A 57,671-nucleotide genomic window follows, 5' to 3' on the forward strand; every position below is an offset into this window, starting at 1 on the left:
CGAGGAGGGCGGGGCCGACATCGTCATCGGCACGCAACTGGTGGCCAAGGGGCACAATTTCCCGAAGATGAAGCTGGTCGGCGTGGTCGATGCGGATCTCGGTCTTGCCCATGGCGATCCGCGCGCGGCGGAAAAGACCTTCCAGCTGCTGGCCCAGGTGACCGGCCGCGCCGGCCGCGTCACCGGCGGCGGCAGGGGCATCCTGCAGAGCTACAATCCGGAGCACCCGGTGATCCGGGCGCTGCTCGCCAGCGACAAGACCGCGTTTTACCAAGCCGAGATCGACGCCCGCCGGGCCGCCGGCCTGCCGCCCTTCGGCCGGCTCGCCGCCGTGATCGTATCCGGCCCCGACCGGGCCTTTGCGGAAGGTTATGCCCGCGCGCTCGCGCGCGCGGCGCCGGAAGACACCGCCGTCACGCTGCTGGGGCCCGCGGAGGCGGCACTCGCCATGGTGCGCGGCCGCTACCGCTTCCGCCTGCTCGCCATGGCCCCGCGCCAGTATGACCTGCAGTCTTACCTGCGCAACTGGCTCAATACCGGCCCGAAACCCACCAAGGGCCTCCGCCTTCAGGTCGACATCGACCCGCAGCATTTCCTGTGAGGCGCGGGGCTGGTTCCCTGAGCTCCATACCCAAATCCTTCGTCATTGCAGGGCTCGACCCTGCAATCCATGCCGTTGCGAATCCGCCAATCTGGGATCGGAAACGGCATGGATCCCATAGTCAAGCCATGGGATGACGAATGAAAGAATGCGCGAACGTCCTGCCGCCTCAAGGCAGCCTGTCGTTGCCCACGATCGGATGCTGTTGATTGCAGTCCCGCGTTGCTCTCAACCCTGCCCTGTGGCACCCTCGCGGGGCCGCGACCTTTGAGGGGAAGCCAATGACATATATTCAGGGATTTCTGGCGCCGGTGAAAACGGCGAAGAAGGCGGACTACAAGGAGATAGCCGAAAGGTCCTGGGCGCTCTTCAAGGAGTACGGTGCGCTCAGCTGCAGCGAAGGCTGGGGCATTGATGTTCCCGATGGCGAAGTGACGTCCTTTCCGATGGCCGTGAAAAAGGAACCGGACGAGACTGTTGTGTTCTCCTGGATCATCTGGCCGGACAAGGCCACGGCCGATGCCTGCATGGCGACCATGGAGAGCGATCCGCGCTGGGAAGAGACCATGCCCAATGCCGGTGAGGTCTTCAGTCTGAAGCGCATGGTCTTCGGTGGTTTCGAGCCTCTTATTCAATATTGAGGGCTGCCGGCGGGTCCAAATCGGTGATTCCGGCCCGTTCCGGCCGCGCCGCACAAAACCGTCTAAAGGTTTAGAGAGGCTCTGAATCGTTGATTGAAAACGCTTTTTGCGGGCGCCCCGCAAAAAACACCAAGGAATCCGCACGAACAGTCTTTAGGTGAAGTTGCACACTGGGAAACCCTGTGCTAATTGAGGCGCGGCTTTGGGGGCAGCGGTTTAACCGTCATACCTTCTGACCTTGAAATCATTCATTTTTTCAATGTCTTGCGGATGCTAGCCGTCTTGCGGACATGAAAAAAGTCAGAGAGCACGGACCTGGTGACTGACAACGTATCTCTCGTATCCGGCGTGGCACAGCGTTATGCGGCCGCCCTTCTCGACCTCGCAGAGGGCGAAGGAGCAACGGCTGACGTGGAACGGGATCTGACCACTTTCGAAGGCATGCTTGCCGAAAGTGAAGATCTCGTCCGCCTGGTGAAAAGCCCGGTATTCAGTGTGGAGGAGCAGCTTGCAGCGCTTACCGCACTTCTCGACAAGGCTGGCATCAAAGGCCTTGCCGCAAATTTCGTGAAGCTGGCCGCCCGCAATCGGCGCCTCTTCGTCCTTCCCGGCATGATCAAGGCGTTCCGGGCCCTGCTGGCTGAACAGCGGGGCGAGGAAACGGCTGAGGTAACCTCCGCAGCCGCCCTGTCCGACGAACATGTCGCTGCCCTGAAAGAGGCGCTTGCCGCTTCCACGGGCAAATCTGTAAACATCGTAGCGAATGTCGATCCTGCCCTGATCGGTGGCCTCGTGGTCAAGGTCGGGTCCCGCATGATCGACACGTCTCTGCGTACCAAGCTCAATTCACTCAAGTTCGCGATGAAAGAGGTCGGCTGATGGATATTCGGGCCGCGGAAATCTCCGCAATCCTCAAGGACCAGATCAAGAGCTTTGGCCAGGAAGCCGAAGTTTCTGAAGTCGGTCAGGTGCTCTCCGTCGGTGACGGTATCGCCCGTGTGTATGGTCTGGACAAGGTCCAGGCTGGTGAAATGGTCGAATTCCCGGGTGGTATCAAGGGCATGGCCCTGAACCTGGAATCCGACAACGTCGGTGTCGTTATCTTCGGCTCCGACCGTGACATTAAAGAAGGCGACACCGTCAAGCGGACCGGCGCCATCGTGGAAGTCCCGGTTGGCAAAGGTCTTCTGGGCCGCGTCGTTGATCCGCTCGGCAACCCGCTGGACGGCAAGGGCCCGATCGAGGCCACCGAAAAGCGCCGCGTCGACGTCAAGGCACCGGGCATCCTGCCGCGCAAGTCGGTGCATGAGCCGATGTCCACCGGCCTGAAAGCAATCGATGCCCTGATCCCGGTTGGCCGCGGCCAGCGCGAGCTCGTCATCGGCGACCGCCAGACCGGCAAGACCGCAATCATTCTGGACACCTTCCTGAACCAGAAGCCGCTGCATTCCGGTGACGACGAAGACGCCAAGCTGTACTGCATCTATGTTGCAATTGGTCAGAAGCGCTCCACGGTTGCCCAGTTCGTGAAGACCCTGGAAGACGCCGGTGCGATGGAATACTCCATCGTCGTCGCCGCAACGGCTTCCGACGCCGCGCCGCTGCAGTTCCTGGCACCGTTTGCCGGCTGCGCCATGGGCGAGTTCTTCCGCGACAACTCCATGCACGCCGTGATCGGCTATGACGATCTGACCAAGCAGGCCGTGGCCTACCGTCAGATGTCCCTGCTGCTCCGCCGTCCGCCGGGACGTGAAGCTTTCCCGGGCGACGTCTTCTACCTGCACTCCCGTCTGCTGGAACGCGCGGCGAAGCTCAACGAAGACAACGGCCGTGGTTCTCTGACGGCTCTGCCGGTCATCGAAACCCAGGGCAACGACGTGTCCGCGTTTATTCCGACCAACGTGATCTCGATCACCGACGGTCAGATCTTCCTGGAAACGGACCTGTTCTACCAGGGTATCCGCCCGGCCGTGAACGTCGGTCTGTCGGTGTCCCGCGTGGGCTCTTCCGCCCAGATCAAGGCGATGAAGCAGGTTGCCGGCCCGATTAAGGGAGAACTGGCTCAGTACCGCGAAATGGCGGCCTTTGCCCAGTTCGGCTCCGACCTCGACGCCACCACCCAGCGTCTTCTGAACCGCGGTGCGCGCCTGACCGAGCTGCTCAAGCAGCCGCAGTTCTCGCCGCTGAAGACCGAAGAACAGGTTGCGGTCATCTATGCCGGCGTGAACGGCTATCTGGATGCGCATCCGGTCAACCGGGTGAAGGATTTCGAAGAAGGTCTGCTTCTGTTCCTGCGTGGTGAGCACCAGGATCTGCTGAATGCGATCTGGGAGAAGAAGGCTCTCGACGACGAGCTCACCGGCAAGCTGAAGGCTGCCGTGGACGCGTTCGCCAAGAACTTCGCTTAAGATCACACGCTGGGATAAGGAGCAGGGGCGGCCATGCCGAGCCTGAAGGACTTACGAAACCGCATCGCTTCCGTGAAGGCGACGCAGAAAATCACCAAGGCCATGCAGATGGTGGCCGCGGCGAAACTGCGTCGTGCTCAGGAAGCCGCGGAAGCCGCACGTCCCTATGCGGAACGCATGGGCGCGGTGCTGGCCAATCTCGCGGTGGCCTTCGAAGGGCGCGACGACGCGCCGAAGCTCATGTCCGGTACGGGCAACGATCAGGTTCATCTCCTGCTCGTTGCCACTGCCGAACGCGGGCTGTGCGGGGGCTTCAACACCAACATTGCCAAACTGGCGCGTGAAAAGGCTCGCAGCCTGATCAAGCAGGGCAAGACGGTCAAGATCATCTGTGTCGGCAAGAAGGGCTATGACGCCCTGAAGCGCGAGCTCGGCCAGCAGATCATCGAGACGGTTGACCTGCGCAGCGTCAAGAATGTCGGTTTCAACAATGCGGATGAAATCGGACGCAAAGTCATTTCCATGTTTGAAAATGGCGAGTTCGATGTCTGCACGCTGTATTACTCGACCTTCAAGTCGGTGATCGCACAGGAACCGACTGAGTTGCAGCTGATCCCGGCCCAGTTCGAGACCACGGAAGCGGATGCCGGTGCAGGCGCCAATTCGGTCTACGAATACGAGCCGGAAGAAACCGAGATCCTTGCGGATCTGCTGCCACGTAACATCTCCGTTCAGGTTTTCCGGGCGCTTCTGGAAAATGCTGCATCTGAGCAGGGCGCGCGCATGTCCGCCATGGACAACGCGACCCGCAACGCCGGCGAAATGATCGACAAGCTGACGATCAACTACAACCGCCAGCGCCAGGCTCAGATTACGACGGAACTGATTGAAATTATCTCGGGCGCTGAAGCGCTCTAACGGGATCAAGACGAGGATTAGGGATATGGCTGACAAGAAAGTCGGACGGGTCACCCAGGTCATCGGCGCCGTTGTCGACGTCAAGTTCGATGACCACCTGCCGTTGATCCTGAACGCACTTGAAGTGGACAACCAGGGTACGCGACTGGTTCTCGAGGTTGCTCAGCACCTCGGCGAAAACACCGTGCGCACCATCGCGATGGACTCCACCGAGGGTCTGGTTCGCGGTCAGGAAGTCGTCGACACCGACGCTCCGATCGTCGTGCCGGTTGGCGACGGCACTCTGGGCCGCATCATGAACGTGATTGGCGAACCGGTTGACGAAGCCGGCGACATTCCGCACGAAAGCAAGCGCGCAATTCACCAGGAAGCTCCGGCGTTCATCGAACAGTCCACCGAAGCTGAAATCCTGGTGACGGGCATCAAGGTCGTCGACCTGCTGGCACCTTACGCCAAGGGCGGCAAGATCGGCCTCTTCGGCGGCGCCGGCGTTGGCAAGACCGTTCTGATCATGGAACTGATCAACAACGTCGCCAAGGCGCACGGCGGTTACTCTGTGTTCGCCGGTGTTGGCGAGCGGACCCGTGAAGGCAATGACCTTTACTGGGAAATGATCGAATCCGGCGTGAACAAGGAAGGCGGCGGCGAAGGCTCCAAAGCGGCCCTCGTTTACGGCCAGATGAACGAGCCTCCCGGAGCCCGCGCACGTGTTGCTCTGACCGGCCTGACCGTTGCGGAACACTTCCGTGACCAGGGTCAGGACGTTCTGTTCTTCGTGGACAACATCTTCCGCTTCACGCAGGCCGGTTCGGAAGTGTCCGCACTTCTCGGCCGTATCCCGTCCGCGGTGGGTTACCAGCCGACGCTTGCCACCGACATGGGCGGCATGCAGGAGCGCATCACCACCACGAACAAGGGCTCGATCACGTCCGTGCAGGCCGTGTACGTTCCTGCCGATGACTTGACCGACCCGGCACCGGCTTCGACCTTCGCCCACCTGGACGCGACCACCGTTCTGAACCGAGCGATCGCCGAAAAAGGCATCTATCCGGCCGTGGATCCGCTGGACTCCACGTCGCGCATGCTGGATGCCCGTATCATCGGTGAAGAGCACTACGAAACGGCCCGTGCCGTTCAGGTGACTTTGCAGCGCTACAAGGCCCTGCAGGACATCATCGCCATCCTGGGCATGGACGAACTGTCCGAAGAAGACAAGCTGACCGTGGCACGTGCCCGTAAGATCGAGCGCTTCCTGTCTCAGCCGTTCTTCGTGGCCGAGGTCTTCACCGGTTCCCCGGGCAAGCTGGTCGCTCTCGAAGACACCATCAAGGGCTTCAAGGGCCTGGTGGACGGCGAGTACGATCACCTGCCGGAAGCCGCTTTCTACATGGTCGGCTCCATTGACGAAGCCGTCGAGAAAGCTCAGAAGCTGGCAGCTGAAGCCGCTTAATCTGACGGAATTGTCCGGGCGCCCGATAAAGGCGCCCGGTATCCCGTGTGTTTGATGGCCAAGCCATCAGAGTTAGACTGACAAGGAAGACGCCAAATGGCTGAACTTTTCCAGTTTGAGTTGGTCTCGCCGGAGCGCCAGCTGCTCTCCGATCAGGTGACCGAGGTCGTCGTGCCCGGTGCCGAAGGCGAGTTTGGCGTTCTGAAAGATCATGCCCCGTTCATCTCCACGATCCTTCCGGGGATCCTGAAGGTGCGCCGGGATGCCAACAGCTGGGACGAATATTTCGTCCGCGGCGGTTTTGCGGATGTTGCAGGCGGTGGCCTCACCGTTCTGGCAGAGCAGGCCGTGCCGGTTGGCGAAATCAGCCGCGAGCAGCTGGATCAGGCGATCCAGGACGCGGAAGAGGACGTGGCCGACGCCAAGGACGACGAAACCAAGCAGAAGGCGGAAATGACCCTGGCTCAGCTGAAGGACGTTGTCGAGGCGCTGAAGAAGGTCTGATCCGCTTCAGACAAGCTGACAGGAATTGCAACGCGGTCCGGCAACGGGCCGCGTTTTTTGCTTAGGCGCGCTTGGCGGCCGGCGTGTTCTCTTGTTCGAAGAATCTATAGGCGTTGCGGCCGCTGTGTTTGACAGCATAAAGCGCGAGATCGGCGCGTTTTATGATTGTGCTAGGATCCCGGATGTCGCCGGTAATGGGTGAAATGCCGACACTGACGCCGATGGAAATCAAGTGATCGAAAACCGGGAACGGTGCCTGGAGCTTGCGTACGATGCGCTCCGCGATCTCCGCAGTTCGTTCGTTGGACGGACCTGTTCCGCCAAGAATGATACCGAATTCATCGCCGCCAAGCCGGGCAATCAGGTCGGAAGAACGCACGCAATCGCGCAGCCTGTCGGCAACTATTTTCAGAAGCTCGTCGCCGACATCATGGCCATAGGTGTCATTGACCGGTTTGAACTTGTCCAAGTCTAACAGCAAAAGGTCCGCGCAAGTGCCGGTGGCCTCGGACTTGTCTAACGTTTCTTCCAGTTTGGCATTGAAGAGGGTCCGGTTGCCCAGTCCCGTCAACGTGTCGTGATGGGCGGCATACTCAATTTTCTCGGCCGCCAATTCCCGTTGAGTGACGTCTTCGTGTGTCCCAATCCAACCACCGTCTGGCATAGGCGCGTGTACCGCGCTAATAATCTTGCCATTGGGATGCCGAAATTTGGACCGGACGACTTCGCCGGAGGACAGGCGGATCATCAGGTCCATGACATGTTGCTGAACGTCGCCGTCGAATTCACCCCTGGCCTTCTCCGCTTCGATCAGCTCAATAAGCGTAACGCCTTCACGGACATCGCCATCCGGTTTGCCAAAGATCTCGATATATTGCTTGTTCCAGAGGGTCAGCCGGCCGCGCTTGTCAAAGACGCTGACGCCCTGGCGCATATTCGCCAGAATCGTTTCAAGTTCTGCTGTGCGATACCGGGCCTGACGCTCGTTTTCGGCAAGCTGTTCTTCCATCTGCCTTCGTTGGGTGACATCGAAGAAATTGTAGATAAACCCGCCCCCAGGCAGAGGTGTGCTTCTAAAATCAAGATGACGCCCGTCCGCCGTGGATCGTTCAAAGGCATGCGGTTGATCCGGCGGAAACTGTTTCATTCGCTCTAGTGCGAGCTGCTCAGGATCGCCAGGGCCATAGTCGCCGCGTTCCGCGTTGAACTTTAGATAATCGAGCAGGTGGAGTTTCTGATCCAGAACGTCTCTTGGCACCTGAATTATGTCGATTGTTTCTTCGTTGTAGAACGACAACTGAAGGGCGGAGTCGAAATAGACGAAGCCGCCAGGCACGTTCTCAAAAATGACGCGCATACGATCCGACTGGTTTTTGGCTTCGGTGATATCGACCAGTGACAATACGACCGTATCAAGTTGGCGATCACCGCCTTGGTCAACCAGCCGAGCATTGAAGCGCAGCCAGCGGTCTTCCGATTGTCCGTATGGCTTCAGCTTGGCGACCAGATCCAAAACCTGCTCCGGGGCCTCGACCGTCAACGCAAATGGATTGATTTGTTGTCCGTCGACTGCATGGTTGATACCAACTTCCAGTTCGGTCACGCGGACACCGGTCAGCGATTCAGCCGGATAGCCAAGCATGTCGGCAGCAGCCGGGTTGCTGGACAGGATCGCACCATTGCGGTCCAGCAGCAGAACACCTTCGTTCAGGGCTTCCAGGGTGGTTCTTTGAACCAACTCGGCAACTTGAACCGCCTGTTCAGCCAGCTTTCTCTCGGTGATATCATAGAAATTGTGAATCAGGCCGCCATCCGGAAGGGGCGTACTGCGTGTCTCTATAAATTTGCCGTTCGCAGTCTGGCGCTCGAAGACCTGGGGTTTCTTCAGGTCGTATTTCCGGTAACGCTGCAAAGCGAGTTCCTTCGGGTCGCCCGGACCGTAGTCACCGCGTTCGGCATTGTAGCAAAAGAAATCGAAAAGATAGGGCTTGCCGTTGATCAGGTCTTCCGGATAGTTGAGCAGCTTACAGAATTCTGCGTTGCTTGAGGCGAGGCGCAGGGTCTCGTCGTAGTGGACGATGCCGCCGGGGAAGTTGTCGAAGATGCTTTGCAGGGTGTCGGCCTGCTGTTTGGTTTCGGTTATGTCGGCAAGAGACACGACCACGCCGTCGAGATCGAATTCCTGGTTTTCGTCGATGGCGCGCGCGCTCAAACGCAGCCAGCGTGCGGGGCGCCCGTCCGTCGGCGCCATCCTGGCAACGACATTTTGTAAAGAAGCCGGGTCGTTGGCGGCGCGCACCAAGGGAACGTTGCAAGCCCCGATACCTTCGATTTCGCAAGAGATACCGAAATCGATATCGCCAACATTTCTGCCGATCAGTTGCTTGCTTTCAAACCCGAGCAGGCTGATGGCGGCAGGGTTGGCCGACTGGATCTCGCCCGCATGGCTCAGCAGCAGGATGCCTTCGCTGAGCGCCTTCAGCGTCGTGCGTTGAACCGCTTCGGAATGACGCAACAGATGTTCGGAGCGCTTTCGCTCGGTAATGTCGAAGAAGTTGGCGATCAGGCCGCCATTGGGCAAGGGGATGCCCCTGACCTCCAGAAAACGGCCATCCGCGCTGGTGCGTTCATACATATGTGGCTTTGGATTGTCGAACAACTTGAAGCGTTCTGCCAGTAGTTCTTCCGGATCGCCGGGACCATAGTCACCGCGCTTCGCCAGGTAGGTGGCGACCTCACGCAAGGGGGCCTGGCGGTCGATGAATTCCTGAGGGAGCTGCAGCAGCTCCTGGAACTTTTTGTTGCAGACCGTCAGGCGGCGTTCGTCGTTGTAGTAGACAAGCCCACCGGGCAGATTGTCGAACACGATCTGCATCGTTTCGGCTTGCCGTTTGGTCTCCGAAATGTCCGCCAGGGAAACAATGGAGGCGTCCAGGCCGATTTCATTTGCGCTGTCGGTGGCGTTGGCATCGACGCGCAGCCAGAGAAACTGTTTTTGTCCCGGCAGCCGCACTTTGGCGATGTGCTGGTTGACCGTATCGGGGGCTCTTGCGGCTCTTTGCAAGAGGTCCACGTCTTTTCTGCCGTGTTCGGCAAAGCACTCGATGTCCAGGTCCTGAACCTTCCGGTTCGCAAGATCATCACCGGTATGTCCGAGCAAGGAGGCCGCGGCGGAATTGAAGGACTGGATCCGGCCAGCCCGGTTCAAAACCAGAACGCCTTCACGCAGGGTTTCCAGCGTGGTGCGTTGCACAGCTTCCGCCATACGGACTCGCTGTTCGGAGTGCTTCCGCTCGGTGATGTCCTGGAAGGCGCCGATCAGACGTGCCACCCGGCCGTTTTTGCTTACCGCCCGTCCAACCGTGCGCACCCAAATGTCACGCCCTTTGGCCGTGATGAAAGGAAGTTCTAAATCCCAGGAGTTTCCATTCTTGATGGCAGTTGTCACGGCGTCCGAGATCTGGCGCCGGCAATCTGGTGCATAGAAGGACAGGGCCATGTCGACTGTGGGCTGAAAGTCAGGATCAACCTCGTGAATCTCGCGGGTCTTGTCGGTCCAGGTGACGACATCCGTATCGATGTCGTACTCCCAGCCACCAACGCCGGAAGCCTGTGTTACTTCCTCAAGCAGATAGCTTTTACGGTCTGCCAACAGGTGTTGAGCCTCGGCATCCCTTCGCAAATCCTCCGCTTGTCTCTGCGCATGGTTGGATTTGATCAATCCTTCAACAACCCTGCCAAGGTTACGAAGTTGTTGAAGTTGTGACTCGGTTGGCGTTCTTGGTTTGCGGTCGATCACGCACAAAGTGCCAAGTGTGTTTTGGCCGTCAACGGAGAGCGGGCATCCGGCGTAAAAGCGGATAAATGGTTCATTTGTGACGAGTGGATTTGCCTTGAAGCGTTCGTCGGCAGCAGCATCTTCGACAATGAAAAGGGTGTCTGATGTCAATGCATATTGACAGAAAGAGACTTCACGCGGTGTGCCATCAACATCGATCCCGCACTTTGCCTTGAACCATTGTTCATCGGCTCCAACAAGCGAGACAAGTGCGATAGGGCAATCAAAAATGGCAGCGAGTGTCTCGACGACGGCGTCAAATTCAGGCAGGCGGTCAGTGTGCATTATCTGAAGCGCATTCAGCGCCTCAAGTCGCTCCTTCTCCCTTTGTGTCGATGCCTTATTCATGCCGTAGCGTTTTCCTCCAAGGGAACCTGTGCCTGATTCAGACAGACCTTGTCAGTTACGTTACTTTGTGTTTGGCAACAAAGGATTAATCACAGAGGCATTGAAGTGGTGATGTAGAACAGGAAGAGGTGCAGTAGTTCCGCAAGTATGAGTGGAAAAGCTGTTTGGTGCCCAAGGAGCACGTGATTGCGTGGCCTGTTTCTGATCCAGCGTCAACTCACCGCCATTAGAGCCTGTCGCGTTCATTTGATGGCTCGAAACGGTTCACGATGCGGTGTTTCGGGCAAGCAGCGCAACGCTAACGTTGGGCCGTTTCGGGCCAGCCGCAAAAGCGTGGAATGTCTGGCGTTGGCTTCACTTATGGCCGGACAATTTTGACCACTTATGTTGTTTGGCTTGCGCTTATGGTGGGTGACACCACCGCATGCTAACCGTCTCGCCTTGCCCAAAATTGTCTCGGCCAAATCACCCCGGAAGAACGCGAAAGCCTCCAAGAGGATACAACGCCACGGAAAGTAGAAAACAAAAAACCCGGTCCAGGGACCGGGTTCGAAGGTACGCGGGATATCCCGCGAATAACTGCTCTTGTTCTAAGCAGCTTGGTATCTTTAAGCCGCGCGGCGGAAGGACAGGCTCATGCCGCCACCGGACCGGTTGCGACGGCGCTCTTCCGGCGGAATGTAAACAATGGCGCTGTGTTCGGTGCAGTAGGACACACCGGCTTCGACGCGGGTGTTGCACGGGAAGATGTAGTTGCCGGAATCGCCTTCTGCCCATTTGCAGCAGCCCGGACGCGGAAGAGACAAATCAGCCATGTTCATTTCCTTTATTCTTCTAACCAAGCGGCAAAAGCGCTCGAGCATCCTCGGGAGGAGAGGATCCGAACAGCTTTTGTCAGGAATCGGATGTAAGCGGCGCCCGGGACGTCATCCGTTGTCCACCCCGAAGGGTGCTCTGCAGCAAGCGCAGGCATTACATAAGCGGCATGTCACAAAAATGCAATAGAATAGCTGGCATTTCCGGCCTGCACTGAATGCATACCGAGTTAATGTAAAGTTATCGGGCGGTGTCGTTCCAAGACTTACCTTTGAGACTCAATTGGTTACGCAGGCTTGCCGGGCAATAACCCACCCGCGGACAGGAGTGCTTCCGGCGTGTCGAGATCGAGCCGTGCGGCGGACCCGATTTCTACCTCGGTCACAAAGTCGGGATTTTCGGCAATGATGTGACGGGCACCGACGTCGCCGCTTAAGGCTTTCAGGGCATCGAAAAAACGCTTGTCCCAGAGAACGGGATTGCCGCGTTTGCCGTTTGCTGTGGCGGTGACGATCAGGCTGGCCGGGTTCCTGCGATAGGCGGCAATGAGTTTACCGAGCACTTCGGCATCGATCCGCGGCATGTCGCCCAAGAGAATGAGCACGGCGTCGATCTCGGCAGGCATGCCATTCATGCCGGCTCGGATCGACCCGGCCATGCCGTCGGCATAATCGGGATTGTGAACCAGGGTCAGATCCAGATCGGAGACTTCGGCCGCAATCTCCTCCGCCAGATGCCCAGTGACCAGGACGGTTTCGGCGACATCAGCGGCGCAGGCCGCCTCGGCGGCATGCCGGATCAGCGACTTGCCGTCGAGCGTTGCCAGAAGCTTGTTGGGTCCGCCCATGCGCGAGGACTTGCCCGCGCCCAGAATGAGCGCGGCAATTCTGGGTTCACTCTTGCGCTGCAGGGTTTCCCGCGGCTGGGGTCGCGTTCCGATTTCCATCAGCAAGCCTCCGACGCCCATGGCGGTGATGTCCGCCGGCTCAACGGCGAGGCCCGCAAGCAGGCGGTCGAGCACCCAGTCGAACCCGTTCTCCTTGGGGCTGCGCGCGCAGCCCGGTGCGCCGAGCGCGGGAACGCCGTGAAGGTCGCCGAGCATCAACAGGTTCCCCGGATCGACCGGCATGCCGAGATGGCGCACGGTGCCTCCCGCCAGGTCGAGCGCTGCCGGCAGCACGTCCCGCCGGTCGACCACGGCGGAGGCACCAAAAAGGATCAGGAAATCGGCTCCTTCCCTCACGAGGTCTTGCATGGCGGCAGCCACGTCTTCGGCCCTGTGCGGCACGCGCCGTTCGGCCAGGACCGCGCTGCCCGACGGCCGCAGCCGGTCCTGGAGAACCCGGCGGGTCTTGTCCATCGTCGCCGGTTTCAGATGCGGCAGCTCGGTGGCAACCAGACCGATCTTGTGGGGGCTGAAGGGAGCGATCCGGATGGCCTGGCGGAGCGCGCGCTCGGCGGCTTCGACAAGGTCACCCGGCAGCGCGAAGGCAATGATCTTTGCGGTTGCCACCATGCGGCCGGCGGTGACCTTGCTGAAATTGGGCAGCGTGGCGAAGGTGATCGCCGGATCGATGCGGTTTGCGGCGGTCACCGCGTCCGCGTCGACCACCAGGACACCGTCCCGATCGGCAAAGAGGTTCATGCGCCCGGTAAAGGCGGCATCGTGCGCAAGACCCGTTCCCATCGAAGACAGAGCCAGACGTGCGGCTGCGTCGTCCTCGCCGATATCGCCCGGATCAAGCCTGGCAACCACCACGGTATCGATGCCGTGGGCCAGGAGGCCGGCGCAGTCCTCGCCGGTGAGGACATGACCTTTTTTCAGCACTCGGCCGGCAAGCGCGGACTTATGCGCCAGGATGCAGCCCGCCGCCTGGTCCGTCGGGCAGGGACCGAATTTCACGAGCCTGCTCCCGGTGCCTTGCGCAGGGCAGCGATGGTCGATCCCAGGACCGCGACAGCGATTTCCTCCGGAGAGGACGCGCCGATGTCGAGACCGATGGGGGCATCGATGCGCTTGAACAGGGCCGGGTCAAGTCCGGCTTCCGTGAACCGTTCAAGCCGCTTGCCATGTGTCTTGCGGCTGCCAAGCGCGCCGACATAGAAACAGCCGGTCCTGAGCGCCTGCATGAGCGGATAATCGTCGATCTTCGGATCGTGCGTCACCGCCGCGACCGCCGTGAACGGATCGAGCGGCGCTTCCTTGAGGACGTCTTCCGGCCATTCTGCCTTCAAGGCGCCGCCCGGAAACCGGTCCTCTGTCGCAAAGGCCGTGCGCGGGTCAATCACGGTGACATCAAGCCCCGCGATTTCTGCCATCGGCACAAGAGCCTGGCTGATATGGACCGCACCGATGATGACCAGGCGCGGTGCCGGCAGGGAGACATTGAGAAACGCTTCACCGGTTTCATGGCTCACGAGCCCGGATTTTCCGGAGCGGAAACGTTTTTCAAGGTCTTCCGCCAGCGGGTCAGCGGAAAAGTCTTCTGACTTGCGGATCAGGCGCTGGGAGCCGTCCGCCATGTCTGTCACCAGAATGGCGGCCCGGCGGCCGGCGCGGTCGGCATTCAGGGCCTTGAGAAGGTCGAGTTCCATGGCGTCAGGCGCGGTCCGTTGCCAGCTTGAGGCCGAGACCGACCAGCAACGAGCCGCCCAGCCAGCGGGTCAGGTCCTGGAAGCGGCTTGCCTTGGTCAGCCGTTTCTTCACCTCCGTTGCAAACAGCACGGTGACGAGGTCGGCGGAAGTGAAGGCGCAATTGACGATGGTGCCGAGGATCAGGAACTGCGCCCAGATCGGCAGGCCGGCGTCCGGGCTGACGAATTGCGGCAGGAAGGCGATGAAGAAGATGGCGACCTTCGGGTTGAGGATCTCAACAAGGATGCTGTCCATGAACGCCCGGCGCGTGGATTTCCGAGGCAGGTCCGGCATCGGACCGGAAACAATGCGCGTGCGGATCATCTGCACGCCCAGAAAGATCAGGTAGGCGCCGCCGATCAGCTTGAGCGCAAAATAGAGCGTCGGCACCACCGTGAACAGGGCGGACAGGCCGAAGGCGGCCGCCAGCACGTGGACATAACAGCCGAGATGAATGCCGGCCGCAGCCATGAACCCGGCGCGTTTTCCGCGGGCGATGGTCTGCGCCGCCGTGTAAAGCAACGCGGGCCCCGGCATATAGGCAAAGAGGGCCGTTGCGGCGAGGAAGGCGAGAAAGGTCTCTGTGGTCATCTCGATTCAGTCCGGATCAGGTAACGGGTTCGACATAGACACGGATCCGGCCGCCACAGGACAGGCCGACCCGCCAGGCGGTTTCGTCGGCGACCCCGAATTCCAATGTGGTGGCTTTTCCAGTCTCGATAACGTCGACGGCTTCGGCAACGACGGCACCCTCGACACAGCCACCGGAGACGGAGCCTTCGAAGTTGCCCTCTGAATCGATCACCAGATGCGAGCCGGTCGGCCGGGGCGCGGAGCCCCAGGTCTCGATGACGGTCGCAAGCGCAACAGATCGGCCGGAATTGCGCCAATCCTCGGCGGTCTTCAGAACGTCTGCGATGGAGGAGCTGTCGGTGGCAGGCATGAATGCATCCCCTCAGGTAAGACGGGTAATATAAGTCATTCTGCCGAGGATGAAAGAGAGCCGAAACAGAAACGGCACCAGCTTTCGCCAGTGCCGTTTCAAGGCCTGCGGGGAATTTGGATTCGGCCTTATTCCGCGGCAATCCGGCAGGACGGCGCGGCGCTCCTGACGGCACCGTCGACATGGTCCTCGAAGGTCGCGAAGTTGCTGACGAACATGTCGACCAGCTTGGCGGCCTGAACGTCATAGGCATCCTTGTCGGACCAGGTCTCGCGCGGGGTCAGGATGGTGTCGTCGACACCTTCGACGGAGACAGGGACCTCGAAGCCGAAATTGGCGTCGGTGCGGAACTCGGCATCCTTCAGGCTGCCGTTCAGCGCCGCGGTCAGGAGCGTGCGGGTCGCCTTGATCGGCATGCGGTTGCCGGTGCCATAGGCGCCGCCGGTCCAGCCGGTATTGACCAGCCAGCAATCGACATCGTGCTTGGCGATCAGGTCCTTCAGCAGGTTGCCGTATTCGGATGGATGCCGCGGCAGGAACGGTGCGCCGAAGCAGGTCGAGAAGGTTGCCTGCGGCTCGGTGACGCCCTTCTCGGTGCCGGCCACCTTCGCGGTATAGCCGGACAGGAAGTGGTACATGGCCTGGGCTGGGGTCAGGCGGGCGATCGGCGGCATCACGCCGAAGGCGTCGGCGGTCAGCATGATGATCGTTTTCGGCATCGGCGCGCAGCCGGTGGCGCTGGCGTTGGAGATGAAGTGGATCGGATAGGCGGCGCGGGTGTTTTCGGTCTTCGAGCCGTCGTCAAAATCCGGCACGCGCCGCTCGTCCAGAACGACATTTTCCAGAACGGTGCCGAAGCGCTGGGTCGTGGAGAAGATTTCCGGTTCGGCTTCGGCGGAAAGCTTGATGGTCTTGGCGTAACAGCCGCCTTCAAAATTGAAAACGCCGCTTTCGCTCCAGCCGTGCTCGTCGTCTCCGATCAGCGTGCGTGCCGGATCCGCGGAGAGGGTGGTCTTGCCGGTGCCGGAGAGGCCGAAGAACACGGCCGTGTCGCCGTCATCGCCGACATTGGCCGAGCAGTGCATCGACATGACACCCTTTGCCGGCAGCAGGTGGTTGAGCATCGTGAAGACGGATTTCTTCATTTCGCCCGCATAGGACGTGCCGCCGATCAGGACGATCTTGCGGGTCAGGTCGACCGCGATCACGGTCTCGGTCCGGCAGCCGTGCCGGTCCGGATCGGCCTTGAAGCTCGGCAGGTCGATGATGGTCATGTCCGGCGCGAAGCTTTCAAGCTCGCTGACGTCGGGCCGCAGCAACAGGTTGCGGATGAACAGCGAGTGCCAGGCATACTCGGTATAGACGCGCACCGGCAGGCGGTGGGTGGTGTCGGCGCCGCCATAGAGATCCTGGGCGAACAGCTCCAGGCCCTCGGCATGCGCGAGGAAGTCGGCGAGCAGCAGGTCGAACTTGTCTTTCGGCATCTGCGCGTTGTTGTCCCACCAGACGCTGTCGCGGGTCTCGTCGTCGAGAACCACGAACTTGTCCTTTGGAGAGCGGCCGGTGTGCACACCGGTCTCCGCGACCAGGGCGCCGCCGGCGGCCAACCGCGTTTCGCCCCTGGACAGGGAATATTCGTAAAGCGCAGGCTCGTTCTGGTTCCAGTAGAGCGCCTTCAGGCCGTTGAAGCCGAAAGTCTCGCAACCAATGGAGGGATTCCTGACACCTACTTCTTGCATCTTCCCGCAGTCCTCATGATGGGCTTGTCTGTTGCCGCCGGAATTAAGTTAAGAAAGGTTAAACCCGGCGATAAGGGCTGCGAACGTAGTGGAATGACCATGCGGCAGCAAGACTGCCAAAGGGCTATGTCTTTGTTTAATCGATTAAAAGTCTTCATTAAATTCTGGATGATTAATTTGGGAGGCAAACTAAAAATCGAAACCTTCGAATTGTTCGTTATGTTGAGTGAAGTGAAAGAAAGCGCATAAATTTCGCGCTTATATGTGGGGCTGAGTGGGACTCAGTGCGCCTTTTTCTTTTGTGGCCAAGAAAAGTCGTCGCAAGATGTTCTCTTGAAATTGACCGTGATCGTCCCCATCAATGCTGCCGGTTGGGAAGGTCTTCATGGCCTGCAAGCGCGGGAAGGGCCTGATTGCCTTAATTTATGCGCATTTAGCAGGCCAAAGGCTGTGTGTTACATTGATGCTGATAAACCGAAGCGCGCGCACGCCGTGCCGACGGAAATGGAAAACAAAGCATGCCGACAATTGCCCTGGTCGACGACGACCGCAATATTCTGACGTCTGTCTCGATCGCCCTGGAGGCGGAAGGCTATCGCGTTCAGACCTATACGGACGGCACCTCCGCTCTGGACGGTCTGCAGAGCGACCCTCCGGAACTTGCGATCTTCGACATCAAGATGCCGCGCATGGATGGCATGGAGCTTCTGCGCCGGCTGCGCCAGGGCTCCGATCTGCCGGTGATTTTCCTGACCTCGAAGGATGACGAGATCGACGAATTGTTTGGCCTGAAGATGGGCGCAGACGATTTCATCCGCAAACCCTTCTCCCAGCGTCTTCTGGTCGAGCGTGTCCGCGCCGTTCTGCGCCGGGCGCAGCCCAAGGACGCTTCCGCGCCGCGCGACGATGCCGACAAGCTGCTTGAACGCGGCCAGTTGGTGATGGACCAGGAGCGGCACACCTGCACCTGGAACAACAAGCCGGTTACGCTGACGGTGACCGAATTCCTGATCCTCTCGGCCCTGGCGCAGCGCCCCGGCGTTGTCAAAAGCCGGAACGCCTTGATGGATGCGGCCTATGACGACCAGGTCTATGTTGATGACCGCACCATCGACAGCCACATCAAGCGCCTGCGCAAGAAGTTCAAGGTGGTTGACGACGACTTCGACATGATCGAAACCCTTTATGGGGTCGGCTACCGGTTCCGAGAAGCCTGATCGGGACACGCGTCCTGATCGCATGATCAAAACGGATCGGAAAACGCGCTAGATGGCGGTTGACAGCGAGCACGCAGACGAAGCTGCCGCCTCCGAAGCCCAGAACGGTTCGGAGCGTTCCCGGCTGCGCCGTCTCGGCAACAAGCGCATCCGCCGCCGCTTGCTCAGCCAGTTCGGGCGGATCTTCGGCACTTATGTGCTGTCGTCCCTGACCCGCCGGATTATTGCCATCAACCTGGTGGGCCTGCTGGCCCTCGTGATCGGCATTTTGTATCTCAACCAGTTTCGCGCCGGCCTGATCGACGCACGGGTGCAGAGCCTGTCCACCCAGGGCGAAATCATTGCAGGGGCCATCGCCGCGTCCGCGACCGTCGATACGGGCACGATCACCGTGGATCCGGAGCGCCTGCTTGAGTTGCAGGCGGGCGAAAGCATCACTCCGACCCAGGAAGACCTGGAAAGCCTGGACTTTCCGATCAACCCGGAACGGGTCGGCCCAGTGCTGCGCCGGCTGATTTCTCCGACCAAGACACGGGCCAGGATCTATGATCCGGAAGGCATCCTGATCCTGGACAGCCGTCATCTTTATACCAGTGCACAGATCCTGCGTTTCGACCTGCCGCCGCCCAATGTGGAAGAGGAAGGCTTCTGGGATGGTCTGTGGCAATGGACCAAGCGCTGGCTGCGCCAGGGCGACCTGCCCATTTACCAGGAAGTCGGCGGCGGCGACGGCCGGACCTACCCGGAAGTGGAGGCCGCGCTTGCCGGGTCGCCGGCAACCGTCACCCGGATTTCGCAACATGGCGAGCTGATTGTTTCCGTCGCCGTGCCGATCCAGCGCTTCCGCGCCGTGCTTGGCGCCTTGCTCCTGTCCACCCAGGGCGGCGATATCGACGCCATCGTGCGCGCCGAGCGGATCGCGATCATCCGCGTCTTCCTGTTCGCAGCCACAGTCACCATCCTGCTGTCGATCCTGCTGGCGGGCACCATTGCCGGACCGGTCCGGCGCCTGGCGGCCGCCGCCGACCGGGTGCGCCGCGGTTCGACATCGCGCGAGGAAATTCCGGATTTCTCCGACCGCCAGGACGAGATCGGCCATCTTGCCCGGTCCTTCCGTGAAATGACCCATGCGCTCTACAACAAGATCGACGCGATCGAACAATTTGCCGCCGATGTGGCGCATGAGCTGAAAAACCCGCTGACCTCGCTGCGCAGCGCGGTCGAAACGCTGCCGCTTGCCAAGTCGGAGAACTCCAAGGACCGGTTGATGGAGGTGATCCAGCATGACGTCCGGCGGCTGGACCGACTGATCAGCGATATTTCCGATGCCTCGCGTCTCGACGCGGAACTGGCGCGCATTCAGTCCGAATCCATCGATCTGGCCGAGTTTTTGCGCAACATGGCCGATGCCGCCAACCAGCGCACCACCGGGGTCGAGGAAGCCAGCGTCAAGCTGACGGTCGCGGACGCGCCCGGCATCAAGCCCTATCTGATGCAGGGCCATGACATCCGGCTCGGCCAGGTGATCAGCAACCTGCTCGACAATGCCCGCTCGTTCTCGCCCGCGGACGGGACAGTGCGGGTCGACCTCAGCCGGGACGGGCGGATGATCAAGATCACTGTCGACGACGACGGTCCGGGCATTCGCGCCGAAAACACCGAGCGCATCTTCGAGCGCTTTTACACCGACCGTCCGGATGGCGAAGGCTTCGGCAACAATTCCGGTCTCGGCCTGTCGATCTCCCGCCAGATCATCGAGGCCCATGGCGGCACCATCGCGGCCACCAACCGGCTCGAGCCGAAAGCGGACGGCTCCCAGAAAACGGTCGGTGCGCGCTTCACGATTCGTCTGCCTGTCGGACCGGTCAAGTGAGAACGCCGGCCGTTCACGCCGATTGCATCCTTTTGGGGACCCGCGCCGTTCTGATCCGAGGCGATGCTGGCAGCGGCAAATCATCTCTTTCCGACACCCTGATCGAGGCCGCGCGCCTCAGAGGGCATCTCGGCCTGCTGGTCGCCGACGATTATGTCCACCTGACAAATGGTGGCGGCCGGTTGCTGGGACATGTGCCGGAGACCATCCGCGGCAAGATGGAAGTCCGCGGCGTCGGCCTCGTTGAGGCCGCTTTTACACCGGTTGCTCATATCACGCTTGTTGTCGATCTGGAGCCGCTGGACCGGCTCGACCGGCTGCCCGAGACGCCGCTGCTGCAAACCTGCCTGGAAGATGTGCAGGTCGCCAGTCTGCATTGCCCGGCAAATGACACCAGCACCTCTCTTCGGCTCATACGCTGGGGTTTGCGCCAGCTGCAGAGCGGCGGCCCGGATTATATTTAGAGCACAGAGGGTGTTTTTTGCTTGCAACTGACGAAACGGTTGAAGAGAGTGCATCAGACTGATAAACGCCCGGCTCCGTCCGGACCCCTGACAGGGTCCCGAGCCCACTGCACTCGATAATCAGGCTAAACGACGCATGATCGGACTTGTACTTGTGACCCACGGGCGCCTCGCCGAAGAATTCAAGGCGGCGCTGGAACATGTTGTCGGTCCCCAGGAGCAGGTCGAAACCATTTCCATTGGTCCGGATGACGACATGGAACAACGGCGCCAGGACATCCTGGCGGCGGTGGAAGCGGCCAATTCCGGCAAGGGCGTGGTGCTGCTCACCGACATGTTCGGTGGCACGCCGTCGAACCTGGCGATTTCCGTGATGGACAGCAAGTCGGTGGAAGTGGTTGCCGGCGTCAACCTGCCGATGCTGATCAAGCTGGCCAGCGTCCGCTCCGACCGGGACCTTGCCGATGCCGTCGACGAAGCGCGCCAGGCCGGCCAGAAATACATCTCCGTTGCCAGCCAGGTGCTCTCGGGACAGAACTAACAAGAAGAATGACTGCGCAGACCGTACTTGAAAAAGACCTGACCATCGTCAACCGCCGCGGCCTGCACGCACGCGCCTCCGCCAAGCTGGTCAAGCTGGTGGAAACCTTTGAAGCTGATGTCCAGGTGTCGAAGGACGGTCAAACCGTGGGCGGCACCTCGATCATGGGCCTGATGATGCTGGCTGCCAGTCCCGGCTGCTGCATCAAGGTCTGCATCAGCGGGACAGACGCCGACGCGGCGCTGACCGCGATTTCTGAGTTGGTCGAAAGCGGCTTCGGCGAAGAAGATTGACATGCAGGGACCTTGCAGCGATGCAATCCCCCGTCCCCTGCGACCGGCCCGCCGTTTCAAGAGGCCCGGCCAACACACTTTCATTCATGGGAACGCGAATTAATGCCGAGCCAATCCGAGGACCGAGTGCTTTCCGCTGCGCGCGCCGCACTGACCCATATTCATGAGGCGCTGGAACTCGACTTTGCGTTCGAACTCTGGGACGGGTCGCGCATTCCGGCGACCGCTCCCACCGACGGGTTGCGGCTTGCGCTGTCCGAAACGGCGCTGACCCGGTTGCTGCGCCGTCCGAAGATCAAGACGGTGATCGACCTTTATGCGGCCGGTGATCTCGATCCGCGCGGCGGCAGCATCTTCGATTTCGCGGAAAGGCGCCCGGCGATCAAGGGACGCGAGATCCGCAAGCGCCTGAACAAGGGCCTGCTGCTGAAAAGCGCCTGGCCGATCTGGTGGGGCGCCGGCAACAGGAAGACCGCTGCGGAGGCTGAAGGTCTGGACGCGGGCGAGGCCGCCGACCGCAGCTCGGGAAGCCGCAAGGACGACATCGCCTTTCACTATGATGTCTCCAACGAGTTCTACCGCCGCTTTCTCGATCCGGAGATGGTCTACACCTGCGCCTATTTCAGCGACTGGTCGAACGACCTGGCTACGGCGCAAAAGGACAAGCTGGACATGATCTGCCGCAAGCTCCGCCTCAAGCCCGGCGAGCGCATGCTCGATATCGGCTGTGGCTGGGGTGCGCTGATCTGTCATGCGGCCGAACATTACGGCGTCACCGCCGTCGGCGTGACGCTGGCCGAGGAGCAGCTCAAGCTGGCGCGGGAACGGATCGCGGCGCGCGGCCTTGAGGACAAGGTCTCCGTCGAACTGATCGACTATCGCGACATGAAGGGCAAGTTCGACAAGATCTCCTCGATCGGCATGTTCGAGGCGGTGGGTCTCGACAACTACGACAATTATTTCCAGAGCGTGCACCGGCTTTTGAAGCCCCGCGGCATCTATCTGCACCATGCTATCACACGCCGCGGCAAGAAGGACCTGAAGGCCTTCCGCCGCAAGAAGCCGGAATACCAGGCCCTGGTCCGTTACATCTTCCCGGGCGGCGAGGTCGACCATATCGGCTGGACCCTGACCAACCTGGAGGCGCACGGCTTCGAGGTGCACGATGTCGAGGCCTGGCGCGAACACTATGCCCGCACTACGCGGCTGTGGGCGGAGAACCTGATGCAGGTCAAGGACGAGGCCATCGCCGAAATCGGCGAGCACAAGTACCGCCTCTGGCTGGCCTATCTGATCGGCGTCTCGCTCGGCTTCGAGCGCGGCTCCATCGGCATCTTCCAGACCGTGGCCACGCGGCGCACCAAGGGCCCATCCGGCATGCCGCCATCGCGGGCGGATCTCTACAGCTAATGTGACGCAGGCTTGAGACTGCCGTCTGCCTTCAGCCGCGGTTCGGGTCATGAGACAAGCGAAAGGGTGGCGCCGTGCGGAGATCTTGGACAGTCTTTCTGATGCTGCTGACCTTCGGCGCGGCTACGAGCGCGGCGGTAGGCGCACGGGCCGGCGAGGCCGCTGACCTCCTGGACGGATTTGCTGCGGCGGACTGTTCGGACGAGGGGCCGGCCTGGGTATTGTACCTCGACATCGGTGGTGAAGCGGGGTCTGTTGCCTGCGGGCGTGAACGGAGGGGTGGCCTCCGTGCCAGCGCTGACAGCCGGTTCTTGATCGCCTCCGTTTCCAAGCTCTATCTCGCCGTTGCCCTCATGCAGCTGAACGAAGCGGGCCATCTCGACATCGACGATCCTGCAGCACGTTGGCTGCCTGCCGGCCTGGTGGAAAAGCTGGGTGGGTTATTGGACGGAGTTTCCATTGCAAACCTTCTGACCATGACCAGCGGTCTGCCGGATTATCTTGATGATGCCTATTCCCAATCCAGCATCGCCGATGCCAGGGCAGGCATTGCCGGCCGGGATATTCTGATCAAGGCCGTGACCGGCATCGCTGAGGAGCCGCGTCTGTTCGAACCGGGCGCGTCGTTCGATTATTCGAACACCAATTACCTGCTTGCCCAGCTGGTTCTGGAAAAGGCGGCTGGCGCTCCGATGTACGAGGTTTTCGAGGACAGGATTTTCAGGCCGGCTGGCCTGACCGGGACCCGGCTGCTGGGGTACGGTATCGGTCCCGCCGGATTCGTGCAGGGCTTCGAGGATTTCGGCAAGGGGCTGGAGCCGGTGGACGCCTATCTGACGGGCTACGGTTTCGGTGATGGCGGGCTGGTGACAACGGCTGCGGAAGTATCCGGCTTTTACAAGGCGCTCTTCGAATACGGTGTTCTCCTGAGCGACGACAGCCTCGAGCGCCTTCTCATGGATCCCTCGGGTGAAGGCTACGGCATGGGCATTGAAATCGAGTCGCTTGCGGGTGTCGGCGAAGTCCTGGGACACTCGGGTGGGGATACCGGGTTCTCCGCCGACATACGCTATGTGCCTGAGCATGGCGTCACTGTGGTCTATCTGTCCGCGCTGGCGGAGGATGATCTTTCCGTGACCTGGGAGCTTCTGGAAGAGCTTCCTTAACCCTGACAACCGACAGGCTCGATATGATATAAAGAATTCTTTATATCTTTATTGCGTCATGTGCCGCGCGGCGTTATAAACCGCCACAGGATTTCCGGGATCATGTCCGGAAATCGGCATGCGTCTGCCGGAGCGCCCCGAACGGGTGGCGCGCTGACCGGCCGGACGCTTCTCAAGATCTGGCCTTCAAAGCTGGCTCAAACAGCAGGACACTTTCATGACCGACTACATTATCAAAGACATAGGGCTCGCAGATTGGGGCCGCACCGAAATCGAGATTGCCGAACATGAAATGCCGGGTCTGATGGCCTGCCGCGAAGAATTCGGCGCTTCCAAGCCGCTCAAGGGTGCCCGTATCGCCGGTTCCCTGCACATGACCATCCAGACCGCCGTTCTGATCGAGACCCTGGTCGCGCTGGGCGCGGAAGTCCGCTGGGCGTCGTGCAACATCTATTCCACCCAGGACCAGGCCGCCGCCGCCATTGCCGCCGCCGGCATTCCGGTCTTCGCCATCAAGGGCGAGACCCTGGAAGAGTACTGGGACTATGCCGACAAGATCTTCGATTTCCCGGACGGCGCCAACATGATCCTCGACGATGGCGGCGACGCCACGCTGTACATCCTGATGGGTGCGCGCGTGGAAGCCGGCGAGACCGACATCATCGAGAACCCGACCTCCGAGGAAGAAGAGTGCCTGTTCGCGCAGATCAAGAAGCGCATGGCCGCCAACCCGGGCTGGTTCACCAAGCAGAAAGAACTGATTCAGGGCGTTTCGGAAGAAACCACCACCGGCGTTCTGCGTCTTTATGAAATGCAGAAGAAGGGCGCGCTGCCGTTCCCGGCGATCAACGTCAATGACAGCGTCACCAAGTCCAAGTTCGACAACCGCTACGGTTGCCGCGAGTCGCTCGTCGACGGCATCCGCCGCGGCACCGACGTGATGATGTCCGGCAAGGTTGCCGTCGTCTGCGGTTACGGCGATGTCGGCAAGGGCTCCGCCCAGTCGCTGGCCGGCGCCGGCGCCCGCGTGATCGTCACCGAAATCGATCCGATCTGCGCCCTGCAGGCGTCCATGGACGGTTTCGAGGTCAAGACCATGGAACAGGTCCTTCCCGAGGGCGACATCTATGTCACCGCCACTGGCAACAAGGACATCATCACCTTCGACCACATGCGCGGCATGAAGGACATGGCGATCGTCTGCAACATCGGCCACTTTGACAACGAGATCCAGGTTGCCGCTCTGAAGAACACCAAGTGCCGCCCGGTCAAGGACCAGGTCGACATGTACGAGTTCCCGGACGGCAAGCGCATGATCCTGCTCTCCCAGGGCCGTCTCGTGAACCTCGGCAACGCCACCGGTCACCCGAGCTTCGTCATGTCCGCCAGCTTCACCAACCAGGTTCTGGCGCAGATCGAGCTCTTCACCAAGGGCGACCAGTACAAGAACGAAGTCTACGTTCTTCCGAAGCACCTGGACGAGAAGGTCGCGCGCCTGCATCTCGCCAAGCTCGGCGTCACGTTAACCGAATTGACGGACAGCCAATCTCAATATCTGGGGATTAACAAGACCGGTCCGTTCAAGTCGGAACACTACAAATACTGATTTCGGAGAGGGGTGCCACTAGATATGGTGAGCGCCCCGATTCGGGTCTGTGAACAAAAAAATGCAGGACCCTTGAATTTTAAGGGTCCTGTTAACTTTTCAATAACGGACTCTTCTGCGTGATTCTCAAAAAGGTTATGGTTTAGACGAATCAAAGGCCAGGAGGCGGATGTCTTTGATTTGCTCCCAGAAACCGGGGGCTGCAGCCCGCAAGAGCCGGGCAAAGCGGCGTAAGGGGATCACAATATGCCGAAAGGCAGCAGGAACGGCGCGCGGCCACGCGCGACGTGGCGAGAATGGAGTCTGAAATCGGTCAAGCTGAGCGGAACCGCGCTTGCAGGCACAAGCCTGTTCGCTGGTCCGGCGGCGGCCGATATGCTCGCCGACACGACCGCTGCCATCTCTCCCGATAGCATGATTCTTTTTGGCGCGTTAGGCGGCATGTGCGCCTTCGCGATCACCGCCGCCATCGCGCTTGTCCGTCACCGCAAGCAGGCCGCCCAGTTGACCAGCGCGCTGGAAAAGGAAAAGGGCGACCTGAAGTTCCGTGTCGACCGCCTCGAAGCCATGCTCAACACCGATGAGCAGCGGGTGATCGTATGGACGGGCAACGGCGCCATGCCGCAGATCTGGGGTGTCTTGCCGGAAAAATCCGGTGTGCCGCGCCCGCCGGCGCAGCTGCTGGCCTTCGGCAGCTGGCTGACCGCCAAATGCGCCGGCGACCTGGAACGCCATCTGGACATGCTGTTCCGCACCGGCGAAGCCTTCACCACCACCTTGAAGACCCGCACCGGCAGCTATGTGGAAGCGCTTGGCCGCACCACCGGTGGCGCGGTTGTCCTGCGCCTGCGCGACCTGACGGGCGAACGCCAGATGCAGGCAGAGCTTGCCGCTCGCAACGCCAAGATATCCGGCGAGCTGCATATGCTGCACGCCCTGCTTGATGCCATGCCGGCACCTGCCTGGCAGCGGGACGCGGAAGGCAACCTGATCTGGGCCAACCAGGCCTATGCCGAGGCGGTCGACATGCCCGATGCCGAAACCGCGATCAGGGATGGCGCCGCCTTCCTCGATGCGGCTGCGCGCACCGCCATGGCCGTGCAGCGCACAGAGGATGGCTGTTTCAACGCCCGCATTCCGATTGTCGCCTCCGGAGAGCGCTGCGTGTTCGAGGTCACTGATGTCAATGCCAATGTCGGTGGGGCCGGCATTGCCGTGGACATCAGCGAACTGGAACAGGCCAAGAAGGAACTCGGCCGGGCCGAGGATTTCCATGGCCGCACGCTCGACCAGCTGGCCGCGGCGGTCGCCATCTACAGCGCCGACCGCAAGCTGCAATTCTACAATGCCGCCTTCCGTCAGCTCTGGGATCTCGATCCGGCCTTCCTGGAAAGCCGCCCGGAAGACAGTGCGGTGCTCGACGCTTTGCGTGCCGCGCGCAAGATTCCGGAACAGGCCGATTATCGCGGCTGGCGCAACAAGATGCTGGACAGCTATCAGTCGGTCGAGGCCAGAGAGAGCTGGTGGCACCTGCCGGACGGCCGCACGCTGCGCGTCATCGCCAATCCGCATCCGCAGGGCGGCGTCACCTATATCTACGAGAACGTCACCGAGCAGCTCGATCTGGAAAGCCGTTACAACGCGCTGACCCGGGTGCAGGGCGAAACGCTCGACAATCTGTCGGAAGCCGTCGCCGTGTTCGGCTCGGACGGCCGTCTGCGCCTGTGGAACCCGGCCTTCGGCCGCATCTGGGGGCTCGAAGAGGATCAACTCTCCGAGCTGCCACATGTCAAGGAAGTGGTCTCGGCCTGCACGCTCAGCGATCTGGAGCGGGACGCCTGGGAACAGCTCGCCGGTAACGTCACTGGCCTCGTCGACAACCGCACCCAGAAGGTCAGCCGGCTGGAACGGCACAATGGCGACGTGCTCGACTATGCCACGGTGCCGCTGCCTGACGGTGGAACGCTGGTGACCTTTGTCGACGTCACCGACAGCGTCAACGTGGAACGTGCTCTTCTGGAGAAGAACGAGGCACTGGAGCAGGCCGACCAGATCAAGAACGCCTTCATCCAGCACGTCTCCTACGAGCTGCGCTCGCCGCTGACCAACATCATCGGCTTCGCCCAGTTGCTGGCCGATCCGAAATTTGGTGAGCTTTCCGACAAGCAGAGCGAATATGCCGACTACATCCAGTCGTCCTCTTCCGCGCTTCTGGCGATCATCAACGACATTCTCGATCTGGCGACGCTCGATGCCGGCATCATGGAACTCGATCTGGGCGAAGTCGATGTCGCCGCCACGGTCGAGGCCGCTGTTGAGGGCTTGAAGGATAGGCTTGCCGAAACCCGCATCAATCTGCGCACCCATGTGCCGGACGACATCGGCATGATGATTGCCGACGAAAAGCGTCTGCGCCAGGTTTTGTTTAACCTGATTTCCAACGCCGTCCGGTATTCGGAAGCCGAAGGTGTCGTCGATGTCAGCTGCAGCCGCAAGGATGGCAGCGTGACCTTTGTCGTGAAGGATCATGGCTACGGCATCCCGGCGGAAATTCTGACCCAGGTCTTCAACCGTTTTGTCGGCCATGACACCGGCACCCGCCGCCAGGGCGCGGGCCTTGGCCTTGCCATCGTCAAGAGCTTTGTCGAGCTTCATGGCGGCACGGTCGACATCCAGTCGTCGGAAGGCACCGGCACCACCGTGACCTGCACTTTCCCGGCCCGGCCCGAGCTGGCGGACACCGCCGCGGCGGAATAGGGTGCCGGATGGCAGACCACGACCTGAGGCACTTGCCGTCATCTTTCCTGGAACTCGATCTTGCCGACGAGGCGGCGACCCGTCTCCTGGCCAACGACATTGCGATGGCACTCAGGCCCCGCGATACCGTGTGCCTGTCCGGTGACCTTGGCGCCGGAAAGTCGACCTTCACCCGGGCTCTGCTGCGGGCCTTTGCAGGCGATCCGGATCTGGAAGTGCCGAGCCCGACCTTCACCCTGGTCCAGACCTATGCCTTCGACCGGTTCGACCTGTCGCATTTCGATCTCTACCGGCTGGAAGAGCCGGAGGAGATCGAGGAGCTTGGACTGGACGATCTGCTGGAGACGGGCGCAGCGCTGATCGAATGGCCGGAAAAGGCGGAGGAGCTGCTGCCTTCCGGGGCACTCTGGATCCAGATTTCACAGCCATCGGACAACGCCGACAGGCGCCGTTTCCGGTTTTTCTCCGACGAAGCCGCCTGGCAGGACAGGATCAATCAGACGCTCGCGGCGCGCGCCTTCTTGCGCTCGGCGAACCGGGCTGCGGCGGAGCGCCAGTTTCTCGCGGGCGACGCCTCCCTGCGCGGCTTCGAGACCATCGCCGGCGGAGACGCGACGGCGGTCTTGATGCTGTGGCCCTTCCAGGGCGACAGGGTGCCGTCCGCCGTTCGCGCCTATATGCAAAGCGTGCATCTGGCCCGGGATTGCCGGGCCGTTGCCGCGATCGGATCGGAACTGCGCAGACACGGGTTCCAGGCACCGGAGATTTATGCCGCCGATCTCGAAGCAGGCTATGTGCTGTCGCAGGACCTGGGGGCCGAGACCATCGTTGCAGGCGGCAAGCCTGTGCCCGAGCGCTACCATGTCGCCGTGGACATCCTGGCCAGGATGCATGGTCAAGCCTGGCCGGACAGCGTGCCTGTTTCCGATGGCACCATTTATCAGGTCTCGCCTTATTCGCATGAGGCGCTGGTCGCCGAAGCGTCTCTCTTCACCCAGTGGCATGTGCCCCATGTTACCGGCGCTCCGCTGGACAAGGCCGCGCAGAAGACGTTTGAGACTTTGTGGCATCGCGCGCTCGAAGCGATCGCGGATGCGCAATCCGGCTGGGTGCTGCGTGACTTTCATTCGCCCAATCTGCTCTGGCAGGAAGGGGCTGCTGGTACTGACCGGATCGGCCTGATCGATTTTCAGGACACCGTGATCGGACCCGTCGCCTATGACGTTGCTTCGCTGCTACTGGACGCCCGCACGGACATCTCCGAAGCCCTGGAATCGGAGCTCTTCGATGCTTATGTCTCGGCGAGGAAAAAACAGTCTTCCAACTTCGACCAGGAGCGGTTTTCCGAGGCCTACGCGGTGATGGCGGCGCAGCGGATCACCAAGATCCTGGGGATCTTTGTCCGTCTGGCAAAGCGGGACGGTAAGCCGGCTTATTTGAGCCATCTGCCGCGCATGCTAGGCTATCTCGACCGGGTGCTTGACAGGCCTGTCCTGTCGGATTTGAAAGACTGGTACGCACGCTTTCGGCCTTGAAACCGGTATAGTCCGCCGAAGGCCACCAACTGAGAAAAACGATGACACAATCGCGGTTTCGTCCTTCCAAAGCCATGATCCTTGCCGCCGGCATCGGCAAGCGCATGCGCCCGCTGACGGCGACCACGCCGAAACCGCTGATCGAAGTCAACGGCCAGGCCCTGATCGACCATGGTATGGATCGCCTGGCCGCGGCCAAGGTGAAGGCCTGCGTCGTCAACGTCCACTATCTGGCTGACCTTGTGGAAGTGCATGTCCGGCGCCGCTCGGATATGGACATCGTGGTCTCCGACGAGCGGGACCAGCTGCTCGAAACCGGCGGCGGCATCAAGAAGGCCCTGCCTCTTTTGGGCGACGAACCGTTTTTCCAGCTGAATGCGGACACTTGCTATTGGGTGGAAGGCGTCAAGCCGAACCTGGAGCACATGATCGACGCCTGGGACGACAGCCGCATGGATGCCCTGCTGCTGATTGCCGAGACGGTCAAAGCAATCGGCTATGCCGGGCGCGGCGATTTCGACATGGCCCGCGACGGTTCGCTGACCCGGCGGCCGGAAAAGGGCGTCACGCCCTTTGCCTACGCGGGCGCCGCCATTCTCCATCCGCGTCTCTTCGAGACCGCTCCGGACGGGCCGTTCTCGATGAACACCCTGTTTGACAAGGCGATCGAGAACGGACGCCTCTTCGGTGTGCAGATGGAGGGGCTCTGGCTGCATATCGGCACGCCTGATGCCATCCGCGCCGCCGAATACGCCGTGCGTGAGAGTGCTGCCTGAGAATGGCGGACACAACACGTCTCTGGTCTGTTCCACCGTCCGTTCCGTTTCTGAAAACCCTGGTCGACACGCTGGTCGACGGCACGCTCGTGCCGGGCTTCCGTCCGCTGGACGATCCGCTGCTTCTGGCGGATGCCACGCTTTACCTGCCGACCCGCCGCGCCGCGCGCCTGCTGCCTGAGCTGTTCCAACAGCGCTTCGGCGGCCGGCCGGTCCTGCTGCCGGCGATCCGGCCGGTCGGTGACGCGGACGAGGATCTGCAAAGCCTGACGGGAAATGCGGATCTGGAACCGCTTCCCCCCGCAATGCCGCTACTTGAACGGCATCTTGCCATGACCCGGCTGGTCAAGGCCTGGAAGGGCATGCTGCGCCGTGAAGCACTCAGCCTCCGCTCCGACGAGCCGCTCGGCCTGCCGGCCTCGACGGCCGATGCCGCTTGGCTTGCCGGCGACCTGCTGACCTTGATGGACGAGGTCGAAACGGAAGAGGCCGACTGGACGGAACTCTCCGGCCTGGTGCCGGATGACTATGCCCGCTACTGGCAGATCACGCTCGACTTCCTTCAGATCGTGCGCGAGGCGTGGCCGGCGCATCTCGCCGAGCGCGGCCAGATGGACCCGAAAGCCCGCCGCTCTGCGCTGATCCGGCGTGAAGCGCAGCGACTCAGAGAAACGCCGCAGCGTGGCCCCGTGATTGTCGCCGGTGTCACTGGCTCGGTTCCGGCAACGGCGGAACTCCTGAAAGTGGTCGCCGGCCTTGATAAGAGCGCCATCGTGCTGCCCGGGCTCGACCGGTTCATGGACGAGCGGTCCTGGTCGGTGCTCGGCCAGCGCGGGATAGCGGTCCGGACGGCAGGCAAACCCAAAGAGATGACGCTGCCGTCCCACCCGCAATATTCGCTGAAGCAGCTTCTGGACCGGCTGGGCGTCAGACGGGACGACGTGCGCGCGCTCGGCGCGGCGCCGGATCCGGCTTTGCTCCTGCGCGAGGAACTGGTCTCCGAGGCGCTGCGCCCCGCCGAGACCTCCGACGGCTGGACCGGCTTTCTGGATCGACGCCCGGAAGGCGAGCGGGCCCAGGCGCTTGAGACCGTCGCCATCATGACGGCGCGCAACGAGGCTGACGAAGCGCTCAGCGTTGCCATTGCCCTGCGCGAAGCGATCGACCTGGGTGAAACTGCCGCGCTGGTCTCCGCCGACCGGATGCTGACGAGAAGGGTGGCGGCGGAACTCGCCCGCTGGTCGATCCAGGTGGATGACAGCGCAGGCCGGCCGCTCGACCAGACCGCACCCGCCATTCTCGCAATCCTGGCGGCCAAGCTGGCCTTGAACGGCTGCGAGCCGATCGATTTGCTGGCGCTTTTGAAACACCCGCTGACCCGGCTCGGCCTGCCGGTCAAGGATATTCGTTCGGCGGCGCGGGCACTGGAACGCGGTGTCATTCGCGGACCCCGCGCGCGCGCAGGAACGGCCGGCCTGAAACAGGCGGTATCCGCCAGCCGGGAAGCTGCCGAGACGGCCCATACGCCGCGCTGGAAAAAGATCCACGAGGCCGACTGGGACGTGATCGCAAACCTGGCCGACCGGCTGGCAACGGCACTGGCCCCGCTGGAAGAACTGGCTGAGGCGAATGAACCCGTGGATCTGATCGACCTGGCCCGGCGCCTCGTCGAGGTGATCGAGGCGGTCGCGGTCGACGATGCCGGGTCTGTCGCGGAGCTTTACGCGGCCGAGGCTGGCGAGGCGCTGGCGCAGTTCCTGACCGGCCTCCTTGAAGCCGGTTCCAGTGGTCTTGAGATTCCGCCGGGCGAATGGCCGTCCGTGCTGCCGGCGCTGATGGCGGGCCAGGCGGTGCGCCGCCGACTGCCGGGTGACACCAGGGTGCAGATCCTCGGACCGATGGAAGCCCGTCTGCAAAGCTTCGACTTCATGATCCTGGGCGGTCTCAACGAAGGCGTCTGGCCGCAGCGCACACGCAACGATCCCTGGCTGAACCGGCCGATGAAGCGGGACATGGGCCTGGAGCCGCCCGAGCGCCGTCTTGGCGCCGCGGCCCATGATTTTGCGCAAGGTCTTGGCGCGAAGCGGGTGCTGCTGTCACGCGCCGCCCGGTCCGATGGCGCCCCGACGGTCGCTTCCCGCTGGCTGCAGCGGCTGACGACACTGGCCGGTCCGGATCTCACAAAAGAACTGGAAAAACGTGGTGCGGTCTATTCCGCCTATGCTGCCCGTCTCGACCGTTCCGACGGACCGGTCCGGCCCGCGAGACGCCCGGATCCGAAACCGCCGCTCGCGTCCCGCCCGGCCTCCTTGTCGATCACCGAGATCGAGCGCCTGATCCGCGATCCCTACGCGATCTATGCCCGCCATGTGCTCGAGCTGCAGCCGGTCGATCCGATTGGTGGCGAACCGGGCGCCGCCGACAAGGGCAATCTCGTTCACGATGCCCTGGCGAGGTTCCTGATGACCTGGACCGGACCGTTTGACGACAGCGCGGTCGAGGCCCTGATCGGGATCGGTGAGGAACTGTTCGAACCGCTGGATGCCTTTCCTGCGATCCGGGCCCTGTGGTGGCCGCGTTTCCAGAAAATTGCCGCCGGTTTTGTAGCCTATGAGTCGAGGCGCTCGAAATCGGTGTCCGAGCGATTCCTGGAGATCGGCGGCGGCGTCGCCCTTGCCTTGCCTGGCTTCGACTTCCGTTTGCGCGGCCGCGCCGACCGGATCGATCTCCTGGAAGGCGGCGGCCTGTCGGTGATCGACTACAAGACCGGCCAGGTGCCTTCACAAAAACAGGTCGATGCCCTGCTGTCGCCGCAGCTGCCGCTGGAAGCGGCCATGATCAAGCGCTTCGGCTTCAAGAACGTGCCGGCGGACATTTCCGTCACCGAGCTGCTTTACCTGCAGCTGAAAGGGGGCACGGAGCCCGTCATCGAAGCTGTGCGCAACCCCAAGGACACGGCACTGGAAGACCTGATCGAGGATTCCTGGACCCGTCTCGAACAGTTGATCGCGCATTATGCAAAGGAAGAGACCGGCTATCTGTCGCGGGCGCGGGTCATGCGCGAACGGCAGATGGACGGCGACTATGATCATCTGGCACGGACCCAGGAATGGGCGCTCGGGTCGGAGGACAGCGCATGAGCGGCTTCCAGATCCCCCTTCTGACGCGCGAGCGCCAGGACCTCGCCTCGCGCCCTCGTGCCTCCGCCTGGGTGAGCGCCAATGCCGGTTCGGGCAAGACCTTCGTTCTGTCGCGCCGGGTCGTGCGCCTGTTGCTCGACGGCACCGATCCGTCGCGCATCCTCGCGCTCACCTTCACCAAAGCGGCGGCTGCGGAAATGGCCACCCGCGTCTTCCGCATTCTTGGCGACTGGGTGACCAAGGACGACGAAGCGCTCACGAAAGAGCTGCAGGACATCGAAGGCCGCAGGCCCGATGCCGCACGCCTCGCCATGGCCCGGCGCCTGTTCGCCCGGGCGCTGGAAACGCCGGGCGGGCTGAAGATCCAGACCATCCACGGCTTCTGCGAAGCGCTGCTGCACCAGTTCCCGCTGGAGGCCAATGTCGCCGGCCATTTCGCCGTGCTGGACGACCGGGTGGCGGCCGAGCTGATGGCTGAATCCCGCGCCACCGTACTCCATGCCGCTGAGACCGATCCGGGCAGTGCCTATGGCCATGCGCTCGCCTCGGTGATCGAGCTGATGAGCGATGGCGGCGCGCAAAAGGCGCTCGACGAGCTGATCCAGAATCGCGATGCCTTCCGCCGCTGGACCAATGATGCCGACGGGCTGGACGCCGCCCTTGGCGAACTCGCCGGCCTGCTCGACGTCGATCCGTCCGAGCGGCTGTCGGGCTTCGATCTGCGCTTCAAGGCGGAGTGTCCGCTCGATCTCAACGCCTGCCGCGCCTATGCCGAAGCCCTGAACCTTGGCGCCAAGACCGACCAGGCACGGGCGGGGGCGTTGGTCGACGCGGCTGCCTTGAGCGACCCGGCGGCCTTCCGGGAAGCCTGGCTGACAATCTTCCTGACCGCGAAGCTGGAACCGCGCAAGGCACTTGCCACAAAGAAGATCGCCGCCGATTTCCCGCAGATGGTCGAGGCCCTGGAAGCCGAACAGGCGCGCCTGCTGGACCTTCTGGATGCCCGCCGCAAGGTCGCGACCTATGAAGGTACCGCCGCGCTGCTGCGCCTCGCCGATGCGGTCATCCGCCACTATGAGCGCGCCAAGACTGCGCGCGGTTACCTTGATTTCGAGGATCTGGTGGTCAAGACCGCGACGCTGCTGCAGAAGTCCGACGCCGCGCTTTGGGTGCAATACAAGCTCGATCAGGGGCTGGACCATATTCTCGTCGACGAAGCCCAGGACACCAGCCCGCGCCAGTGGGATGTGGTGACCGCATTGGCGGCGGAATTCTTCACCGGCGAGGGCGCGCATGAGCGGGTGCGCACCCTGTTTGCGGTCGGCGACGAGAAGCAGTCGATCTATTCGTTTCAGGGTGCCGTGCCGGCCTATTTCGATGCCATGCGCAGGACCTTCGAACAAAGGGCCGGCGAAGCGGACCGGGAATTCCATTCGGTCAATCTGCAGCTCTCCTTCCGCTCCACGCCCGATGTGCTCGGTGCCGTTGACCGGGTGTTTCAGGATGCCGGCGCCCACAAGGGGCTTTCCCAGGAGGTGAAGGCGCCGGTGCATGAGGCGATCCGCCGGGACCCGGGCATCGTCGATCTGTGGCCGCTGGAAGCCGAGGCCGAGATCGAGGAGCCGGACGACTGGCGCGAACCGATCGACCATGTCGGCACGGGCAGTCCGATGCTGAAGGTGGCCAAGCGGATCGCCGCGGAAATCGCGGACTGGATGCGCGACGGCACGGCCGATCCGGGCGACGTCATGATCCTGGTGCGCAAGCGTGGTCCCTTTGTGGAAGCGCTTAACCGGGAACTGAAGGAGCTCGACATTCCGGCGGCCGGCAGCGACCGGCTGGTCCTGACCGACCATGTCGCGGTCAAGGACCTTGCCGCGCTCGGCCGGTTCCTGCTGTTGCCGGAAGACGACCTGTCGCTCGCCTGTGTGCTGAAGAGTCCGCTCTTTGGTCTCACCGATGACGATCTCTTCGACATTGCCCGCGAGACGCCGGAGAAGATTCGCCCGGGCACGCTGTGGCAGATGCTGGTCAAACGGTCCGAGGCCTCGGAGCTCTGGCGGGGCGTCCGCGCAAAGCTGGAAGACTGGCGCTCCCGCGCCGACTTCGTGCCGCCTTACGAATTCTATGCCCGGCTGCTCGGGGCCGACGGCGGCCGCCGCGCTTTCCGAGCCCGGCTCGGCGTTGAGGTCGATGACGTTCTGGACGAGTTCCTGGCGCTGACGATTGCCTATGAACAGGCGGGCACGCCGGGCCTGGAAGGTTTTCTTGCCTGGATGGCGGCGGCTCCCACCGAGATCAAGCGCGAGCTGACCAACACCAAGGGCATGGTCCGGATCATGACCGTGCACGGTTCCAAGGGGCTGGAAGCGCGCATCGTGATCCTGGTCGATCCGGGCGCGCCACCGGTCAGTGCCATCCACGATCCGGCCTTCCTGCCGCATCCGCGCCTGGACAACGATCTGCTGCCGCCGGCGCTGGTCTGGCTGCCGCCCAAGGCCGACCGCATGCCCTGGCACGACGACACGGTGTCCGAGCTGCGCGCGGCGCAGGAAGAGGAATACCGGCGGCTGCTCTATGTTGCCCTGACCCGGGCAGAGGACCGGCTGGTGGTCTGCGGCTGGGAGCCGAAACGCGGCGCGCATGAGGACTGCTGGTATTCGATGGTCTCCCGAGCCCTGAAACCGGAAGCGCGCGAGCTGACCCGCCCGGACGGCACGATTACCGCCTGGCGCTGGCAGAAGGACCCGAAAGGTGCCGGGGTCTCCGCACCCGAGGCGGCCCATGCCGCGGAAACCGTCGAAAAGGACACGGTCTCTCTGCCGGCCTGGCTGTCCGCGCCGGTAAGGCCACTCCGCAAGAAAAAGCGGCTGCAACCGTCAAAGGCTTTCGAGGCCATGGAGGAAAAGGACGGCATTGAGCCGGTGCCCGCGGTGTCGCGCCTCCAGGCGGGCCGGGACCCGGCCTCCTGGCCGCTGGAACGCGGCCGGCTGATCCACCGTCTCCTGGAACTTCTTCCCGATTTGCCGGAAGCCGAACGTATGGCCGCGGCCGACGCCTATCTGTCCCGGGCGCTGAAACCCGAATTCGCGCACTGGCAGGACCAGTTGCTGGAAGAAGTGGCGGCCATTCTGGAAGCGCCGGATTTTGCGCCGTTGTTTGCGTCAAGCGCCCGTGCCGAAGTGCCCCTGGTCGGCACGATTCGCGCCAGTGATGGCACCGAGGTGGACATTTCCGGCCAGATCGACCGCTTGCTGGTGGAGGAAAACCGGGTTGTGATTGTGGATTACAAGACCAACCTCTATCCACCGTCGTCAGAAGCGGAGGTTCCGTTGGAGTACCGCGCACAGCTTTGTGTTTACAGGGAAATGCTGAAGCAGATTTATCCGGGCAGGGAAATTTCCGCGGTGCTGCTGTGGACCGCCGCTCCCGCTCTGATGGAAATCCCGGCGGAACGGCTGGAAGAGACCTTTGCGGCATTGCGGCCTGACGGCACAGCCGCTTGACGGCGGGCCTCTTGCTTCCTACGTTCTGGCCAACCGACGCGCTTACATCGGGTAGGCGCGCTCCCTAGAACTACGAGATCTTGTTATGGCAACCACGCAAGTCACCGATTCTTCCTTTGAAACGGAAGTTCTGAAATCCGACGGCCCGGTCGTGGTCGACTTCTGGGCCGAATGGTGCGGTCCCTGTAAGATGATTGCACCGGCCCTTGAGGAAATCTCCGAGGAGATGGACGGCCAGGTGAAAATCACCAAGCTCAACATCGACGAGAACCAGGACATGGCCATGAAATACGGCGTCCGGTCGATCCCGATGCTGATCCTGTTCAAGGATGGCGAGCCGATGGCCACCCAGATCGGCGCCGCCCCGAAAGGCAAGCTGTCCGACTGGATCAAAAGCGCCCTTTGATCGCTGTCCTGCGGCCGCCCGGCTGCAGACCATATGAGCGCGTCCGGCGGGGAAGCTTCGGCTTGTCCGCCGATGCGCTTTGAAAAGGCCTGCAATTGGTATAAAGCAGCCGCAAAGAGATTGAGCCAAACGGAACATTCATGACTGACGAAAACAAAACCCCGGAAGAACAGCCGGCGGATGTGACGCCGGAAACCGAAGCCGCTCAGGGTGAGGCTGCCGAAGCTGCCGCCGATCCGGTTGAAGCCCTGCAGGCGGAAAACGCCGAGCTGAAGGATCGCGCGCTGCGTGCCATGGCGGAGATGGAAAATCTGCGCCGCCGCACCGAGAAGGAAGTCAAGGACGCCCGCCAGTATGCGGTTTCCGGCTTCGCGCGAGACATGCTGACCGTGTCCGACAATCTGCGCCGCGCGCTGGAAGCCCTTCCCGAGGACGACCGCAAGAACGCAGATGCCGGCGTTGCCTCGCTGATCGAGGGCGTCGAGATGATCGAGCGCGATCTGCTCAACCAGCTGGAAAAGAACGGCGTCAAGAAGCTCGAGCCGGAAGGTCAGAAATTCGACCCGAATTTCCACCAGGCCATGTTCGAGGTGCCGAACACCGAAGTGCCGAACAACACGGTGGTCCAGGTGATGCAGGCCGGTTACGTCATCGGCGACCGCGTGCTGCGCCCGGCCATGGTCGGTGTTTCCAAGGGCGGCCCCAAGGACGTCGCCCAGGCGGCACCGGCTGGCGAAGCCGGCCAGACGGTCGACAAGAGCGCCTGACAGCCAAGCAGAAAAGCTTCTTGGAAGGCCACGCCCGCAAACTGCGGGGGTGGCCTTTTGTATTGTACTGACCCGACAACCGTTGGACACCGATGCCATCTCGATTTGTCATCCCGGTTTGCCTCGAAGAGACAAGACCGGGCCCCAGTAACCACGGAACAGTCGCGTGTTTTCTTCCCCGATTTCACGGTGTACTGAGGCCCGGTCTTGACGCTGGCGCGACAAACCGGGATGACAATCGGTGAGGCAGTTTATTCTGGCCAAAAAGGCAGACAAGGAACGGGGGCACCATGCTGCTGCAGATGCTGGATTATCTTGGCGTGGCCGTCTTTGCCGTCACCGGCGGCATCATGGCCTCGCGCAAGCAGCTCGATTTCATCGCCTTTCTGTTTTTTGCAACCTTGACCGGCATCGGCGGCGGCACCCTGCGGGACCTTCTGCTCGGTGTGCCGGTGTTCTGGGTGGCCAACGAGGCCTATCTGCTGGTCTGCCTGGTCGTCAGCATCCTGGTCTGGTTCTTCGCCGACTGGATCGAGACCCTGAGTAAACCGCTGCGATGGGCCGATGCAGTCGGCATTGCAGCCTATTCGGTCATGGGCGCCGCCAAGGCGCTGACGGTCGGCGATACCATTCTGGTCGCGGTCCTGATGGGCGTGTCGACGGCGACCTTTGGCGGGGTCATTCGCGACACGATTGCCGGTGAACCGACCTCCATCGTCAAATCGGAAATCTATGTCAGTGCTGCCTTTGCCGGTGCGGGGAGCTATGTCCTGCTGGTGCAACTGGGATTGCCGCAGGTCCTGTGCATGGTGGCAGCCGGCCTTGTCGCGCTCGTGCTGCGCGGCGGCGCCATCCAGCGCGGCTGGACACTGCCGGGCTATCGCGGCCGTACCCGCTGATGCTGGCGGCACTCTTGTTATTTGTCACAGGTTTGTCCCGCGGGTTGCGCTAAGATAGCGCTGCTCGAAAAGATCGGGAGGAAGACGGAAATGGCCGAACACGGGATATTCTACTGGAACGAACTGATGACCCGGGACACCCAGAAGGCGCGTGACTTTTATGGCAAGACGCTCGGTTGGTCCTTTACCGAAATGCCGATGGAAGAAGGCACCTATGTGGTGGCCAATCTGGGCGACAAGCCCGTCGGCGGGTTGTTTCCGATGGCGGGGCCGCAATTCGAAGGCGTTCCGGAACACTGGATGTCCTATATCGCCGTCGACAACATCGACGAGCGCCTGGAGCTCGCCAAGGCCCATGGCGGCGAGGTGATCCGGCCGCCCTTTGACGTACCGGGCATTGGCCGGATCGCGATCCTGAAGGATGTCGGCGGCGCGGTTCAAGGCTGGATGACCCCGGCCGCGGAAGCGGGCTGAGCCGGAACGGTCGCTGCCAAGGCAAGCAAAAAGCCGGTTCGCTAGAACCGGCTTTTTCATTCGTGCATATGCCAACGCCTTTCCAAACGCTCAAAGAACGTTGATTTCGACGCTGTCGGCAAGTGTGTTGGCAATGAAGCAGTAGCGATGGGCGCGTTCCTGCATCTGTTCCAGCTTGTCGGCCTCGATGTCGAAACCGGTGTCGAAGCGCACCTTCGGATGCAGGTCGATCCGCGTCACGGACATTTGCCCCCTCGCGTTCTTGCCGAGTTGGGCGACCGCGCGGTCGTGATAGCTCGCAACGGGCCAGCCCGCCTTTGCCGACAACGCGAGAAACGTCATCATGTGGCAACTGGACAGGGCCGCCGCGAGGGCCTGTTCGGGGTTGGTGTTGCCGGGATCGCCGCCCCAATCCGGGGCGGCATCCACCTGAACCTCATGGCCGGCATTGTATTGCACCGTGTGGACATTGGAGTAGTTTCCGGCCTGTAAGGCCGTTTCGCTGCGCTGCCAGTGCAGCTCGATCGAAAGATCCGACATGTTTGCGCCCTTCCGTGTTCCGTCCGCTGATCAAGCCTCAAGCGGCTGCGAGTTTCTTTCGTGGGTCGAAGAAGGGACGCTCAGCAACGGTGGCGCCCGTTTCGCCGGAAGGCATCACGACTTCGAGCGGTGTGCCGATGTCGCCGCAGTCTACGGAAACCATCGCCAGAGCGATGTTTTTCTCCAGCCGCGGCGAATAGACCGCCGAAGTCACCTTGCCGACGCAGACCCCGTCCCGATGGATGGGCCAGAAGGCAGTGTTCGGGCCCGGCAGCGGTGCGCCGTCGATGATCAGTCCGACTTGTTTGCGGGTCACGCCGTTGTCGCGGATACGCTGCAGAGCGAACTTGCCGATGAACTCCGCGCCGGTGTCCAGATTGACCAGCCGGTCCAGTCCGAGTTCAAACGGGTTGGTGTTGATATCGGCATCGGCGTGATAGGAGAGCATGCCGCCTTCGATCCGGCGGATGGATGAGGTATGGCCCGGTTTCAGGCCGAGCGGCCCGCCGACAGCCATGATCCGCTCCCAGAGCATGTCGCCATAAGCGCTGTCCCGAAGATAGATTTCATAACCGAGTTCACTGGACCAGCCGGTGCGGGAGACAATGAGCGGAATACCGTCCAGCTCCATCTCGCGCAGCCAGTAATAGCGCAGGTCCATGATCTCCTCGCCGAACAGCGCGCACATGATCTCGCCGGATTTGGGACCCTGCAGTTGCAGCGGCGAGACATCCGGCTCGGTGATGGTGACATCGAGGCCGGAATGCACGGCGACGCCCTGTGCCCAGAGCAGGATGTCGCTGTCGGCGAGCGACAGCCAGAAGTGGTTCTCGCCAAGGCGCAGAAGGATCGGATCGTTGAGGATGCCGCCATAGGCATTGGTGATCAGGACATATTTGCACTGGCCCACCGCCATGGTCGACAGGTCGCGTGGGGTCAGCATCTGCGTGAATTTTGCAGCATCGGGGCCGGTGATCTCGACCTGGCGTTCCACGGCGACATCGCACAGGATCGCGTCATTCACCAGGTTCCAGAAGTTCTGTTCCGGATCACCGAAATCGCGCGGGATATACATGTGATTATAGACGGAAAACCCCTGGGCGCCCCAGCGAACGGTTGCATCGAAATAGGGAGACTTCCGAACTTGCGTTCCAAAACCGAATTCACGAGCTTGCATCAAATCCTCCACCCATATGTTCCAGGGCATGGCCCGCAGCGGTGTTGCTGTTGCTCTAGGAAATAAGACTTTTCGAATGAACGCGTGGCCTGAAAATCAGCATGTCGCGAGACTGCCCGGACTGTTTTGAAGGCACATCTCAGCCCAAACAGACATCGGACTATTTTTTAGGAGGTGACACCAGCTTGGCCAGGTTGGGTTGCTGGGCCTTGATCAGACGTGTGGCGAAATAGGTCATGTATTTGTTGATGCCCAGTTCCGCCGACAGGAGCTCTTCCATCAGCTCCTGGAAACTGGCGAGGCTCGGCGTGACAACGGTCATGACATAATCGGAGCCGCCGCCGGTGGCGACACAATTGATGATCGCGTCTTCGGCCCGGATGTGGTTTTCGAACCGCTCGAAGTCGGACTTGCGGTGATGCTCCAGGGAAACGGTCACGACCACCCGCGCCACATCGACCACCCGCTCAAGCGCGATGTCGGCGTGGTAGCCGCGGATGAAACCTTCCGCGCGCAAACGGGTCAGGCGCGCCCAGCACGGCGTGGCGGACAGGTTCACGATTTCAGCAAGCTTCGTCTTGCTCAGCTGGCCATGTTTCTGGACCGCGCTGAGAATGCGGATATCCGTCGGATCGAGGCCGGTTCGTAGTCTCATCGGACCCAGCGTTGCTCCCTGTCACATCGGCGCTGCCATCGTCTATTGCTAACCGCAAACATCTGATTGTCCAATATGGAACCTTGGCATGGCAGCCAAAGACGTATCTGCGACACCGGCACTCGCGTTAGCGCCAGGCAGCGCGCCTGATGCTTCTTGGCAGCAGACTTTGAGGCCGAGGTGAAACGAAAAACGCCGGCTCACAAAGCCGGCGTTTTCATTTGCCTTGCAACCGCTGTCCGGTCAGTAGACCAGCCCGGTCGTGGCCGATACGTAATACATCAACCCGATCGCGATCGCTGGAAGGCTTGCCGAATAGGCAAGTGTCGTCAACATGACGTGCTCCTTTTCAGAACGATTTTTCCGGAAGCAGACCCGTCATGTCCGGGTTGATGGCCCAACCCTGATTTGACGTGCGCGCCCCGGCGCAACCCCCTGCTGCTTCGCATATGGGACGTGCGGCGGCATGTACCAGAGGTCAGGTCCTCAAAAAAATGTGTGCGGCGAGCGCATAATCGGCGAGGCCCGTTCGGGAGCCGGGTAGAAACAGAGTGCGTTGGCCGTAATAGCGTCGGCCGGCCTTCTCGCCCTGAGTGAATTCCTTAAGGTCCGCGGCCCATTCCAGCTCGGGCCGAGGCGGTGCGACAAGGTCGGAGGTGAACAGCCGCGCTTCTTCCAGGAGTTCGGACGGCAACTGCGCCGACGGGTCGATCACATCTATGTGACATCCGGCGGGCGGGTCGAGATAGGTCAGCGCATGGTGGGTGCCGGTGCCGCTTTCCGGACCGGCGATGCAGATCATGTCGGCGCCTTCCTGGGCGGCGTAGATTTCATCGGTAACCCCGACATGAACGCCCTTGAGCTCGGGCAGACCGGCGATGCGCTTGCGGGTCTCCGGCGAGGTGCCTGCCAGAAGGATCGAGGTCAGGTTGCGGACATCGGCATAGGCGGAGACTAGACGGGGAAGACGCGGATCGTCGCCGATCACCAGAAGACGGGACGTGTCCTCACGCGACAGATAGCTGGCGGCCAGGGCATGCAGGGCCGACGTCCGCCAGACGGTCAGGCGCATGCCGTCCATCAGCGCAATCGGCTGGCCGGTGGCGCCGGAGAACAGAAGATAAAGGCTGGCCGCCTGTCCGGACTGCTCCGGCAGGTCGAGCGACAATGCGCAGCCGATATAGCCGCGGCTGACATCGCCCTGAGTGGCGAAGTCGGTCCAGGCCGGCTGCAGGGACAGGGCGCCGCTTAGCTGGTTCAGCCGGTCGATCGGCAACGGAGCGGTTTCGGGCGCGACCGTGTTGGACCGGTAAGCCCGGCGCAGGGTTTCGAGAACGGACCTGTCATCGAGACAGGCGTCGATTTCATCGCTGGAGATGATCCGCATCTGAGCCGCCGGTCAAGCGGCGGAGCGGTTGCCCGGCCCGGTCAAACCCTTGACGCCGCTTGCCGGCTGGGCGTTCGTCTGCATTTCGCGCAGCTGATCGGCTTCCTTGTGCCATTTAGCGGCTTCCCGGCGTTTCACGCGGGCTTCCTTGCGCCAGCGGCCCTGTTTGGCCCATGCACCAAGGCCGCCGACAATGATACCGACGCCAAGGCTGGCGAAAATGATCCAGAACAGCGGGATATCAGGCACGGTCAGGCGCGGATCGGCCGGATCGAACGGGTTCAGTGACAGGGAAACCGTATGCCGGTTGGCCACCGATAGGGGGATCAGGACCACCGCGATTGCAAAATAAATCACGTTCTTGATGAAACGGGTCACTGTTCTCTCCCGATTGTCGGATCAGGGTTTCATTTTAGATGCGATCAGACGGCGGGTGCAATCAGTCGTCGCCGTGATCCACACCATCGTTCAGCCGGATGCGCATTTCTTTGCCAGTCTTGAAGAAGGGCACGAATTTTTCGTCCACTTCAACCTTCTGGCCGGTGCGCGGGTTGCGGCCGATCCGGGCGGGCCGGTTCTTCACCGAAAACGCTCCGAAGCCACGCAGTTCGACACGGTCGCCGCGCATGAGAGCCTCTGTGACCTCGTCCAAGATGGCGTTGACGATGTTCTCAACGTCCCGCTGATAGAGATGCGGATTTTGTTCGGCAATATGCTGAACAAGCTCAGATTTGATCATGAAGGCCCCCTCGCTTAGCGATTATTGTCTGCCGCGTCAGAAGCCTGCCAAACGGATACGAGCCCGTCAAGCGTAAGCCCCCGTGGAATCAGCCCTTTAGCGTCATTTATCGGATCCAGAAGGGCCGATCCGATGCCTTTTCCGAATTCTCGGGAGACCCGGGAGGAAAACGGCAGCTCATCAAGGTTCTCATTGGACGACCAGGTGACGACCGGAAGATCCTTTGAAACGCCCTTCTCGTTTTCCAGCCAGGCAATGGCGGCATTCTCGCCGCCAATGGCATCGACGAGCTGTTCGGAAAGGGCTTCGTGACCGGTCAGGATGCGGCCGTCGGCAAGTGTGCGTGCTTTCGCCGGATCAAGCGAGCGGCGGTCGGCAACAAGGCCGACAAACCAGTCATAGGAATCCGTGACCAGGCCCTGAAGCATGGCCCGTGCTTCCGGGCTGGTTTGCGAATAGAAATCGGGTTCGGCCTTGAGCGGGGCGCTCTTGACCGCGTCCATCTCGACACCGACCGTCTCCAGGAGCTTCTGAATGTTGCCGAACTGGAACAACACGCCGATCGAGCCGGTGATGGAGTTGTAGCGGGCGACGATATGGTCGGCGGAAAGCGCCACCATGTAGCCGGCGGAGGTGCCGATGGTGCGGATTTCCGCGACAACCGGTTTTTTCTCGGCGAGGGCACGCAGCGCTTCGTAAAGCGCCTCACCGCCCGTCGTGCTTCCACCGGGAGAATTGATCGAAATGACGACGCCCTTGACCGCATCGGACTTGCCGACTTTCTCGATCATCTTGAGCGTCTTGCGGTCCTCGACAATGAGACCTTCAATCGGGATGCGCGCAACATGGGCTGTGCGCTTGGACAGCTCGGACGCGCCGGAGACATAGAGAATGCCGGAGACCAGCGCCACGGCGATGACGACAAAGGTCGCAATCCGCCAGAAGGTCACTTTGCGCCGGAGCCGCCGTCTATCCACCAGTGCATCGATATCTACAGCCATGAATTCCGTGTCCCCGGACAAGCGCTTTGAAAACCAATAACATACATAGGGTGACCGCCACGAGAAATGCAATCGGCTTCTCAGCTTTTCGCATCAGAATGCGGCGGTTTCAGGCTGACGCCCTGGAAATTTGCTCTTGCCGCCGTCAATCGCCCAGGGGTTGCGGTCCCGTCCGGCCGTGAAACGCGGTGAGCGACGCCCGGATGCGCCGCAGATTTTCGGCCGTCGCCGCCGAGCGTGTCTGGGCCACGGTCATGGCGATGGCATCGACAATGATCAGATGGGCATAGCGTGAGGCGGTCGGTTTGTAGATGTCCGGGTCTTCGGGCAGGTCTACCAGGATGGCGATCTTGGAAATCTGCGCCAGCCGGGAGCCCTTTGGCGCGATCGAGATGGTCGTGGCGCCGTAGCCGCCGGCGATTTCCGCGGCACTGACCAGTTCTTCCGCTTCGCCGCTCGCCGAAACGCAGAGCAGGACGTCGTCGGGCCCGAGGGTCGCGGCCCGCATCTGCAGCAGGTAACTGTCTTCCAGCGAAACGGAGGGGATGCCCAGCCGGAAAAACCGGTTGGCGGCCTCGTTGGCGACCATCGACGATCCTCCGCCGATGCCCGCGGAAACCAGTTGGCGGCATCCGGAAATCCGCGTCACTGCCTGTTCAAGCACCAGCGGATCCACCTGGCCGCGCATCACATTGGCCGTTGCATAAAGAGCGCCGAGGACCCGGTCGATTGCGGTGTCGCTGGTGGCCTGGGCGCTGGCTTCGGGCGGCGAGATATATTGCAGGCTCACCGCCAGGTTCTGGGCCAGGCGCAGCTTGAATTCCCGGAAACCGTCGCAACCGAGCGTCCGGCAGAACCGCACCACAGTGGGTGTGCTGACACCGACGGCCTTGGCCAGGTGGGCGATCGTCATGTCGGAAATGTCGGCCAGATGTGCCTGCACATAGGTCGCCACCTTCTGCTCCCGCGCAGGGAAGCGCCCGTCATGATCGCGCAGGGCCGAGATGAGGTCGATGGCGGCCTGGCCGCTGGAATTGTCGCCGGATGGGGTTCTGATTTTTGCCTGCACACGGGTCTCCCTGGTTGCGGGATTTGTAATTTGATTACAGAATTGCGTCAACGCAGGTCTGAAAATAGCTCAAACCACGGTTGAAATGTAACTAAAAAACAAAAATGGCTTGACGGGAAGCGATTTCTCCTCTGAAAATGTAATTAAGGTACATTTTGCAGGTGGGGGATACATGCGCGACTGGGCTGCCAATACCAGCATGAGGCTAAACAGGGGTGTTGAAGCCGTTGTGGCCGTGCTGATGGCTTTGCTGGTGCTCGATGTCTGGCTGGGCGTCGTTGACCGCTATTTCTTTCACTGGCAGCTGCCATGGCCGGAGATCATCGCCCGCTACCTGATGATCTGGGCGGCGATGCTGGCGGTGTCCTCCGGCATTGCCCGGCGCGACCACATCGGCCTGACCGCAGCGATCATGCGGGTGCCGCTCGGGCTCCGCAGGCCAGTCCTGGTTGCGATCGATCTCTGCATCCTGGCGCTGTTTTTCTATGTCTTCTGGTTCGGGCTGGGCTTTGCCGACAGTGGCGCCAAGCGCCAGGCGATGATCTTCGGCGTCAGCCTGCAGCCGTTCTATGCCGCGATCCCGGCGGCGGCGGCACTGGCCTGCATCCAGACAGTGCTCGCCATGATCCGCGACGCGGGCACGCATCTCGACATGCCTCCATTCGGGGAGACCTCGGCATGATCGTCGCGGCTGTTTTCATCGGCCTGGTTCTGCTGGGCATGCCCATCGGTTTCGCCATCGGCGCGGCCGGGGTGATCGGTCTGATCGACATGGGCGGCGGCCAGTTCCTCGCCATTGGACCGAGCCGGATCTTCAACGGGCTCAACATCTTCCCGTTCCTGGCGATGCCGTTCTTCATCCTGGCAGGCGAGATCATGAACCATACCGGGATCACGGACCGGCTGGTGCGTCTCGCCCAGGTGCTGGTCGGCCATTTCCGCGGCGGCCTGGCCCATACCAACATGCTGGCCTCCGTGTTCTTCGCCGGACTGACCGGTTCGGCCACCGCCGACGCCGCCGCCTTCGGGCGCACGCTGGTGCCGGCTATGGTGAAGGAGGGCTACAAGCGCGACTATGCCTGCGCGGTTACGGCCGCCGGCTCGATCATCGGCCCGACCATCCCGCCCTCCGGCCTGATGGTGGTCTATGGCTCCTTGATGGGCGTCTCGATCGGCGGGCTCTTCGCCGCCGGCATCCTGCCCGGTCTGGTGATCTGCGCCGTTTGCATGGCGGTGATCGCGCTCGGGGCGACCCGCAACAGCCTGCCAAAGGCGGAGCGCCGGGCGAATCTGAAGGAAATCCGCCAAGTCTTCGTGTCCTCGCTAACCGCGCTTTTCATGCCGGTCATCATTCTCGGCGGAATTCTCGGCGGCGTGGTGACACCGACGGAGGCCGCCTCGATCGCCGTCGCCTACGCGCTTTTCATCGGCGCCTTTGTCTACCGCACGCTGACGATGAAGGCGCTGTACAGCATGCTGGTGCGCACGGCGCGCATCACCGGCGTGATCTTCGTCATCATTGCCTTTGCTGGCATTCTCGGCTGGTGGATGAGCTTCGAGCGCATTCCCCAGATGCTGGCGGAGACCATTCTGGGCATGGCCGACAACCGCTATCTGGTGATCGCCATCATCATCGGGTTCCTGCTGATCGTCGGCATGGTCATGGACATCACCGCCATCCTGATTATCCTGGCGCCGGTCCTGGTGCCGCTCACCGCCCAGGTGGGCCTCGAGCCGATCCACGCCGGCATCATTTTCGTGCTGGCGCTGAACATTTCCCTGATGACGCCGCCCGTCGGCGCCTGCCTGTTCGTCCTTTCCTCGGTTACCGGAGAAAAACTCGAACGGATTGCCATCAAGCTCGGACCGTTCCTGGTCGCCGAGGTGGCGGTGCTGTTCGTGTTTGCCTTCTGGGAAAGCGCGGCGCTGTTCCTGCCGCGCGCCTTCGGGTTCGCCCCGTAACAAAAAACGGCAAAAAACTGCCAAAAATCCTGAAAGAGAAGTGGAGACAACTATGAAAGCAATCGCAAAAGGACTGGCCGTCGGCCTCGTCGCAACCCTTATGGCCAGCAGCGCGCTTGCCGACGGCAAGGTGCTGAAATTCGGTCACGACAACAAGACCGACCCGTTCGAAAACCCGGCGCATGCCTGTACGGCGGTCTTCTCCAGCATCGTCGCGGCCGACACCAACGGCGCCGTGGAGGTGGAAGTGTTCGGGTCCAACCAGCTCGGCTCCGCCGCCGAACATGTCCAGCATGTTCGCGATGGTGTTTTGCAGGCGACCCTGACCTCGACCGGCGCGCTGGCGAGCTACTATCCGCGCATCGACGTTCTCAACCTGCCTTTCGCCTTTGCCGACAACGCGGCGACCTATGAAGTCTTCGATGGCGATTTCGGCAAGGCGCTGGCCGCGGATATCGAAGCGACACTTGGCGATGTCGTGGTGCTCGGCTTCCCGGACACGGGCGGGTTCTTCGCGGTCACCAACTCCCAGCATCCGATTGCCTCGCTGGAGGATTTCGACGGCATCCGCATCCGCACCATGACGCTGCCCTCGCACCAGACCATCGTCCAGGCGCTCGGTGCCCAGGCCTATCCGCTCTCCTGGGGCGAGGTCTATTCCGGCCTGCAGACCGGCGTGATCGACGGCCAGATGAACCCGGTGCCGATCATTTCCTTCGCCAAGTTCTCCGAAGTGCAGAAATACCTGACGCTGACCAACCACCTGTTCTCGCCCTACACCTTCATGGTCAACCGTTCCTTCTTTGAAGGCTTGAGCGAAGACCAGCAGAAGACCCTGCGCTACGCGGCAGAGAGCTGTGTTGCCGCCAGCCGCGGCCTGTCACGCATTATCGAAGCCTCCGACCGGGGCCTTGCCGGCCTGATGGACAAGATGGAGGTGACGGCGCTCTCCGCCGACCAGCGCGCCGCGATGGCGGCCGCCACCCAGCCGGCCTTCGAGACCCATGTCGCGGAAAATCTCGATCCGAAGGCCAACGAGCTGCTGGCCACCTTCAAGACGGAAGTCGAGAAGGCCAACGGCAGCGTCTATATGGACTGACGATCGCGCCGGTAAAGGCTCTGCCCTTGAGGTCCCGGCACGAAAAAGCCCCGCAGGCGACTGCGGGGCTTTCATTTGTTTGCTAAGCCCTCTCCAAAGTCATCCCGGACGCAGCGCAGCGAAGATCCGGGATCGGGGTGCCGATGCCTTAACTTGTGATCCGGTTTGACCCTTCAAACTCTCTTGGCTCTCCGGGCCTGGTTCGCGCAGCGCTTGACCGGGAGGACGATGGAGAGAGGTCCGAAGAAGAAACGGATCAATTGACCCTTGCGGTCAGCTGATCCCGGTGAGCTGGATCTCGAAAGTCAGCGCCTTGCCGGCCAGCGGATGGTTGGCGTCCAGGACCACTTCGTCCTCCGCGATTTCGGCGACGACGACGGTCATCATCTGGCCGGTCTCTGTCTGAGCCTGCAGCTGCAGACCGACTTCAAGCGGTACATTGTCCGGAATGTTCGAGCGCGGTACCGCCTGGCGGGCCGCCGGGTTGTGGGCGCCGTAGGCTTCGTCGGATTCGATCCGCACGGTTTTTTCGTCGCCGACCTTCATGCCCGGGATGGCCTTGTCGAGGCCCGGGATGATCTGGCCGGAGCCGACGGTGAATTCCAGCGGATCCCGGCCTTCGGAACTGTCGAAGACGGAGCCATCGTCCAGGGTGCCCTTGTAATGAAGTTGAACCGTATCGCCGGCCTTGGCTTCGGTCATGGTGCCTATCGCAATTCTGTCTGGTAGGTGAGTTTTGAGGCCGCCTCAATGCGGGTGCTCGTCGTGCGACCAGCCTAATGAAGTGGCGGAAAATGTCAAAGGGCGGACGGCAGGAGCTCCGGCGGCAGATGACAAGCGTCAGGATTTTGATGGCCGTCCGCGCAGAGGCGCCCTGCTGAGATCGTTGACGGCCTCCATGGCCTTGGTGAGCAGCCGCATGAATTCAGCGGTTTCGGCATCGTCCAGGCCGCGCAACATCACGCCCTGGGCGCGTTCCACCGCGGGGGTGAGCACCTTCAGCGCTTCCTTGCCCGCCTCCGTGATATGCAGGACTTTCGCGCGCCGATCCTTGGGGCTGACGTCCCGGGTCAGAAAATTCTTTTGAACCAAGCGGTCGACCACCCCGGCAATGGTGGTGCGGTCATAGGCGATCAGTCCGGCCAGCGTCACCTGATCGATACCGGGATTCCCGGCGACACGTACAAGCGCCGCATACTGAACGGGCGTGATGTCGATACCGGCGGCCTCGACTTCCGTGTGGAACACGGCGACCGCGATCTGTTGCATGCGCCGGATCAGATGGCCCGGCATGTTCTTGAGGTCAGTCACGAGGCGCTCCCAAGCAATAATAGGAAGTATACTGATTATATTTGACAGCATGCTAATCATCAGTATACTGCTTAATTATCCGCTGTCGACCACAGTTTGTGCATCGAGGGCGGATTGCCGAAAGCGGGAGGCCGATATCGGTCAGGTATCGGAAAGCGGCAGCAAAGACCGGAACCTTTCGCGTGGCCCCATCACGAAGACGGGTCGTCGCTCCAGGGTGGGCAAACGGCCTGAAACCACACGAAACGGTGTCACGGACTGTCTGCCTGCAAGAGGGGGCGGTCCGTAACGCCGGGCGAGGAGACGTGCCATGCAATTTCATCTGAACGGCTTCCAGACCGGGGACCCGGTGATCTTCGAGGAAACCGGGAATCCGGCCAACCTCGCCAACACGGACAGTCTTCCCGAAGAAGTAGACGTTCTGATCGTCGGCTGCGGCCCGGCCGGACTTACGCTTGCGGCACAGCTGTCCGCCTTTCCGGACATTCGCACGCGGATCGTGGAGCAGAAGCCGGGTCCGCTGGAGTTGGGGCAGGCGGATGGCGTTGCCTGCCGCACCATGGAAATGTTCCACGCCTTCGGCTTCGCGGACCGTCTGGAAAAGGAAGCCTATCAGGTCAATGAAGTCACTTTCTGGAAACCGGATCCGGACAATCCGCAAGTGATTGCGCGCAGCGGCCGGGTGCAGGACGTCGAGGACGGGCTCTCCGAATGTCCGCATGTGATCCTCAACCAGGCCAGGGTGCATGACTTTTACCTGGAGATCATGCGCAATGCGCCGAACCGGCTGGAGCCGAACTATTGCCGCCGAGTAGCCGGGCTCGAGATCGACACCGCGGCGCCGGCCGGCGACGCGGCGGTCACGGTCCGTCTGGAACGCACCGATGCCGGTCATGAGGGCGAGGTCGAGACCGTCCGGGCCAGATATGTCGTCGGCTGCGACGGGGCGCGCAGCGCGGTGCGCAAATCGCTTGGCCGGGAGTTGACGGGCGACAGTGCCAACCAGGCCTGGGGCGTGATGGACGTGCTCGCCGTCACCGACTTTCCCGACATCCGGTTCAAGTCGCTGATCCAGTCCAAAAACGAAGGCAGCATCCTGATCATTCCGCGCGAAGGCGGTTACCTGGTGCGCATCTATGTGGAGCTGGACAAGCTCAACCCGGACGAACGCGTGTCGGCGCGCAACATCACCGTCGAGCAACTGATTGATGCCGCCAGGCGGATCCTGCATCCGCATTCCCTGGATGTGAAGGAGGTTGCCTGGTGGTCGGTCTACGAGATCGGCCAGCGGATCTGCGACAAGTTCGACGATGTGCCGGACGCGGAAACAGGCTCGCGTTTGCCGCGGGTGTTCATTGCGGGCGATGCCTGTCACACCCACAGTCCCAAGGCGGGGCAGGGCATGAATGTCTCCATGCAGGACACGTTCAATCTCGGCTGGAAGCTGGCCCATGTCCTGACCGGCCGGAGCGCACCGGAGCTGCTGGCAAGCTATTCGGCGGAACGACAGGCAATTGCCCAGAACCTGATCGATTTCGACCGGGACTGGGCCAGGATGGTCAGCGCGCCGGTAAAATCGGCGGAGACACCGGACGGGGTCGACCCGGCGGAAGTCCAGAAATACTTCGTCCAGCACGGACGCTACACCGCAGGCACCGCAACGCGCTACCAGCCGTCCGTGCTGACTGGCACCGGGACCCATCAGCATCTTGCCACGGGTTATCCCGTCGGCATGCGCTTCCAGTCCGCGCCGGTGATCCGCCTCGCCGACGGCAAACCGCTGCATTTCGGTCACACGGCCAGTGCCGATGGCCGCTGGCGCCTTTATGCCTTTGCAGGCGCTGGAGACCCGACGGACAAGGGCGCCGGGGTCAGCCGCCTTTGCGATTTTCTGCAAACCGCACCGGCCTCACCGGTACTCAGACATACAAAACCGGGTGAGGATCCGGATTCGATCATCGACCTGCGCGCCGTCTTCCAGCAGGGCTTCCGTGATCTTTCTCTTAAGGACATGCATCCGGCCCTGTTGCCGGCCAAGGGCCGTTACGGCCTGCGCGATTATGAGAAGATATTCTGCCCGGACCTGAAAACCGGTCCCGACATCTTCGATCTGCGCGGCATCGACCGCCGCGCCGGCTGCCTTGTGATTGTTCGGCCGGACCAGTATGTCGCCGACATTCTCCCGCTTGAAGCCCATGAGGAACTCGCAGCCTTCTTTGACAGGATCCTGCTCCGGCAGGCGTGAGCGCTCCGCCCCATCGACAGCGCTCGGGGAGAGAAGAAAACAAGCTTCCACCCCAAACAAAAAAGCCCGGCATTTTTGCCGGGCTCCAGACTGCTGACAACCCCTCGGCTCGTCATTCCGGACAAGTGCAGCAACGCTGCACGCTGAGCCGGAACCCAGCGCTTAAGCGCGAGCGAAAGCGAGCACCAAACCAATCAAACGTCTGAAAATATTGATAAAGACGCGCCTCAGGCTCGAAGTATTCGCTGGGTTCCGGATCTGGCCATGCAGCTGCGCTGCAGACCGTCCGGAATGACGGAGGCGCTTTGTCAACAATCTGAAGCCCGGCAGTAATGCCGGGCTTTCCTGTTTCCGGCCCGGTTCAGGTCAAGTCAAGTGAGGCGTCGGCCCGGCTGCCGTCGAACAGGTCCTGCTCGAGAATAATCATGTTCGTCAGAAATTCCCTGAATACGTTCAGACGGGCCGTGGACTCCAGATCGCGGCGATAGAGCAACCACAACTCGCTGTCCTTGCGCGCACGCATCGGAGGAACGCGGCACAGGTCCGGATCGACATCGCCGACACGGCAGGGCAATTCGGCGATGCCGAGGCCGCTGCGCGCCGCGATGTGCAAGGCGTCGCTGGAGGTGACCTGGACGGATCTTCTGGCCTGGTAAAAATGCGCGTCGACCCATGCCGGGCGTTTGTCCGATGGCTCGTCGCCCAGCCAAAGGTGAGCGGGATATGCGGCAAAACCCGTGAGGCCGCCGACCTTCTCGATATAGCTGCGGGAGGCATAAAGAGCGACGGCCTTGTCGGCGAGCTTGTGTCCTGCCAGCCCTTCGGCCGGTCTGCGTGTGACGCGCAAGGCTATATCCGCATCATATCCCTGCAGGCTGACGATGTCGTCCTGACCTTCGATCCGCAGGAGGATATCCGGGTAACGGTCCTGAAAGGCGCCCAGTTTCGGAAGAACGACGATTTGCAAAAGGTGTTCCGGAGCGGAAAATTTCAGGGTTCCGGACAGTCTGGTGTCCCGGGCCAGAACACGCTCCTGTGCCTCGGCCAGGGATTTCCTGGCCGCAAGAGCGGCCTCCAGAACGGTATCCCCGGCTTCTGTCAGCGTGTACTCACCCGGTGTCCGGTCAAACAGTCTGACACCCAGGCGGCTCTCCAGTTGGTGCAATCGACGGGACACCGTCGAATGATTGACCCCCAGCCGTCGTGACGCGCCGGAGACGTTTCCCGTTTGGGCAATCGACAGGAAAAAGCGGTAGTCGTCCCAGTCTGTCACGTGGCCTCTATCTCATTGGAGAATTTACGCACGGAAACTTTGCAGAAATCGAGAATTTACGCAAACCGATGATGGGCCTATTCCAATGAAATCCGCAACAAGACAGGGTTTCAAGATGGTTTCAGTTTCTCGATTTGCGCATTGGCTTCTGCCGGCCATTTTGATCATCACGCCGGCAAGTGCCGGTGAGGTTGAAAGAATATCTCTTCCCGGCAAGCACCTATTTCCAGAAAGCATTGCGATGGACAGCCGCGGGGGAACATATGTCAGCAGCGTCACCAGGGCCGAGATCCTCTATCTCGATTCCGAAACCAGGCAAATCTCCGGTTTTGTCGAACGCGGCTCATTTGGTCTTGCCTCTGTAGGCGGCCTGCAGCTCGGCCCCGAGGAAAAGGTGCTCTATGCGTGCAACTCCGATCTGGGACTGACTGAACATCCGACCGAAAGTGGCCCCGCCCTCTTGGCTTTCGATGTCGCGGAACGTCGTCTCGTGTCCCGATGGGAATTGCCTGGCGGAGGGCTCTGCAATGACCTGGCGATCGCCGAAGACGGTACGATCTATGTGACGGATTCCTTCATGCCGAGGATTCTGAGCCTGCCCCCCGGGGGTAGCGAACTGACACCGTTCCTGGTTGACGAGCGATTTTCCGGGCAGGGATTCAACCTGAGCGGAATCGTCATCCTTGAAGACAGGCTGATCGTGAGCAAATTCAATTCGGGTGAGCTTTTCAGCGTCGATCTGGCGACCCGCAACGTCGTGCCACTCCGTCTGGACAAGAGTCTGCAAATGCCTGACGGAATTGCCGTTGTCGGGTCCGATACGCTGCTCGTGGCGGAGAGTGGAGGTCGCGTGTCCAGGGTGGTGGTGTCCTCAGAAACGGCAGCGGTCACCGTCCTGGCCGACGGCCTTCGTGCACCTTCCGATGTCATGGCTGCGGGAAAGCAGGTCTTTGTCCTGGAGGGGCAGCTCGACCGGTTGCCGGGTTTTGATCCCGAAGGACGACAGCCCGAGCCCTTCCTGGTCAGGGTGTTTGAGTTCGATTGAGCTTCTTCAATCAAAAAGCCCGGCGCTGTTGCCGGGCTTTCCGGTTTTCAGATCTTTGTCGGGATCAGCGCGCCGGCAGCGGGATCCATTCGGCGACCGAAACGTCCGCATGCTGGAACTGCGGCATCTTCTTGCCAAGCTCGTCCATGTTCTTGACGTCCTGTTCGTTCAGGAAAGCCTGCGTGATCAGGGTCGGCGGCACCACCACCTGCTTGCCCGGATCGCCACCGGCCAGCATCAGGGCGAGCGTGCGTACACAGACCTCGCCGACAACCGCCGGGTTGGTCGCGACCGTCGCCTTCCAGGCCGAATCCGGCTCGCGCATCGCCGAGATATCAGCGGTCGACACGTCCGCGGAATAGATCGCGATATCCTGGTTGAGACCGGCTTCGTCGACGGCGATCTTCACGCCCTTGGCGAATTCGTCATAGGGCGCGAAGACGACATTGATCGTCGGGTTGGCCTGCAGGACGGCGCGGGCCTGGTTGGCGACCGAATTGGCGATCGGGTTGTCGAGCGTGCCGAACATGGCCGCTTCCGTGATGCCTGGATTGGCGTCCTTGACTTCCTTCCAGGCGACGTCGCGGCGGTCGAGCGGGGCAATGCCCGGCACATAGACATAGCCGGCGGTGAAGCTGTCGCCATTGTCCTTGATGGCCTGTTCCAGAGCCAGCTTGCCGAGCAGGTAGTCGGACTGTTCGACCTGCGGAACCGCGTCGTTCTCGACATTGACGTCGAAGGCGACGACCTTGATGCCGGCATCCACAGCGCGTTGGGCCGCGGCCTTCATGGATTCCGTCAGGCCGTGCTGGATGATGATCCCGTCAACGCCGAGCGCGATGGCCTGGTCGACCATGTCGGCCTGAAGAGCGGCGTCCTGACGGCTGTCGAGCACACGCAGGTCCACCCCGAGCGCCTCTGCCTGACGTTCGACGCCGGAGAGATACGACTGGAAGAAGTCGCCGGTCGACAGATAGCGCACCAGGGCGATCTTGACTTCTTCCGGCTTGTCGAACGGTGCTGGCATATCGGCCGCAAGCGCGGTGCCGCCTGCGGACAGTCCGAGCCCTGCGGCGACCGCGAGCTTCATGAATTCACGTCTCAACATGTTGCTTCCTCCCATTTTAAACGGCGCCTTTTCAGCGTCACGCTGTTCTCCTGCCGCCGCGGCGCGAGGACAGGTAGAACGTGAAGACAAGGGCGGCGACGAGCACGGCGCCCTTGACGAAATCCTGCATGTAGTAGGGGGCGTTCATCATGGTGAGCCCCTGAAGAAGAATGCCCACGAACAGCGCGCCGGCGGCCGTGCCGAAGGCGTTCGGGCGGGCGGCGCCCAGGACGGCAAAGCCGATCAGGGCAGCGGCGACGCTGTCGAGAAGCAGGTTGTTGCCCGAGGCGATGTCGCCGCGGCCGAGCCGCGCGGCCAGAAGAATGCCGCCGACGGAGGCCAGCATGCCGGAGATCATGTAGGCCACGATCTTGTAGCGCTGGACATTGGTGCCGACGAGGCCCGCCGCCCGTTCATTGGAGCCGATGGCATACATCAGCCGTCCGTGGCGGGTGTAGCCGAGAAACAGCCAGATGATCAGGGCGATCAGCACGAAGACGACTACAGGAACCGGCAGCAGGCGATCGAGGAACAGGTCGAAGCGATGTCGTCCGAGCCACAGGAAGGCGGCCGAGAACGTGCCTTCGGCGACCGACCCGTCCGGCAGGCTCATGCCGGTGGCAATGGAATTGCCCTGGGTCGGAATGCGCTGCAGGCCGATCAGCAGGAACATCATGCCGAGCGTTGCCAGGAGATCGGGCACGCGCATCTTCACGATGAGCAGGCCGTTGATCAGGCCGACAAAGGCACCCATGGCAAGGCACAGGATCACCGCGACGGCGGCGGACTGTTCCAGGATCACCATCGAATAGGCGGACAGCATCAGGGCTGAGGTCGCGACGGACCCGATCGAAAGGTCGAAGCCGCCGACCACCAGGGTGCAGGTGACGCCAAGAGCCAGGATCCCGGTGATCGCGACCGACTGGAAAATGAAGACCGCCGAGCGCGGGCTGGCGAAGCCGCTGGCGTAAAAGCTGAAGAAAACGGCCAGTCCGAATAGAAGGACGAGGAAGCCGTAGCGGATGGCGAGGTCGAGTGCGTTCTTGTTCATGAGTTCTATCCCGCCATAACCTGAGCCTGGGTCCGCTCCGGACCGGACGCCTGCGGCCTCTCGGGGCCCGAGACATCGGCGACAAGGCTGTTCAGATCGACATTTTTGTTGATGTATTCGCCGACAATCTCCGCCTCGTTCAAAACGATGATCCGGTCGGCAATTTCGAGCGCCTCGTCGATCTCGGCGACGAAGACAAGTGTGGTGCGCCCTTCTGCGCTGTGGCGGATATACTGGCCGATATCGCGCCGCGCGCCGATATCCACGCCCTGGAAGGGTTCGTCGAGCAGCAGGACGCGGGAGGCCTTGAGCAGCCACCGGCCGATCATCACCTTCTG

The 57,671-nt window shown here is 61.7% G+C and carries 51 protein-coding genes (2 of these 51 only partly in view); 30 read left to right on the forward strand and 21 right to left on the reverse strand.

Features of this window, described 5'->3' with window-relative positions:
* From M0H32_RS14650 to M0H32_RS14680, 7 genes are all read left to right on the forward strand, one after another.
* Positions 1-601 carry the final stretch of a primosomal protein N' gene (locus M0H32_RS14650; RefSeq protein ID WP_248155246.1) on the forward strand. Its footprint begins 1,595 nt before the window's first position, so the window shows 601 of its 2,196 coding nt (coding positions 1,596-2,196); its start codon lies beyond the left edge, outside the window; the stop codon is at positions 599-601.
* A 281-nt stretch (positions 602-882) separates the two neighbouring features.
* The gene (locus M0H32_RS14655) at positions 883-1,242 is read left to right on the forward strand and encodes a DUF1428 domain-containing protein (RefSeq protein WP_248155248.1); all 360 of its coding nucleotides are present in this window, start codon (positions 883-885) and stop codon (positions 1,240-1,242) included.
* Positions 1,243-1,560: 318 nt separating this feature from the next.
* Entirely contained in the window at positions 1,561-2,121 is a 561-nt protein-coding gene (locus tag M0H32_RS14660; RefSeq protein ID WP_248155251.1) for a F0F1 ATP synthase subunit delta, read from the forward strand.
* On the forward strand, positions 2,121-3,650 hold the full coding sequence (gene atpA, locus M0H32_RS14665) for a F0F1 ATP synthase subunit alpha (RefSeq protein ID WP_248155254.1): 1,530 nt from the start codon (positions 2,121-2,123) through the stop codon (positions 3,648-3,650). The genes M0H32_RS14660 and atpA overlap by 1 nt, the downstream gene beginning before the upstream one ends.
* A gap of 33 nt (positions 3,651-3,683) precedes the next feature.
* Entirely contained in the window at positions 3,684-4,568 is an 885-nt protein-coding gene (locus M0H32_RS14670; protein ID WP_248155256.1) for a F0F1 ATP synthase subunit gamma, read from the forward strand.
* A 25-nt stretch (positions 4,569-4,593) separates the two neighbouring features.
* A complete protein-coding gene (atpD, locus tag M0H32_RS14675) occupies positions 4,594-6,018 on the forward strand; it encodes a F0F1 ATP synthase subunit beta (protein WP_282449376.1) in 1,425 nt (474 codons plus the stop codon).
* Positions 6,019-6,114: 96 nt separating this feature from the next.
* On the forward strand, positions 6,115-6,522 hold the full coding sequence (locus M0H32_RS14680) for a F0F1 ATP synthase subunit epsilon (RefSeq protein WP_248155258.1): 408 nt from the start codon (positions 6,115-6,117) through the stop codon (positions 6,520-6,522).
* A 61-nt stretch (positions 6,523-6,583) separates the two neighbouring features.
* On the opposite strand, the gene M0H32_RS14685 is transcribed toward M0H32_RS14680, so the two are convergent.
* The 7 genes from M0H32_RS14685 to M0H32_RS14715 all read right to left on the reverse strand — a co-directional run bounded on the left by M0H32_RS14685 (position 6,584) and on the right by M0H32_RS14715 (position 16,841).
* Positions 6,584-10,708 carry a PAS-domain containing protein gene (locus tag M0H32_RS14685; protein ID WP_248155261.1) on the reverse strand — a complete coding sequence of 1,375 codons (4,125 nt, stop codon included), beginning with the start codon at positions 10,706-10,708 and terminating at the stop codon, positions 6,584-6,586.
* 608 nt (positions 10,709-11,316) lie between these two features.
* Positions 11,317-11,523: a hypothetical protein gene (locus M0H32_RS14690; RefSeq protein WP_248155264.1), complete on the reverse strand. Its 207-nt coding sequence runs from the start codon at positions 11,521-11,523 to the stop codon at positions 11,317-11,319.
* A gap of 287 nt (positions 11,524-11,810) precedes the next feature.
* The gene (locus M0H32_RS14695) at positions 11,811-13,427 is read right to left on the reverse strand and encodes an NTP transferase domain-containing protein (RefSeq protein ID WP_248155266.1); all 1,617 of its coding nucleotides are present in this window, start codon (positions 13,425-13,427) and stop codon (positions 11,811-11,813) included.
* Positions 13,424-14,119, reverse strand: a complete 696-nt coding sequence (locus M0H32_RS14700) for an XdhC family protein (protein ID WP_248155268.1) — start codon at positions 14,117-14,119, stop codon at positions 13,424-13,426. Before M0H32_RS14700 ends, M0H32_RS14695 begins: the two co-directional genes overlap by 4 nt.
* A gap of 4 nt (positions 14,120-14,123) precedes the next feature.
* Entirely contained in the window at positions 14,124-14,750 is a 627-nt protein-coding gene (locus M0H32_RS14705; RefSeq protein WP_248155271.1) for a LysE family translocator, read from the reverse strand.
* Between the two features lie 16 nt (positions 14,751-14,766).
* Entirely contained in the window at positions 14,767-15,102 is a 336-nt protein-coding gene (locus tag M0H32_RS14710; protein ID WP_248155273.1) for an XdhC family protein, read from the reverse strand.
* A 128-nt stretch (positions 15,103-15,230) separates the two neighbouring features.
* A complete protein-coding gene (locus M0H32_RS14715) occupies positions 15,231-16,841 on the reverse strand; it encodes a phosphoenolpyruvate carboxykinase (protein ID WP_248155275.1) in 1,611 nt (536 codons plus the stop codon).
* 15 nt (positions 16,842-16,856) lie between these two features.
* Here M0H32_RS14715 and M0H32_RS14720 point away from each other — a divergent pair, with 15 nt between their 5' ends.
* From M0H32_RS14720 to M0H32_RS14805, 18 genes are all read left to right on the forward strand, one after another.
* Entirely contained in the window at positions 16,857-17,090 is a 234-nt protein-coding gene (locus M0H32_RS14720; protein WP_248155278.1) for a hypothetical protein, read from the forward strand.
* A gap of 269 nt (positions 17,091-17,359) precedes the next feature.
* Positions 17,360-18,058 (forward strand): response regulator transcription factor, encoded by a 699-nt coding sequence (locus M0H32_RS14725; RefSeq protein WP_248155281.1) that lies wholly within the window; start codon positions 17,360-17,362, stop codon positions 18,056-18,058.
* A gap of 52 nt (positions 18,059-18,110) precedes the next feature.
* Entirely contained in the window at positions 18,111-19,931 is a 1,821-nt protein-coding gene (locus M0H32_RS14730; protein WP_248155283.1) for a sensor histidine kinase, read from the forward strand.
* Positions 19,928-20,395 (forward strand): HPr kinase/phosphorylase, encoded by a 468-nt coding sequence (locus M0H32_RS14735; protein WP_248155286.1) that lies wholly within the window; start codon positions 19,928-19,930, stop codon positions 20,393-20,395. The genes M0H32_RS14730 and M0H32_RS14735 overlap by 4 nt, the downstream gene beginning before the upstream one ends.
* A gap of 136 nt (positions 20,396-20,531) precedes the next feature.
* A complete protein-coding gene (locus M0H32_RS14740) occupies positions 20,532-20,936 on the forward strand; it encodes a PTS sugar transporter subunit IIA (RefSeq protein ID WP_248155288.1) in 405 nt (134 codons plus the stop codon).
* An 8-nt stretch (positions 20,937-20,944) separates the two neighbouring features.
* The gene (locus tag M0H32_RS14745) at positions 20,945-21,229 is read left to right on the forward strand and encodes an HPr family phosphocarrier protein (protein ID WP_248155290.1); all 285 of its coding nucleotides are present in this window, start codon (positions 20,945-20,947) and stop codon (positions 21,227-21,229) included.
* 102 nt (positions 21,230-21,331) lie between these two features.
* The gene (locus M0H32_RS14750; RefSeq protein WP_248155292.1) at positions 21,332-22,639 is read left to right on the forward strand and encodes a class I SAM-dependent methyltransferase; all 1,308 of its coding nucleotides are present in this window, start codon (positions 21,332-21,334) and stop codon (positions 22,637-22,639) included.
* 101 nt (positions 22,640-22,740) lie between these two features.
* Entirely contained in the window at positions 22,741-23,805 is a 1,065-nt protein-coding gene (locus M0H32_RS14755; protein WP_248155294.1) for a serine hydrolase domain-containing protein, read from the forward strand.
* A 217-nt stretch (positions 23,806-24,022) separates the two neighbouring features.
* Positions 24,023-25,411: an adenosylhomocysteinase gene (gene ahcY / locus M0H32_RS14760; protein ID WP_248155296.1), complete on the forward strand. Its 1,389-nt coding sequence runs from the start codon at positions 24,023-24,025 to the stop codon at positions 25,409-25,411.
* A gap of 246 nt (positions 25,412-25,657) precedes the next feature.
* Positions 25,658-28,168, forward strand: a complete 2,511-nt coding sequence (locus M0H32_RS14765) for a PAS domain-containing sensor histidine kinase (protein WP_248155298.1) — start codon at positions 25,658-25,660, stop codon at positions 28,166-28,168.
* 8 nt (positions 28,169-28,176) lie between these two features.
* The gene (gene tsaE, locus M0H32_RS14770) at positions 28,177-29,703 is read left to right on the forward strand and encodes a tRNA (adenosine(37)-N6)-threonylcarbamoyltransferase complex ATPase subunit type 1 TsaE (protein WP_248155300.1); all 1,527 of its coding nucleotides are present in this window, start codon (positions 28,177-28,179) and stop codon (positions 29,701-29,703) included.
* Between the two features lie 41 nt (positions 29,704-29,744).
* Entirely contained in the window at positions 29,745-30,479 is a 735-nt protein-coding gene (locus tag M0H32_RS14775) for a nucleotidyltransferase family protein (protein ID WP_248155302.1), read from the forward strand.
* A 2-nt stretch (positions 30,480-30,481) separates the two neighbouring features.
* Positions 30,482-33,619 (forward strand): double-strand break repair protein AddB, encoded by a 3,138-nt coding sequence (gene addB / locus M0H32_RS14780; RefSeq protein WP_248155304.1) that lies wholly within the window; start codon positions 30,482-30,484, stop codon positions 33,617-33,619.
* Positions 33,616-37,125, forward strand: a complete 3,510-nt coding sequence (gene addA, locus M0H32_RS14785) for a double-strand break repair helicase AddA (RefSeq protein ID WP_248155306.1) — start codon at positions 33,616-33,618, stop codon at positions 37,123-37,125. The genes addB and addA overlap by 4 nt, the downstream gene beginning before the upstream one ends.
* An 85-nt stretch (positions 37,126-37,210) precedes the next feature.
* On the forward strand, positions 37,211-37,531 hold the full coding sequence (gene trxA / locus M0H32_RS14790) for a thioredoxin (protein ID WP_248155308.1): 321 nt from the start codon (positions 37,211-37,213) through the stop codon (positions 37,529-37,531).
* 140 nt (positions 37,532-37,671) lie between these two features.
* Complete coding sequence (grpE, locus tag M0H32_RS14795; protein ID WP_248155310.1) at positions 37,672-38,298, forward strand: nucleotide exchange factor GrpE; 627 nt, start codon at positions 37,672-37,674, stop codon at positions 38,296-38,298.
* Between the two features lie 290 nt (positions 38,299-38,588).
* Positions 38,589-39,197 carry a trimeric intracellular cation channel family protein gene (locus M0H32_RS14800; protein WP_248155312.1) on the forward strand — a complete coding sequence of 203 codons (609 nt, stop codon included), beginning with the start codon at positions 38,589-38,591 and terminating at the stop codon, positions 39,195-39,197.
* Between the two features lie 90 nt (positions 39,198-39,287).
* Positions 39,288-39,671, forward strand: a complete 384-nt coding sequence (locus M0H32_RS14805) for a VOC family protein (protein WP_248155314.1) — start codon at positions 39,288-39,290, stop codon at positions 39,669-39,671.
* A 90-nt stretch (positions 39,672-39,761) separates the two neighbouring features.
* Here the strand turns inward: M0H32_RS14805 and M0H32_RS14810 are convergent, their stop codons facing one another.
* The 8 genes from M0H32_RS14810 to M0H32_RS14845 form a co-directional block, all read right to left on the reverse strand.
* On the reverse strand, positions 39,762-40,211 hold the full coding sequence (locus tag M0H32_RS14810) for an OsmC family protein (protein WP_248155316.1): 450 nt from the start codon (positions 40,209-40,211) through the stop codon (positions 39,762-39,764).
* Between the two features lie 37 nt (positions 40,212-40,248).
* The gene (locus M0H32_RS14815) at positions 40,249-41,388 is read right to left on the reverse strand and encodes a glycine cleavage T C-terminal barrel domain-containing protein (protein WP_248155319.1); all 1,140 of its coding nucleotides are present in this window, start codon (positions 41,386-41,388) and stop codon (positions 40,249-40,251) included.
* Positions 41,389-41,548: 160 nt separating this feature from the next.
* Positions 41,549-42,043 carry an Lrp/AsnC family transcriptional regulator gene (locus M0H32_RS14820; protein WP_248155321.1) on the reverse strand — a complete coding sequence of 165 codons (495 nt, stop codon included), beginning with the start codon at positions 42,041-42,043 and terminating at the stop codon, positions 41,549-41,551.
* A gap of 478 nt (positions 42,044-42,521) precedes the next feature.
* Positions 42,522-43,430 carry an ornithine cyclodeaminase gene (locus M0H32_RS14825; protein ID WP_248155323.1) on the reverse strand — a complete coding sequence of 303 codons (909 nt, stop codon included), beginning with the start codon at positions 43,428-43,430 and terminating at the stop codon, positions 42,522-42,524.
* 12 nt (positions 43,431-43,442) lie between these two features.
* Positions 43,443-43,808 (reverse strand): lipopolysaccharide assembly protein LapA domain-containing protein, encoded by a 366-nt coding sequence (locus M0H32_RS14830; protein WP_248155325.1) that lies wholly within the window; start codon positions 43,806-43,808, stop codon positions 43,443-43,445.
* Positions 43,809-43,869: 61 nt separating this feature from the next.
* On the reverse strand, positions 43,870-44,169 hold the full coding sequence (gene ihfB / locus M0H32_RS14835) for an integration host factor subunit beta (RefSeq protein ID WP_152503906.1): 300 nt from the start codon (positions 44,167-44,169) through the stop codon (positions 43,870-43,872).
* Between the two features lie 14 nt (positions 44,170-44,183).
* On the reverse strand, positions 44,184-45,170 hold the full coding sequence (sppA, locus tag M0H32_RS14840) for a signal peptide peptidase SppA (RefSeq protein ID WP_248155327.1): 987 nt from the start codon (positions 45,168-45,170) through the stop codon (positions 44,184-44,186).
* Positions 45,171-45,315: 145 nt separating this feature from the next.
* Positions 45,316-46,239, reverse strand: coding sequence for a MurR/RpiR family transcriptional regulator (locus M0H32_RS14845; protein ID WP_248155329.1), 924 nt, complete (start codon positions 46,237-46,239; stop codon positions 45,316-45,318).
* Positions 46,240-46,411: 172 nt separating this feature from the next.
* Between M0H32_RS14845 and M0H32_RS14850 the strand changes: the two genes are divergently transcribed.
* From M0H32_RS14850 to M0H32_RS14860, 3 genes are read left to right on the forward strand one after another with little or no spacing between them, the layout of a single operon-like run.
* Positions 46,412-46,921, forward strand: coding sequence for a TRAP transporter small permease (locus M0H32_RS14850; RefSeq protein WP_248155331.1), 510 nt, complete (start codon positions 46,412-46,414; stop codon positions 46,919-46,921).
* Entirely contained in the window at positions 46,918-48,201 is a 1,284-nt protein-coding gene (locus M0H32_RS14855) for a TRAP transporter large permease (protein WP_248155333.1), read from the forward strand. The genes M0H32_RS14850 and M0H32_RS14855 overlap by 4 nt, the downstream gene beginning before the upstream one ends.
* A 52-nt stretch (positions 48,202-48,253) precedes the next feature.
* The gene (locus tag M0H32_RS14860) at positions 48,254-49,300 is read left to right on the forward strand and encodes a TRAP transporter substrate-binding protein (RefSeq protein ID WP_248155336.1); all 1,047 of its coding nucleotides are present in this window, start codon (positions 48,254-48,256) and stop codon (positions 49,298-49,300) included.
* A gap of 273 nt (positions 49,301-49,573) precedes the next feature.
* Here M0H32_RS14860 and M0H32_RS14865 read toward each other — a convergent pair whose 3' ends face one another.
* Both M0H32_RS14865 and M0H32_RS14870 read right to left on the reverse strand, forming a co-directional pair.
* Complete coding sequence (locus M0H32_RS14865; protein WP_248155338.1) at positions 49,574-50,002, reverse strand: FKBP-type peptidyl-prolyl cis-trans isomerase; 429 nt, start codon at positions 50,000-50,002, stop codon at positions 49,574-49,576.
* 138 nt (positions 50,003-50,140) lie between these two features.
* On the reverse strand, positions 50,141-50,593 hold the full coding sequence (locus M0H32_RS14870; RefSeq protein ID WP_248155384.1) for a MarR family winged helix-turn-helix transcriptional regulator: 453 nt from the start codon (positions 50,591-50,593) through the stop codon (positions 50,141-50,143).
* Between the two features lie 328 nt (positions 50,594-50,921).
* On the opposite strand from M0H32_RS14870, the gene M0H32_RS14875 reads away from it, so the two are divergent.
* The gene (locus M0H32_RS14875) at positions 50,922-52,856 is read left to right on the forward strand and encodes an FAD-binding monooxygenase (RefSeq protein ID WP_248155340.1); all 1,935 of its coding nucleotides are present in this window, start codon (positions 50,922-50,924) and stop codon (positions 52,854-52,856) included.
* Between the two features lie 361 nt (positions 52,857-53,217).
* On the opposite strand, the gene M0H32_RS14880 is transcribed toward M0H32_RS14875, so the two are convergent.
* Entirely contained in the window at positions 53,218-54,129 is a 912-nt protein-coding gene (locus M0H32_RS14880; RefSeq protein ID WP_248155342.1) for a LysR family transcriptional regulator, read from the reverse strand.
* A gap of 85 nt (positions 54,130-54,214) precedes the next feature.
* On the opposite strand from M0H32_RS14880, the gene M0H32_RS14885 reads away from it, so the two are divergent.
* Positions 54,215-55,174: a hypothetical protein gene (locus M0H32_RS14885; protein ID WP_248155344.1), complete on the forward strand. Its 960-nt coding sequence runs from the start codon at positions 54,215-54,217 to the stop codon at positions 55,172-55,174.
* A gap of 64 nt (positions 55,175-55,238) precedes the next feature.
* Here M0H32_RS14885 and M0H32_RS14890 read toward each other — a convergent pair whose 3' ends face one another.
* The 3 genes in view from M0H32_RS14890 to M0H32_RS14900 are tightly spaced (at most 55 nt apart) and all read right to left on the reverse strand, a layout consistent with a single transcriptional unit that may run on beyond the window.
* Entirely contained in the window at positions 55,239-56,264 is a 1,026-nt protein-coding gene (locus tag M0H32_RS14890) for a substrate-binding domain-containing protein (protein WP_248155386.1), read from the reverse strand.
* Positions 56,265-56,319: 55 nt separating this feature from the next.
* Complete coding sequence (locus M0H32_RS14895) at positions 56,320-57,333, reverse strand: ABC transporter permease (RefSeq protein ID WP_248155346.1); 1,014 nt, start codon at positions 57,331-57,333, stop codon at positions 56,320-56,322.
* Between the two features lie 5 nt (positions 57,334-57,338).
* Positions 57,339-57,671 carry the final stretch of a sugar ABC transporter ATP-binding protein gene (locus M0H32_RS14900; protein WP_248155348.1) on the reverse strand. 1,212 nt of this gene lie beyond the right edge of the window, so 333 of the gene's 1,545 nt are visible here — the last part of the coding sequence; the start codon falls outside the window, past its right edge; its stop codon occupies positions 57,339-57,341.

Origin of the sequence: Roseibium sediminicola, assembly GCF_023156505.1 — a bacterium.
GTDB lineage: Bacteria > Pseudomonadota > Alphaproteobacteria > Rhizobiales > Stappiaceae > Roseibium > Roseibium sediminicola.

Excerpts from the sequence above, each read along its gene's own strand:
- M0H32_RS14750 (WP_248155292.1), top strand. The coding sequence starts at position 21,332 with ATGCCGAGCCAATCCGAGGACCGAGTGCTTTCCGCTGCGCGCGCCGCA.
- tsaE (WP_248155300.1), top strand. The coding sequence starts at position 28,177 with ATGGCAGACCACGACCTGAGGCACTTGCCGTCATCTTTCCTGGAACTC.
- M0H32_RS14810 (WP_248155316.1), bottom strand. The coding sequence starts at position 40,211 with ATGTCGGATCTTTCGATCGAGCTGCACTGGCAGCGCAGCGAAACGGCC.
- M0H32_RS14800 (WP_248155312.1), top strand. The coding sequence starts at position 38,589 with ATGCTGCTGCAGATGCTGGATTATCTTGGCGTGGCCGTCTTTGCCGTC.
- ahcY (WP_248155296.1), top strand. The coding sequence starts at position 24,023 with ATGACCGACTACATTATCAAAGACATAGGGCTCGCAGATTGGGGCCGC.
- M0H32_RS14865 (WP_248155338.1), bottom strand. The coding sequence starts at position 50,002 with ATGACCGAAGCCAAGGCCGGCGATACGGTTCAACTTCATTACAAGGGC.
- M0H32_RS14885 (WP_248155344.1), top strand. The coding sequence starts at position 54,215 with ATGAAATCCGCAACAAGACAGGGTTTCAAGATGGTTTCAGTTTCTCGA.
- M0H32_RS14700 (WP_248155268.1), bottom strand. The coding sequence starts at position 14,119 with ATGGAACTCGACCTTCTCAAGGCCCTGAATGCCGACCGCGCCGGCCGC.
- M0H32_RS14710 (WP_248155273.1), bottom strand. The coding sequence starts at position 15,102 with ATGCCTGCCACCGACAGCTCCTCCATCGCAGACGTTCTGAAGACCGCC.
- ihfB (WP_152503906.1), bottom strand. The coding sequence starts at position 44,169 with ATGATCAAATCTGAGCTTGTTCAGCATATTGCCGAACAAAATCCGCAT.
- M0H32_RS14895 (WP_248155346.1), bottom strand. The coding sequence starts at position 57,333 with ATGAACAAGAACGCACTCGACCTCGCCATCCGCTACGGCTTCCTCGTC.
- M0H32_RS14705 (WP_248155271.1), bottom strand. The coding sequence starts at position 14,750 with ATGACCACAGAGACCTTTCTCGCCTTCCTCGCCGCAACGGCCCTCTTT.
- M0H32_RS14720 (WP_248155278.1), top strand. The coding sequence starts at position 16,857 with ATGATGGGCTTGTCTGTTGCCGCCGGAATTAAGTTAAGAAAGGTTAAA.
- M0H32_RS14855 (WP_248155333.1), top strand. The coding sequence starts at position 46,918 with ATGATCGTCGCGGCTGTTTTCATCGGCCTGGTTCTGCTGGGCATGCCC.
- sppA (WP_248155327.1), bottom strand. The coding sequence starts at position 45,170 with ATGGCTGTAGATATCGATGCACTGGTGGATAGACGGCGGCTCCGGCGC.
- M0H32_RS14805 (WP_248155314.1), top strand. The coding sequence starts at position 39,288 with ATGGCCGAACACGGGATATTCTACTGGAACGAACTGATGACCCGGGAC.
- M0H32_RS14690 (WP_248155264.1), bottom strand. The coding sequence starts at position 11,523 with ATGGCTGATTTGTCTCTTCCGCGTCCGGGCTGCTGCAAATGGGCAGAA.
- M0H32_RS14860 (WP_248155336.1), top strand. The coding sequence starts at position 48,254 with ATGAAAGCAATCGCAAAAGGACTGGCCGTCGGCCTCGTCGCAACCCTT.
- M0H32_RS14685 (WP_248155261.1), bottom strand. The coding sequence starts at position 10,708 with ATGAATAAGGCATCGACACAAAGGGAGAAGGAGCGACTTGAGGCGCTG.
- M0H32_RS14745 (WP_248155290.1), top strand. The coding sequence starts at position 20,945 with ATGACTGCGCAGACCGTACTTGAAAAAGACCTGACCATCGTCAACCGC.
- M0H32_RS14870 (WP_248155384.1), bottom strand. The coding sequence starts at position 50,593 with ATGCCGGGCCATCTGATCCGGCGCATGCAACAGATCGCGGTCGCCGTG.
- M0H32_RS14825 (WP_248155323.1), bottom strand. The coding sequence starts at position 43,430 with ATGCGGATCATCTCCAGCGATGAAATCGACGCCTGTCTCGATGACAGG.
- M0H32_RS14725 (WP_248155281.1), top strand. The coding sequence starts at position 17,360 with ATGCCGACAATTGCCCTGGTCGACGACGACCGCAATATTCTGACGTCT.
- M0H32_RS14765 (WP_248155298.1), top strand. The coding sequence starts at position 25,658 with ATGCCGAAAGGCAGCAGGAACGGCGCGCGGCCACGCGCGACGTGGCGA.
- M0H32_RS14820 (WP_248155321.1), bottom strand. The coding sequence starts at position 42,043 with ATGAGACTACGAACCGGCCTCGATCCGACGGATATCCGCATTCTCAGC.
- atpA (WP_248155254.1), top strand. The coding sequence starts at position 2,121 with ATGGATATTCGGGCCGCGGAAATCTCCGCAATCCTCAAGGACCAGATC.
- M0H32_RS14775 (WP_248155302.1), top strand. The coding sequence starts at position 29,745 with ATGACACAATCGCGGTTTCGTCCTTCCAAAGCCATGATCCTTGCCGCC.
- M0H32_RS14740 (WP_248155288.1), top strand. The coding sequence starts at position 20,532 with ATGATCGGACTTGTACTTGTGACCCACGGGCGCCTCGCCGAAGAATTC.
- M0H32_RS14755 (WP_248155294.1), top strand. The coding sequence starts at position 22,741 with ATGCTGCTGACCTTCGGCGCGGCTACGAGCGCGGCGGTAGGCGCACGG.
- M0H32_RS14875 (WP_248155340.1), top strand. The coding sequence starts at position 50,922 with ATGCAATTTCATCTGAACGGCTTCCAGACCGGGGACCCGGTGATCTTC.
- atpD (WP_282449376.1), top strand. The coding sequence starts at position 4,594 with ATGGCTGACAAGAAAGTCGGACGGGTCACCCAGGTCATCGGCGCCGTT.
- M0H32_RS14680 (WP_248155258.1), top strand. The coding sequence starts at position 6,115 with ATGGCTGAACTTTTCCAGTTTGAGTTGGTCTCGCCGGAGCGCCAGCTG.
- addA (WP_248155306.1), top strand. The coding sequence starts at position 33,616 with ATGAGCGGCTTCCAGATCCCCCTTCTGACGCGCGAGCGCCAGGACCTC.
- M0H32_RS14670 (WP_248155256.1), top strand. The coding sequence starts at position 3,684 with ATGCCGAGCCTGAAGGACTTACGAAACCGCATCGCTTCCGTGAAGGCG.
- addB (WP_248155304.1), top strand. The coding sequence starts at position 30,482 with ATGGCGGACACAACACGTCTCTGGTCTGTTCCACCGTCCGTTCCGTTT.
- M0H32_RS14715 (WP_248155275.1), bottom strand. The coding sequence starts at position 16,841 with ATGCAAGAAGTAGGTGTCAGGAATCCCTCCATTGGTTGCGAGACTTTC.
- M0H32_RS14730 (WP_248155283.1), top strand. The coding sequence starts at position 18,111 with ATGGCGGTTGACAGCGAGCACGCAGACGAAGCTGCCGCCTCCGAAGCC.
- trxA (WP_248155308.1), top strand. The coding sequence starts at position 37,211 with ATGGCAACCACGCAAGTCACCGATTCTTCCTTTGAAACGGAAGTTCTG.
- M0H32_RS14815 (WP_248155319.1), bottom strand. The coding sequence starts at position 41,388 with ATGCAAGCTCGTGAATTCGGTTTTGGAACGCAAGTTCGGAAGTCTCCC.
- M0H32_RS14850 (WP_248155331.1), top strand. The coding sequence starts at position 46,412 with ATGCGCGACTGGGCTGCCAATACCAGCATGAGGCTAAACAGGGGTGTT.
- M0H32_RS14890 (WP_248155386.1), bottom strand. The coding sequence starts at position 56,264 with ATGAAGCTCGCGGTCGCCGCAGGGCTCGGACTGTCCGCAGGCGGCACC.
- grpE (WP_248155310.1), top strand. The coding sequence starts at position 37,672 with ATGACTGACGAAAACAAAACCCCGGAAGAACAGCCGGCGGATGTGACG.
- M0H32_RS14655 (WP_248155248.1), top strand. The coding sequence starts at position 883 with ATGACATATATTCAGGGATTTCTGGCGCCGGTGAAAACGGCGAAGAAG.